56 protein-coding genes, 2 tRNA genes and 1 pseudogene (1 of these 59 running past the window's edge) are annotated in these 57,671 nt (G+C 34.3%); 45 read left to right on the forward strand and 14 right to left on the reverse strand.

The genetic code is table 11. From position 1 onward, the window contains the following. The 14 genes from dnaA to F3I00_RS00070 all read left to right on the forward strand — a co-directional run bounded on the left by dnaA (position 1) and on the right by F3I00_RS00070 (position 15,959). A complete protein-coding gene (gene dnaA / locus F3I00_RS00005; protein ID WP_020807245.1) occupies positions 1 to 1,365 on the forward strand; it encodes a chromosomal replication initiator protein DnaA in 1,365 nt (454 codons plus the stop codon). A 184-nt stretch (positions 1,366 to 1,549) separates the two neighbouring features. Beyond that, positions 1,550 to 2,680 carry a DNA polymerase III subunit beta gene (gene dnaN / locus F3I00_RS00010; protein WP_003656892.1) on the forward strand — a complete coding sequence of 377 codons (1,131 nt, stop codon included), beginning with the start codon at positions 1,550 to 1,552 and terminating at the stop codon, positions 2,678 to 2,680. 211 nt (positions 2,681 to 2,891) lie between these two features. Continuing rightward, positions 2,892 to 3,107 (forward strand): S4 domain-containing protein YaaA, encoded by a 216-nt coding sequence (gene yaaA, locus F3I00_RS00015; protein ID WP_035422981.1) that lies wholly within the window; start codon positions 2,892 to 2,894, stop codon positions 3,105 to 3,107. A 3-nt stretch (positions 3,108 to 3,110) separates the two neighbouring features. Beyond that, positions 3,111 to 4,235 (forward strand): DNA replication/repair protein RecF, encoded by a 1,125-nt coding sequence (recF, locus tag F3I00_RS00020; protein ID WP_020807246.1) that lies wholly within the window; start codon positions 3,111 to 3,113, stop codon positions 4,233 to 4,235. Beyond that, a complete protein-coding gene (gene gyrB, locus F3I00_RS00025; RefSeq protein WP_020807247.1) occupies positions 4,236 to 6,203 on the forward strand; it encodes a DNA topoisomerase (ATP-hydrolyzing) subunit B in 1,968 nt (655 codons plus the stop codon). A 10-nt stretch (positions 6,204 to 6,213) separates the two neighbouring features. Beyond that, positions 6,214 to 8,703 (forward strand): DNA gyrase subunit A, encoded by a 2,490-nt coding sequence (gene gyrA / locus F3I00_RS00030; protein ID WP_020807248.1) that lies wholly within the window; start codon positions 6,214 to 6,216, stop codon positions 8,701 to 8,703. A gap of 186 nt (positions 8,704 to 8,889) precedes the next feature. After that, entirely contained in the window at positions 8,890 to 9,186 is a 297-nt protein-coding gene (gene rpsF / locus F3I00_RS00035; protein ID WP_003648136.1) for a 30S ribosomal protein S6, read from the forward strand. A gap of 33 nt (positions 9,187 to 9,219) precedes the next feature. Further along, positions 9,220 to 9,738, forward strand: a complete 519-nt coding sequence (gene ssb / locus F3I00_RS00040; protein ID WP_003648134.1) for a single-stranded DNA-binding protein — start codon at positions 9,220 to 9,222, stop codon at positions 9,736 to 9,738. Between the two features lie 24 nt (positions 9,739 to 9,762). Next, positions 9,763 to 9,999, forward strand: a complete 237-nt coding sequence (rpsR, locus tag F3I00_RS00045; RefSeq protein ID WP_003649728.1) for a 30S ribosomal protein S18 — start codon at positions 9,763 to 9,765, stop codon at positions 9,997 to 9,999. A 94-nt stretch (positions 10,000 to 10,093) separates the two neighbouring features. Beyond that, positions 10,094 to 11,011, forward strand: a complete 918-nt coding sequence (locus tag F3I00_RS00050; protein WP_020807249.1) for a magnesium transporter CorA family protein — start codon at positions 10,094 to 10,096, stop codon at positions 11,009 to 11,011. Between the two features lie 105 nt (positions 11,012 to 11,116). After that, positions 11,117 to 13,135: a DHH family phosphoesterase gene (locus F3I00_RS00055; protein ID WP_159310950.1), complete on the forward strand. Its 2,019-nt coding sequence runs from the start codon at positions 11,117 to 11,119 to the stop codon at positions 13,133 to 13,135. An 11-nt stretch (positions 13,136 to 13,146) separates the two neighbouring features. Continuing rightward, complete coding sequence (rplI, locus tag F3I00_RS00060) at positions 13,147 to 13,602, forward strand: 50S ribosomal protein L9 (protein ID WP_003649726.1); 456 nt, start codon at positions 13,147 to 13,149, stop codon at positions 13,600 to 13,602. Positions 13,603 to 13,604: 2 nt separating this feature from the next. Then, complete coding sequence (gene dnaB / locus F3I00_RS00065; protein ID WP_003649725.1) at positions 13,605 to 14,978, forward strand: replicative DNA helicase; 1,374 nt, start codon at positions 13,605 to 13,607, stop codon at positions 14,976 to 14,978. A gap of 96 nt (positions 14,979 to 15,074) precedes the next feature. Then, on the forward strand, positions 15,075 to 15,959 hold the full coding sequence (locus F3I00_RS00070) for an ROK family protein (protein WP_003649724.1): 885 nt from the start codon (positions 15,075 to 15,077) through the stop codon (positions 15,957 to 15,959). 77 nt (positions 15,960 to 16,036) lie between these two features. On the opposite strand, the gene F3I00_RS00075 is transcribed toward F3I00_RS00070, so the two are convergent. The 3 genes from F3I00_RS00075 to F3I00_RS00085 all read right to left on the reverse strand — a co-directional run bounded on the left by F3I00_RS00075 (position 16,037) and on the right by F3I00_RS00085 (position 20,135). Beyond that, positions 16,037 to 17,179 carry an Mbeg1-like protein gene (locus tag F3I00_RS00075; protein ID WP_020807251.1) on the reverse strand — a complete coding sequence of 381 codons (1,143 nt, stop codon included), beginning with the start codon at positions 17,177 to 17,179 and terminating at the stop codon, positions 16,037 to 16,039. A gap of 128 nt (positions 17,180 to 17,307) precedes the next feature. Beyond that, positions 17,308 to 19,326, reverse strand: a complete 2,019-nt coding sequence (locus F3I00_RS00080; RefSeq protein WP_159310951.1) for a hypothetical protein — start codon at positions 19,324 to 19,326, stop codon at positions 17,308 to 17,310. A gap of 107 nt (positions 19,327 to 19,433) precedes the next feature. Continuing rightward, positions 19,434 to 20,135: an MgtC/SapB family protein gene (locus tag F3I00_RS00085; RefSeq protein WP_003656878.1), complete on the reverse strand. Its 702-nt coding sequence runs from the start codon at positions 20,133 to 20,135 to the stop codon at positions 19,434 to 19,436. Between the two features lie 137 nt (positions 20,136 to 20,272). Between F3I00_RS00085 and F3I00_RS00090 the strand changes: the two genes are divergently transcribed. Then, positions 20,273 to 20,345, forward strand: a tRNA-Thr gene (locus F3I00_RS00090). A gap of 203 nt (positions 20,346 to 20,548) precedes the next feature. Here F3I00_RS00090 and F3I00_RS00095 read toward each other — a convergent pair. Both F3I00_RS00095 and F3I00_RS00100 read right to left on the reverse strand, forming a co-directional pair. Beyond that, on the reverse strand, positions 20,549 to 21,355 hold the full coding sequence (locus F3I00_RS00095) for a hypothetical protein (protein ID WP_065169559.1): 807 nt from the start codon (positions 21,353 to 21,355) through the stop codon (positions 20,549 to 20,551). Between the two features lie 71 nt (positions 21,356 to 21,426). Then, on the reverse strand, positions 21,427 to 22,143 hold the full coding sequence (locus F3I00_RS00100) for a helix-turn-helix transcriptional regulator (RefSeq protein WP_060462320.1): 717 nt from the start codon (positions 22,141 to 22,143) through the stop codon (positions 21,427 to 21,429). A gap of 182 nt (positions 22,144 to 22,325) precedes the next feature. Between F3I00_RS00100 and F3I00_RS00105 the strand changes: the two genes are divergently transcribed. The 11 genes from F3I00_RS00105 to F3I00_RS00155 all read left to right on the forward strand — a co-directional run bounded on the left by F3I00_RS00105 (position 22,326) and on the right by F3I00_RS00155 (position 30,736). Then, positions 22,326 to 22,766 (forward strand): hypothetical protein, encoded by a 441-nt coding sequence (locus tag F3I00_RS00105; RefSeq protein ID WP_056940629.1) that lies wholly within the window; start codon positions 22,326 to 22,328, stop codon positions 22,764 to 22,766. Positions 22,767 to 22,846: 80 nt separating this feature from the next. Continuing rightward, complete coding sequence (locus tag F3I00_RS00110) at positions 22,847 to 23,335, forward strand: cell division protein FtsK (protein WP_236547644.1); 489 nt, start codon at positions 22,847 to 22,849, stop codon at positions 23,333 to 23,335. After that, complete coding sequence (locus tag F3I00_RS00115) at positions 23,325 to 24,119, forward strand: FtsK/SpoIIIE domain-containing protein (protein WP_003624855.1); 795 nt, start codon at positions 23,325 to 23,327, stop codon at positions 24,117 to 24,119. The genes F3I00_RS00110 and F3I00_RS00115 overlap by 11 nt, the downstream gene beginning before the upstream one ends. Positions 24,120 to 24,205: 86 nt before the next feature. Next, the gene (locus F3I00_RS00120; protein ID WP_003624854.1) at positions 24,206 to 25,027 is read left to right on the forward strand and encodes a replication initiation factor domain-containing protein; all 822 of its coding nucleotides are present in this window, start codon (positions 24,206 to 24,208) and stop codon (positions 25,025 to 25,027) included. After that, positions 25,027 to 25,410, forward strand: a complete 384-nt coding sequence (locus F3I00_RS00125; RefSeq protein WP_056940687.1) for a hypothetical protein — start codon at positions 25,027 to 25,029, stop codon at positions 25,408 to 25,410. Before F3I00_RS00120 ends, F3I00_RS00125 begins: the two co-directional genes overlap by 1 nt. A gap of 1 nt (position 25,411) precedes the next feature. Then, positions 25,412 to 25,591, forward strand: a complete 180-nt coding sequence (locus tag F3I00_RS00130; RefSeq protein ID WP_056940688.1) for an AlpA family transcriptional regulator — start codon at positions 25,412 to 25,414, stop codon at positions 25,589 to 25,591. Between the two features lie 45 nt (positions 25,592 to 25,636). After that, positions 25,637 to 26,866 carry a tyrosine-type recombinase/integrase gene (locus F3I00_RS00135; protein WP_065169560.1) on the forward strand — a complete coding sequence of 410 codons (1,230 nt, stop codon included), beginning with the start codon at positions 25,637 to 25,639 and terminating at the stop codon, positions 26,864 to 26,866. A gap of 51 nt (positions 26,867 to 26,917) precedes the next feature. Further along, complete coding sequence (locus tag F3I00_RS00140) at positions 26,918 to 27,958, forward strand: DNA methyltransferase (RefSeq protein WP_060462323.1); 1,041 nt, start codon at positions 26,918 to 26,920, stop codon at positions 27,956 to 27,958. Further along, positions 27,958 to 28,863 carry a hypothetical protein gene (locus F3I00_RS00145; RefSeq protein ID WP_065169561.1) on the forward strand — a complete coding sequence of 302 codons (906 nt, stop codon included), beginning with the start codon at positions 27,958 to 27,960 and terminating at the stop codon, positions 28,861 to 28,863. The genes F3I00_RS00140 and F3I00_RS00145 overlap by 1 nt, the downstream gene beginning before the upstream one ends. Positions 28,864 to 28,932: 69 nt before the next feature. Beyond that, a complete protein-coding gene (locus tag F3I00_RS00150; RefSeq protein ID WP_065169562.1) occupies positions 28,933 to 29,790 on the forward strand; it encodes an IS982 family transposase in 858 nt (285 codons plus the stop codon). 112 nt (positions 29,791 to 29,902) lie between these two features. After that, positions 29,903 to 30,736 carry a helix-turn-helix domain-containing protein gene (locus tag F3I00_RS00155; protein WP_065169563.1) on the forward strand — a complete coding sequence of 278 codons (834 nt, stop codon included), beginning with the start codon at positions 29,903 to 29,905 and terminating at the stop codon, positions 30,734 to 30,736. 117 nt (positions 30,737 to 30,853) lie between these two features. On the opposite strand, the gene F3I00_RS00160 is transcribed toward F3I00_RS00155, so the two are convergent. Then, complete coding sequence (locus F3I00_RS00160; protein ID WP_065169564.1) at positions 30,854 to 31,711, reverse strand: IS982 family transposase; 858 nt, start codon at positions 31,709 to 31,711, stop codon at positions 30,854 to 30,856. Positions 31,712 to 32,177: 466 nt separating this feature from the next. Between F3I00_RS00160 and F3I00_RS00165 the strand changes: the two genes are divergently transcribed. The 5 genes and pseudogenes from F3I00_RS00165 (at position 32,178) to F3I00_RS00185 (ending at position 36,558) form a co-directional block, all read left to right on the forward strand. Continuing rightward, positions 32,178 to 32,450, forward strand: a complete 273-nt coding sequence (locus tag F3I00_RS00165) for a MoaD/ThiS family protein (RefSeq protein ID WP_007125837.1) — start codon at positions 32,178 to 32,180, stop codon at positions 32,448 to 32,450. 65 nt (positions 32,451 to 32,515) lie between these two features. After that, a complete protein-coding gene (locus tag F3I00_RS00170; protein WP_007125836.1) occupies positions 32,516 to 33,253 on the forward strand; it encodes a HesA/MoeB/ThiF family protein in 738 nt (245 codons plus the stop codon). Then, positions 33,250 to 34,461, forward strand: coding sequence for an MFS transporter (locus tag F3I00_RS00175; RefSeq protein ID WP_007125835.1), 1,212 nt, complete (start codon positions 33,250 to 33,252; stop codon positions 34,459 to 34,461). The genes F3I00_RS00170 and F3I00_RS00175 overlap by 4 nt, the downstream gene beginning before the upstream one ends. A gap of 303 nt (positions 34,462 to 34,764) precedes the next feature. Then, positions 34,765 to 35,622, forward strand: a pseudogene (locus F3I00_RS00180) (IS982 family transposase). Between the two features lie 96 nt (positions 35,623 to 35,718). Beyond that, positions 35,719 to 36,558 carry a DUF4145 domain-containing protein gene (locus F3I00_RS00185; RefSeq protein ID WP_065169565.1) on the forward strand — a complete coding sequence of 280 codons (840 nt, stop codon included), beginning with the start codon at positions 35,719 to 35,721 and terminating at the stop codon, positions 36,556 to 36,558. Between the two features lie 461 nt (positions 36,559 to 37,019). On the opposite strand, the gene F3I00_RS00195 is transcribed toward F3I00_RS00185, so the two are convergent. Beyond that, positions 37,020 to 37,568, reverse strand: coding sequence for an HAD family hydrolase (locus tag F3I00_RS00195; RefSeq protein WP_020807253.1), 549 nt, complete (start codon positions 37,566 to 37,568; stop codon positions 37,020 to 37,022). 373 nt (positions 37,569 to 37,941) lie between these two features. On the opposite strand from F3I00_RS00195, the gene F3I00_RS00200 reads away from it, so the two are divergent. The 5 genes from F3I00_RS00200 to eis all read left to right on the forward strand — a co-directional run bounded on the left by F3I00_RS00200 (position 37,942) and on the right by eis (position 41,151). Continuing rightward, the gene (locus F3I00_RS00200) at positions 37,942 to 38,136 is read left to right on the forward strand and encodes a helix-turn-helix transcriptional regulator (RefSeq protein ID WP_003648125.1); all 195 of its coding nucleotides are present in this window, start codon (positions 37,942 to 37,944) and stop codon (positions 38,134 to 38,136) included. Between the two features lie 2 nt (positions 38,137 to 38,138). Continuing rightward, on the forward strand, positions 38,139 to 38,657 hold the full coding sequence (locus tag F3I00_RS00205) for a DUF3278 domain-containing protein (RefSeq protein ID WP_003656874.1): 519 nt from the start codon (positions 38,139 to 38,141) through the stop codon (positions 38,655 to 38,657). A 133-nt stretch (positions 38,658 to 38,790) separates the two neighbouring features. After that, positions 38,791 to 39,744, forward strand: coding sequence for an aldo/keto reductase family oxidoreductase (locus F3I00_RS00210; RefSeq protein WP_020807254.1), 954 nt, complete (start codon positions 38,791 to 38,793; stop codon positions 39,742 to 39,744). A 55-nt stretch (positions 39,745 to 39,799) separates the two neighbouring features. After that, a tRNA-Thr gene (locus F3I00_RS00215) sits at positions 39,800 to 39,872 on the forward strand. A gap of 115 nt (positions 39,873 to 39,987) precedes the next feature. Further along, positions 39,988 to 41,151: an enhanced intracellular survival protein Eis gene (eis, locus tag F3I00_RS00220; RefSeq protein WP_020807255.1), complete on the forward strand. Its 1,164-nt coding sequence runs from the start codon at positions 39,988 to 39,990 to the stop codon at positions 41,149 to 41,151. Between the two features lie 37 nt (positions 41,152 to 41,188). Here eis and F3I00_RS00225 read toward each other — a convergent pair whose 3' ends face one another. Next, positions 41,189 to 42,046: a 1-acyl-sn-glycerol-3-phosphate acyltransferase gene (locus F3I00_RS00225; protein ID WP_020807256.1), complete on the reverse strand. Its 858-nt coding sequence runs from the start codon at positions 42,044 to 42,046 to the stop codon at positions 41,189 to 41,191. Between the two features lie 138 nt (positions 42,047 to 42,184). On the opposite strand from F3I00_RS00225, the gene F3I00_RS00230 reads away from it, so the two are divergent. Next, positions 42,185 to 42,832, forward strand: coding sequence for an NAD(P)-dependent oxidoreductase (locus F3I00_RS00230; protein WP_003649715.1), 648 nt, complete (start codon positions 42,185 to 42,187; stop codon positions 42,830 to 42,832). 52 nt (positions 42,833 to 42,884) lie between these two features. Here F3I00_RS00230 and F3I00_RS00235 read toward each other — a convergent pair whose 3' ends face one another. After that, positions 42,885 to 43,574, reverse strand: coding sequence for a DUF975 family protein (locus tag F3I00_RS00235; protein WP_020807257.1), 690 nt, complete (start codon positions 43,572 to 43,574; stop codon positions 42,885 to 42,887). 139 nt (positions 43,575 to 43,713) lie between these two features. Between F3I00_RS00235 and F3I00_RS00240 the strand changes: the two genes are divergently transcribed. Next, complete coding sequence (locus tag F3I00_RS00240; RefSeq protein ID WP_020807258.1) at positions 43,714 to 44,421, forward strand: YjjG family noncanonical pyrimidine nucleotidase; 708 nt, start codon at positions 43,714 to 43,716, stop codon at positions 44,419 to 44,421. 35 nt (positions 44,422 to 44,456) lie between these two features. Here the strand turns inward: F3I00_RS00240 and F3I00_RS00245 are convergent, their stop codons facing one another. From F3I00_RS00245 to F3I00_RS00255, 3 genes are all read right to left on the reverse strand, one after another. Then, positions 44,457 to 45,296 carry a DegV family protein gene (locus tag F3I00_RS00245; RefSeq protein ID WP_003649712.1) on the reverse strand — a complete coding sequence of 280 codons (840 nt, stop codon included), beginning with the start codon at positions 45,294 to 45,296 and terminating at the stop codon, positions 44,457 to 44,459. A 111-nt stretch (positions 45,297 to 45,407) separates the two neighbouring features. Then, entirely contained in the window at positions 45,408 to 45,593 is a 186-nt protein-coding gene (locus F3I00_RS00250) for a hypothetical protein (RefSeq protein WP_003649711.1), read from the reverse strand. Between the two features lie 324 nt (positions 45,594 to 45,917). After that, positions 45,918 to 47,510 carry an ABC transporter ATP-binding protein gene (locus F3I00_RS00255; RefSeq protein WP_035425510.1) on the reverse strand — a complete coding sequence of 531 codons (1,593 nt, stop codon included), beginning with the start codon at positions 47,508 to 47,510 and terminating at the stop codon, positions 45,918 to 45,920. 234 nt (positions 47,511 to 47,744) lie between these two features. Between F3I00_RS00255 and F3I00_RS00260 the strand changes: the two genes are divergently transcribed. After that, complete coding sequence (locus F3I00_RS00260) at positions 47,745 to 49,667, forward strand: translation factor GTPase family protein (RefSeq protein ID WP_020807260.1); 1,923 nt, start codon at positions 47,745 to 47,747, stop codon at positions 49,665 to 49,667. 34 nt (positions 49,668 to 49,701) lie between these two features. On the opposite strand, the gene F3I00_RS00265 is transcribed toward F3I00_RS00260, so the two are convergent. Beyond that, the gene (locus F3I00_RS00265; protein ID WP_020807261.1) at positions 49,702 to 50,628 is read right to left on the reverse strand and encodes a magnesium transporter CorA family protein; all 927 of its coding nucleotides are present in this window, start codon (positions 50,626 to 50,628) and stop codon (positions 49,702 to 49,704) included. Between the two features lie 292 nt (positions 50,629 to 50,920). Between F3I00_RS00265 and F3I00_RS00270 the strand changes: the two genes are divergently transcribed. The 5 genes from F3I00_RS00270 to F3I00_RS00290 all read left to right on the forward strand — a co-directional run bounded on the left by F3I00_RS00270 (position 50,921) and on the right by F3I00_RS00290 (position 56,235). After that, positions 50,921 to 51,082, forward strand: coding sequence for a CsbD family protein (locus tag F3I00_RS00270; protein WP_172620139.1), 162 nt, complete (start codon positions 50,921 to 50,923; stop codon positions 51,080 to 51,082). Between the two features lie 34 nt (positions 51,083 to 51,116). Beyond that, a complete protein-coding gene (locus F3I00_RS00275; RefSeq protein ID WP_003648116.1) occupies positions 51,117 to 51,383 on the forward strand; it encodes a GlsB/YeaQ/YmgE family stress response membrane protein in 267 nt (88 codons plus the stop codon). Between the two features lie 135 nt (positions 51,384 to 51,518). Next, entirely contained in the window at positions 51,519 to 52,346 is an 828-nt protein-coding gene (locus F3I00_RS00280) for an exodeoxyribonuclease III (RefSeq protein ID WP_159310952.1), read from the forward strand. Positions 52,347 to 52,379: 33 nt separating this feature from the next. Continuing rightward, complete coding sequence (locus tag F3I00_RS00285) at positions 52,380 to 55,253, forward strand: DUF3427 domain-containing protein (protein ID WP_020807264.1); 2,874 nt, start codon at positions 52,380 to 52,382, stop codon at positions 55,251 to 55,253. A gap of 94 nt (positions 55,254 to 55,347) precedes the next feature. Continuing rightward, the gene (locus F3I00_RS00290) at positions 55,348 to 56,235 is read left to right on the forward strand and encodes an alpha/beta hydrolase (protein ID WP_020807265.1); all 888 of its coding nucleotides are present in this window, start codon (positions 55,348 to 55,350) and stop codon (positions 56,233 to 56,235) included. Positions 56,236 to 56,278: 43 nt separating this feature from the next. On the opposite strand, the gene F3I00_RS00295 is transcribed toward F3I00_RS00290, so the two are convergent. Continuing rightward, positions 56,279 to 56,530: a DUF3923 family protein gene (locus F3I00_RS00295; protein WP_020807266.1), complete on the reverse strand. Its 252-nt coding sequence runs from the start codon at positions 56,528 to 56,530 to the stop codon at positions 56,279 to 56,281. Between the two features lie 115 nt (positions 56,531 to 56,645). Here F3I00_RS00295 and F3I00_RS00300 point away from each other — a divergent pair, with 115 nt between their 5' ends. Next, positions 56,646 to 57,671 carry the 5' portion of an AI-2E family transporter gene (locus F3I00_RS00300; protein WP_020807267.1) on the forward strand. Its footprint extends 24 nt past the window's final position, so 1,026 of the gene's 1,050 nt are visible here — the first part of the coding sequence; its start codon is at positions 56,646 to 56,648; its stop codon lies off the right edge, out of view.

Genomic DNA, 57,671 nt, shown 5'->3' on the forward strand with positions numbered 1-57,671 from the left:
TTGTTTGATTTAGATAAATTTTGGCAATTTTTCAATGCTGAGATGAAAAAAAGCTACAGCACTGTTGCCTATAACGCTTGGTTTAAAAATACTAAACCTATTTCCTTTAACAAAAAGACAAAAGAAATGATAATTGCTGTTGAATCTCCAGTTGCAAAAGGGTATTGGGAAAAGAACTTGGCTTCTCAACTAATTCAAGAGGCGTATGCTTATGCAGACATGGAAATTCAGCCAAAATTCGAAGTAGCAGGTAAAGAAGGACCCGAACGTCTAGTTACGCCAAAGCCAAGAATTAAAACTAATCAAGAAATATTAGAGGATCGCCGTGACGAATTTGCTCAAGATCTTCAATTAAATAGTAAGTACACTTTTGATACCTTTGTTCAAGGTGAAGGAAATAAGCTGGCAGCTGGAGCTGCTTTAGCAGTTGCCGATAATCCAGGAAGTTTTTATAATCCTTTATTTATCTTTGGTGGTGTCGGTTTAGGTAAGACGCACTTAATGCAAGCTATCGGTCATCAGATGCTAGCTGAAAAGCCCCATGCAAAAGTGGTCTACATTCAAAGTGAAACTTTTGTAAATGACTTTATTAATTCGATAAAAAACAAAACTCAAGCTGAATTTCGCAATAAATATCGAAATTGTGATCTCCTATTAGTAGATGATATTCAATTCTTCTCTAAAAAAGAGGGGATTCAAGAGGAATTTTTCCATACTTTTGAAACTCTTTATAATGATCAAAAACAGATTGTTATGACTAGTGATCGGTTGCCAACTGAAATTCCTGAATTATCAGAGCGACTGGTTTCTCGATTTGCCTGGGGCTTACAAGTTGAGATTACGCCTCCTGATTTAGAAACTAGAATTGCAATCCTACGTAAAAAAGCTGAAACAGATGGCTTGGCGATCGATGACAGTACTCTTGACTACATTGCTTCGCAAGTTGATACCAATATTCGAGAACTCGAAGGTGCTTTAGTTAAAGTTCAAGCACATGCAACAATTGAGCGGGAAGATATTAATGTTGATTTAGCAAAAGAAGCTTTAGCAGACCTAAAACTTGTCCAAAAGAATAGAGGACTTCAAATTTCAAAAATCCAAGAAGTCGTCGCAAATTACTTCCAAACTTCAACTACAGAACTAAAAGGAAAAAAAAGGGTAAAACAAATCGTAGTTCCACGTCAAATAGCAATGTATCTATCGCGTGAATTAACCGATTCTAGCTTGCCTAAAATCGGACAGGAATTTGGTGGTAAAGACCATACCACAGTTATGCATGCCTGCGATAAAATTTCTCGTGCCTTAAAAACCGATGCCGAAATTAAAGCAGCTGTATATGATTTAAAAGCAATGCTTGAACACTAAAAGTTAATAACATGTGGATAAGTTTTTACTTTGTCCACATTTATTGAACACACAAAAGTCCGTTTTATTCAGGTATTTGCCTACTTTCCCACAGATTCCACTGGCCCTACTACTACTTCTAAGTATTTAAATATATAATTAAATAAATAAGACAAAGTACATATAACTTCACAGGAGGTAAACGATGCAGTTTACAATTAATCGTAATTTATTCCTCGAAAATTTAAATAATGTAATGCGTGCAATTTCTTCACGTGCAACTATTCCCATTTTAAGTGGTATAAAACTTAACCTTACTGACGAAATGCTAACTTTAACAGGTAGCGATACTGATATTTCAATCGAAATTCAGATTCCTGTAAATGATGACTTAATTGTCCAATCTACAGGTTCAATTGTTTTACCTGCACGTTTCTTTAGTGAGATCGTTAAAAAATTGCCTGGTAAAGATTTTTCATTTGAAGTAAAGGAAAGCTTCCAAACAAAAATCGTTTCTGAAAATACCGAATTTATGATCAATGGATTAGATGCCAATAACTATCCTCATTTACCTGAAATTTCTACTGATGCATCATTTAAGATTTCAGGTAAAACCTTTAGAGAAATTATTAACGAAACTGTTTTTGCTGTTGCTACTCAAGAAAGTCGACCTACTTTAACGGGTGTTAACTTCATTTTTAATAATTCTTCAATTAAGGCAGTTGCTACTGACAGTCATCGCTTATCTCAACGTCAAATTTCTTTAGAAAATGGGCCACAAACTAGTACTGATTTGATCATTCCAGGAAAAAGCTTAGTAGAATTAGCGAGAATTATTGGTGAAAGCGATCCTGAAATTAAAGTAAATCCAGGTGAAAACCAAGTTCTATTTGAAGTTGGAAATATTGCCTTTTATTCCCGCTTACTTGATGGTCAATATCCAGATACTGATCGCTTAATTCCAACTGAATCTACTACTTCTGTTGAATTTGAATTGCCAGTTTTAGCTAGATCTTTAGAACGTGCCAGTCTTCTTACTCATGAAAGTCGAAACAATGTAGTAAAAATGACTCTTGATGTTCAAAATCAATTAGTTAAGCTTCAAGGTGATTCTCCAGAAATAGGTAATGTGGAAGAAGAAATTGGATTTAAGAACCTTGAAGGTGAAGGCTTGACAATTTCATTTAACCCTGACTATTTAAGAGAAGCTTTACGCGCATCAATTACTGATTCCATTATTATGAACTTTACGCAGCCACTGAGACCATTTACAGTTGTGCCTGCAAAGCAAGATGTCAACTTTACTCAATTGATTACACCAGTGAGAACATTTTAAATTACTGAAAAAGAGCTACGGAAGTAGCTCTTTTTTTCTTGTTGTACTTAAAAGCTAAATTTAGCCTGGTTAAACGAATTTTTCTCTAGTTAAGTATAGTCATATTAAATTAGAATAAAATGACTTAAAAAAGGCTACAATACGTCATAAAATTGAATTTCACATAAAAAAACGGTATAATAACAAGGTATGACAAGGTAAATGGGGTGATATTATCCAAAAATTCACAATTAAGGGAGAATATATTACGCTTGCTCAATTTTTAAAAGAAGAGAGCGTGATATCTTCTGGTGGTCAAGCTAAATGGTATCTAAAAGAAAATCCTGTTAAGTTAAATGGCGAGCTTGAAGATCGTCGCGGAAAGAAAATACATGCAGGGGATGTATTGAACTTAGCTGGAGAAGAGTATGAATTTGTTTCAGAGTAGCCAATGTATCTTGCAAACTTTGAATTGAAAGACTTTAGAAATTTTAAAGAATTAAAAACAAATTTTGATCCTCATGTAAATATTTTCATTGGTCCAAATGCCCAAGGAAAAACTAATTTACTTGAGGCAATTTATTTTTTAGCCCTTACTCGATCCCATCGCACTAATAGCGATAAAGAATTAATTCGTTTTGGCAGCAAATTTGCCGGTTTACAAGGTAGGGTTCATAAAAGCCAACTTCAAGTAGAGCTTAAACTACGTTTAACGGCTAATGGAAAAAAGGCCTGGGTAAATCGCTTGGAGCAAAAGAGGCTTTCTGCCTATGTGGGGCAAATGAATGCAATCTTGTTTTCTCCAGAAGATTTAGCTCTAGTTAAGGGAGCACCATCTGTTAGACGGAGATTTATGGATTTAGAATTTGGGCAGATTAATTCAGAATATCTATATTTTTCAAGTCAGTATCGTCAGGTACTGCAGCAGAGAAACAATTATTTAAAGCAATTAAGCATCAAAAAAGCAAATGATCAAGTTTTTTTAGATGTTTTATCCGATCAGCTGGCAGGAATTGCAGCAGAGATAATATCGCGAAGAATAAAATACATTAAAAAACTCAATTCCTACGCTCAAGCTGCTCATAGTGAGATTAGTGGTCAAGCTGAAAAATTGCAGATTTTTTACCGTCCATCAGTTAAGGAAATTATTCCAGAGGATGATGTAGAGACCATTTATCAAAAAGTTATTACTAGTTATAAGAAAAATCGTTCTAATGAAATTCGAAAGGGTACTACTCTCAGTGGCCCTCATCGAGATAACTTGGAGTTTTTAATTAATGATAAAAATGCCCATGATTTTGCATCTCAGGGACAGCAGCGAACGATTTCTTTAAGCGTTAAGTTAGCTGAGATTCAATTAGTGCATGAATTGACGCAAGAATATCCGATTCTGCTGTTAGATGATGTGATGAGTGAGTTAGATCATCGAAGACAGAGTCGTTTATTAAACTATATTCATGGTAAAACGCAAACATTTATAACAACGACAGATTTAGAAGGTATTTCTTGGGAAATTGTGAGGGAACCTAAGGTTTATCACATTTCTGCTGGAACGATCAGTGCAAAGGAGAGTTAAATGGCAGAAGATAAGAGCAAAGCAGCATTAAATAAAGCTAAAGACTTTGAAAAACGTGCTGATACTTACAATGCAAGTCAAATTCAAGTTTTAGGTGGACTTGAAGCAGTTAGAAAACGCCCAGGTATGTACATTGGCTCAACTAGTAGCCAGGGTTTACACCACCTTGTTTGGGAAATTATCGATAATAGTATTGATGAACGATTAGCAGGTTTTGCTACTAAAATTGAAATTACTGTCAATGAAGATGGTAGTGTAACCGTTCAAGACGATGGACGTGGTATTCCTGTTGACATTCAAGCTAAAACCGGTCGTCCAGCTTTAGAAACTGTATTTACTGTTTTGCATGCTGGTGGTAAATTCGGCGGTGGCGGATACAAAGTATCTGGTGGTCTTCACGGTGTTGGTGCTTCTGTAGTAAATGCTCTTTCAACTAAGCTTGATGTTACAGTTATGAGAGATGGTAAGAAATATGCGATTTCCTTTGATCATGGCCGTGTAGTAGGAGAAATGAAGCAGATTGGAACAGTTCCTCTTGAAGAACATGGAACAATTGTGCATTTTTATCCTGATCCAGATATTTTTACTGAAACTACAACTTTTGACGATAAAATTTTAAAGAACAGAATTCGTGAACTTGCTTTCTTAAACAAAGGCTTAAAGTTAACCTTTACTGATAAGCGTAAAGAAAGCGCTGAAACCGATGTTTACCACTTTGAGGGTGGTATCAAGGAATATGTTACCTTTTTAAATAAGGGACAAGAAGTCTTATTTGATGAACCAATTTACGTTGAAGGTAATTACGAAGGAATTGATGTTGAAGTTGCCTTGCAATATACCAATGGTTATAAGACAACTTTAATGACTTTTGCTAACAACATTCACACCTATGAAGGCGGAATGCATGAAGCTGGATTTAAGACAGCTTTAACTCGTGTAGTTAATGATTATGCTCATAAGGCTAAGATCCTGAAAGACAAGGACGATAACCTATCTGGTGAGGATATTCGTGAAGGAATCACAGCTGTTGTTTCTGTTAAGCACCCTAACCCTCAATTCGAAGGTCAGACGAAGACAAAACTAGGAAATTCAGATGCAAGAACTGCAGTGGATCGAGCATTTTCAGAAACATTTAGTCGCTTCTTAATGGAAAATCCTTCTGTCGGTCGTAAGATTGTTGAAAAAGGTCAACTTGCTGAAAGAGCAAGAACTGCTGCCAAACGTGCTCGTGAAGTTACACGTAAGAAATCTGGTCTTGAAATTGCGAACTTGCCAGGAAAATTAGCCGACAATACTAGTAATGATCCAAGTATTTCTGAATTATTCATTGTCGAGGGTAACTCAGCTGGTGGATCAGCAAAACAGGGACGTTCACGTTTAACTCAAGCGATTTTGCCAATTAGAGGTAAAATTTTGAACGTTGAAAAAGCTTCAATGGATCGAATTCTTGCCAATCAAGAAATTAGATCGCTCTTTACAGCTTTAGGTACTGGATTTGGTGCTGATTTTGACGTGTCAAAGGCAAGATATCACAAGTTAATTATTATGACGGATGCCGATGTTGACGGTGCCCACATTAGAACTCTTCTTTTGACTCTCTTCTACAATTACATGCGTCCAATGATTGAAAAAGGCTATGTTTATATCGCTCGTCCACCTCTATACCAAGTTCGTCAAGGTAAGATAGAGAAGTATTTAGATACAGATGAAGAGTTACATGATTATCTAGGTACGCTTCAGCCAAGTCCTAAGCCTGTTGTTCAACGTTATAAGGGATTGGGAGAAATGGATCCAGAACAGTTATGGGAAACGACTATGAACCCAGAAAATCGTCGTTTAGACAGAGTAAGTCCAGAATACGCTGAAGACGCTGATAAGATCTTTGATCTTTTGATGGGGAATGAAGTAGGTCCAAGACGAGAATTTATTGAAAAGAACGCTAAATACGTTGAGAATTTAGATGCTTAGGAGGCTTTAGATGGCTAACGAAAATCAACCTCAAGATCACAGAATACGTAATGTTGATTTGACCCATACGATGCGTAGCTCTTTCTTAGATTATGCTATGTCAGTTATTGTGGCACGTGCCTTACCTGACGTTCGGGATGGTCTAAAGCCTGTACAACGTCGTATTCTTTACGGAATGCATGAATTAGGGGTTACACCAGACAAACAGTACAAAAAGAGTGCCAGAATTGTTGGAGAAGTTATGGGTAAGTTTCACCCACATGGTGACTCCTCAATTTATTTAGCTATGGCTCACATGGCTCAAGACTTTTCATATCGTTATATGCTAGTTGATGGACACGGAAACTTCGGTTCTGTCGATGGGGATGAACCAGCCGCAATGCGTTATACCGAGGCAAAAATGAGTAAAATTGCGGTTGAAATGCTTCGTGATATCAATAAAGAAACGATTGACTGGCAACGTAACTATGATGATACGGAAAATGAACCGGTAGTTTTACCTGCCAGAATTCCTAATTTACTTGTAAACGGTGCTAGTGGTATTGCAGTTGGTATGACAACTAATATTCCGCCACATAATTTGGCGGAAGTAATTAGTGGGATTCATATGTTGATGGATAATCCTGATGTTACTACCAAAGACTTGATGAAGGTTATTCCTGGTCCTGATTTTCCAACTGGTGGTATTGTAATGGGCCGTGGCGGTATCTACCGCGCTTATGAAACAGGTAAGGGTAATATCGTCGTTCGTGCTAAGACCAATATTGAAACAGAGAAGAGTGGCCGTGAACGAATCGTAGTTAGTGAATTACCATACTTAGTAAATAAGGCTGAACTAGTTAAGAAAATTGCAGATTTAGCTCGTGAAAAAACAATTGATGGTATTACCGGAGTTCGTGATGAATCAGACCAGACTGGTATGAGAATTACGATTGATATTCGCCGAGATGCAAGTGCGAGTGTGGTTTTGAATAACTTATTTAAAGAAACCCAATTGCAGGCAAACTTCGGAATGAATATGGTTGCAATTGTAAACGGCGCTCCACACTTCTTAACTTTGAAGCAAATGCTTGAATACTATCTTCACCATCAAGAAGATGTTATTACTCGCAGAACTAAGTTTGAATTAAAGAAGGCTGAAGCTAGAGCACATATTTTAGCTGGATTGAGAATTGCACTAGATCACATTGATGAAATCATTAGGATTATTCGTGGCTCCCAAAACAGCGATATTGCTAAGGCACAGTTGATTCAAAACTTTGGATTAGATGATCGTCAATCTCAAGCTATTTTAGATATGCGTCTGGTTCGTTTAACAGGTTTAGAGCGAGACAAGATTGAAGCTGAATATCAAGATTTACAAGCAAAAATTGCAGATTACAAAGATATTCTTGCTAAGCCAGAACGAATCGATGAAATTATCTACAATGAGTTGCTTGATATTCAAAAGCGTTTTGGTGATGATAGACGGACTAAGATTGCAGAAGGCGAAGCAGTTTCAATTGAAGATGAAGATTTAATTGAACAAAAAGATGTACTTTTAACCCTTACCCATAATGGCTACATTAAGCGGATGCCAGCTGATGAATTCAAGGTACAAAACCGTGGTGGACGCGGAATAAAGGGAATGGGAGTTCAAGATGATGACTTTATCAATCACTTGATTTTCTCAAGTACCCATGACTTTTTGCTATTCTTTACTAACTTAGGTAAGGTTTACTCAAAGAAAGCTTATGAAATTCCAGAATTTGGTAGGAACGCCAAAGGACTGCCAATTGTTAACTTGCTAGAACTTGATAAGGGTGAAAAGATTCAAGCGGTTATTAACGTTCCTGAAGGTGCAGATGATAACTACCTCTTCTTTGTTACTAAGATGGGAACAGTCAAGAGAACAAAAGTTAGTGAATTTCAAAATATCCGTCGTAGTGGCTTGATTGCCTTAACCCTTCGCGATGGAGATGAACTGAATAATGTTTTAACTACTGACGGTAAACAAAATATCCTTATTGGAACCCATTTAGGCTATGCAGTTACCTTTAATGAAAATGATGTTCGTTCAATGGGAAGAACCGCAGCAGGTGTACGCGGAATTAATCTAAGAGACAACGATTATGTAGTTGGATCTGATATTTTAGAACCTAATTCAGAAGTGTTAGTAATTTCTGAAAAAGGTTACGGAAAACGGACTGCAGCTTCTGAATATCCAGTTAAAGGACGTGGTGGTAAAGGAATTAAGACTGCTAACATTACTGAAAAGAATGGTCCTTTAGCAGGTGTAACAGTAGTTAATGGTGATGAAGATATCATGTTAATTACTAGTGCTGGCGTTATGATTCGTTTCGACGTTAATGATGTTTCTCAAACTGGTCGAGCTACTTTAGGTGTACGTTTAATCAAGGTTGATGATGGTGCTCAAGTTGCAAGTATTACTGCAGTACCAAAGGCTAATGATGAAGACGAAAAATCAACTGATGAAGAAGAGCCAGTAGAAGAAAATTAATAAATAAAAAAATTACCAAATTTTTGCGTAATAATAATTGAGTAATGTAACTCAGGATCGCGTGAAAAATATTTGGTAATTTTTTTGTTTCTGTGATAAAATCAAACATTGTGAGTAATATTATTCATTACTCCTTGTTCTTGATTTTAACAAGAACCATTTAGTCCAAGAGGAGGTGCAATTATTATGGCAAAAACTAAGTACGAAGTTACTTACATCATCAAGCCTGATATTGACGAAGATTCAAAGAAAGCATTGATCGATCGCTTCGATAAAGTTGTTACTGACAACGGTGCTGAAGAACTTGAATCTAAAGATTGGGGTAAGAGACGTTTCGCATACGAAATTGAAAAATACCGTGAAGGTACTTATCACATTATGACTTTCGTTGCAGAAAACTCTGAACCAGTTGATGAATTTGGTCGTCTTTCTCGTATTGATAACCAAGTTTTACGTTCAATGACTGTAAAATTAGATAAATAATTTGTTTTCGTGAATTAGGAAGGGGACAAAAGTATGATTAATAATGTTGTACTTGTTGGCCGTTTAACACGTGATCCTGATTTACGTACAACCGGGAGTGGAATCTCAGTTGCTACGTTTACTCTAGCTGTTGACCGTCAATACACCAATAGTCAAGGTGAACGTGGTGCTGATTTCGTCAGCTGTGTAATTTGGCGTAAAGCCGCAGAGAATTTTGCTAACTTTACTTCAAAGGGTTCACTAGTTGGTATTCAAGGTCGGATTCAAACTAGAACGTATGATGATAAAGATGGTAAGAGAGTCTACGTGACTGAAGTCATCGTTGATAATTTCTCTTTATTAGAATCACGTCGTGACCGTGAGAATCGTCAGACTAATGGTGGTAATTTTGCTCCGCAAGGAGGAAATGCTCCAAGTACCAATAACTTTGGTGGATCAAGTGCACCAAGCACTAATAATGCTCCTGCTGGTGGAGAAAGCAATAAACCGCAGGATCCATTTGCAGATTCAGGTAGCACTATTGATATTTCGGATGATGATCTCCCATTTTAAATTTAATTAGAAAGGATCTTTGATATGGCTCAACAAAGAAGAGGTGGCCGTCGTCGTCGTAAGGTTGACTTCATTGCAGCTAACCACATTGACTACATCGACTACAAGGATGTTGATTTGTTGAAACGTTTTATCTCTGAAAGAGGTAAGATCTTACCACGTCGTGTCACTGGCACTAGCGCAAAGAATCAACGTAAGTTGACTGTTGCTATTAAGAGAGCTCGTGTTATGGGCTTATTGCCATTTGTCGCAGAAGACTAATAAAACAGATCAAAAATAATAAAAGAGTAGCATATGCTACTCTTTTTATTTTATTTTTTGCGGTATCATAAAAGAAGTAAATGGAGGGATTGTCATGATTATTAAGCAAAAACTAGCCGGAAATATTGATTTTGACTATAAATGGTACGATATCTATAACTGTGATGATCATGATATAAGATTATTAAAGGATGACTTTGATTTAACTTCAGAAATTATTTCTTATATCACCGACCTTCACGAACGTCCCCACTTTGATCATGACTACATTACTAATAGTGATTTGTTAGTTTATGATGTGCCAGTTTGGCCAACAGCAGATGCAGACCATTTCACTACTTTACCAATTAAATTTTTGATGGTTGGGCATACTCTTTTTACAGTTCACTCTCCTGACACAACTTATATGATTGAAGAATTTAGGCAGAAGCCAGATGAACATATTCATAGTGAAAAAGAACTGATTTTTGCAATTTTATTCGCAGTTACTAAGTATTTTCAAAGAGCCTTGAGTCAGCTGAACAGTCAAAGACTAGTGTTAGATAATCACTTGAGTGAAAGAATTCATAATAAAGACCTGCAAGAGCTATCACAAGTTGAAAAAAGTTTGGTTTATTTGTCTAGCTCAATTAGGACTAATCTAATGATGCTTGAAAGCTTAAAAAATAAAAAATCAGGTCTTCATATGAATGCATCTGAAGAAGAAATGTGTGATGACATTATCATTGAAGTTCAGCAGTCCTCGCAAATGATCAAGGTTTATAGCGAAGTTACTGAAGAAATATCTAAAACGTCTAATAACATTTTGAATAATAACTTGAACAACACGATGCAGTTTTTGACTGTCTGGTCACTTCTTTTAACAATTCCAACGATCGTAACAGGATTTTTTGGGATGAATGTGGACTTACCTATTTTTCATAATCCATTTGATTGGGTAATAATTACTGTTGGTTCAGTTATCGTAATGGCAATTTTACTTTGGTATTTGCGTCGACACAACATGCTATAATGCTTGCTTAGCTTAGATGATGAGCAAGCATTTTTTGATGTATAATATAAAATGATGTAGTATATATTTTTTATGATATTAATGCTATAACAGGAAGGAATTTCAATGAAAGGCTTTTTACGCAAATTAGAATTGCCTGAATTTGTTAAAGATACGCGTTTAACAGCATCATTGATTATTGTCCTAGTTTTATCCTTATTGGGAGCTATTATTGGGATGTTAATTAGTCCGTTGTTTGGATTAGCAATGGTGCTACTGTTTATCTTGACGGTTATTTTTGCAGTCTATGGCATTTATGTTCTAGCTGGTAATACAAACAACTATGCTGCTAATCTTTCATATCGTATCAAGCGTGGTGAACAAGAGGCAATGATCAAAATGCCACTTGGAATTATGCTTTATGATAAGGACCGACAGATTCAATGGATTAATCCATATCTACAGATGTATCTGCATGACAAAGATATTATTGGCTCTTCGATCTCTTCAGTTGATAAAGAGTTAGCTAAATATATTGATGATGCTATTAAGTCTAATAGTAAGCAAAATAAAATTATTAAATGGGGCGATCGCAAGTTTGAGATGGTGGTCCAGGATGATCTGGGTGTGGTTTACTTACTTGATATTACGCGTTACGCAAATATTGAAGAGAAGTATAAACAAGAAAGATTGGCAATTGGCTTAATATTTATTGATAACTATGACGAGTTAAGCCAAGCAATGGGCGATCAAAACTTAACAAATATGAGTTCATATGTTCAAACTACTCTGAGCAAGTATGCTGGTCAATTTAACTCATATCTTAAGCGTATAGATGAAGATCACTTTATTTTGTTAACGCATATGCATGATTTAGCCAAAATGGAAGATAATAAGTTTTCTGTTTTGGACAAGGTTAGAACTGAATCAAGTAGAAAGAATATGCCGCTGACCCTATCAATTGGGATTGCGTTTGGATCTGAAAGTTTAAATGAGATTGCCGACCAAGCACAATCTAATCTAGATCTAGCCTTAGGACGTGGAGGCGACCAAGTTGTTGTAAAACAATCAGGCCATGAAGCCCGCTTTTACGGTGGAAAATCTAATCCAATGGAAAAACGTACGCGAGTAAGAGCTCGAATGGTTTCTCAAGCTTTGGTAGAATTATTTAAAGGCGTTGATCACGTCTTTGTTCAAGGACATCGAAATCCAGACTTAGATGCTATCGGTTCAGCGATTGGAATTGTTAAGATTGCTAGAATTCATGGCGTGAAAGCTAGCGTCGTACTAGATGTTGACCACGTTAATTATGATGTAGGACGGTTAATTGCTAAAATGCAAGCTGCTGGAATTGATAAGGATGTATTTATTTCACCTAAAGATGCTCTTGAAGCAGCAACGGATGAGTCGCTTTTAGTTTTAACAGATCACTCTAAGTATAGTATTACTTATGATCCAGAACTTTATAAGCGCTTGAAGAATCGTTTAATCATTATTGACCATCACCGTCGAGGGGAAGAATTCCCAGAAAACCCAATGCTCGTATATATTGAACCGTATGCATCTTCGACGTGTGAATTAGTAACAGAAATGATTGAATATCAACCGCAAGGCGGCGAAGGAGTCTTAACTGATTTAGAAGCTTCAGCAATGCTAGCTGGTATTACAGTTGACTCTAAAGAATTCTCCTTGAGAACTGGGACTAGAACTTTTGATGCTGCAAGCTATTTGCGATCAATTGGAGCAGATACTCAAGTCGTATCTGAGCTTTTGAAGGAAAATATTGATAATTACTTGCAAAGAAGTCATTTAGTTTCTACTATTGACATGATTGAACCAAATATGGCTCTCTTAATGGGAGAAGATAATAAGATCTATGATCCAATTATTACTGCCCAAGCTGCAGATACGGCTTTATCTCTTGAGCATGTAGATGCTAGTTTTGCATTAACTAGACGTAGTAAAGATGTAATTGGAATTTCGGCCCGCTCAATGGGAAATGTTAACGTTCAAGTAATTATGGAGAAATTAGGTGGCGGTGGTCACTTATCTAATGCAGCAACTCAAATTAAGGGCGTAACAGTTGAAGAAGCTAAAGATAAGTTGCTCGCTGCAATCAATGAATATCTTAAGGAAAATGAATAGGAGTGAAATTCATGAAGGTTATTTTTATTAAAGACATGAAGGGTAAAGGTAAGCGCGGAGAAGTTAAGAACGTACCAGATGGTTATGCTCAAAACTTCTTGATTAAGAATGGTTATGCAAAAGAAGCTACTAGCTCCAACTTAAATACCTTAAAGCGGGTTCAAAAAGCGGAAAAAGATGCTTATGAAGCAGAAAAAGCAGCAGCTGAAGACATTAAGCAGAAGCTTGAAGATGACAAGACAATTGTGAACTTCAAGTCAAAGGCCGGTACTGATTCTCGTTTATTTGGTTCTATTTCAGGTAAAAAGATCGTTGAAGGTCTTGAAAAGCAATACGGTATTAAGGTTGATAAGCGTAAATTAGAGCTCCCAGAGCCAATTAAATCTTTAGGATACACAAACGTACCTGTTAAACTATTTAAAGGCGTAGAAGCTGTAATTCGCGTTCACATTACGGAGCAAGACTAATAATGGATAATGTTGTTTCTCAACAAATTCCCCATGATAGTGAAGCAGAAAAGGCGGTCCTAGGGGCCGTCTTTTTAGATCCAGAAGCCATTATTGATGCTTCAGATATATTGCAACCTGATGATTTCTATGAGCATGCAAATAGAATTGTCTTTCAGGCAATGCTTAATATTTCTGATCGTGAGGAAGTAATTGACCCAGTAACTCTGCAAGATGAGTTAAAGAAAAATAATCAGGTAGATGATATTGGTGGGATTGCATATGTAACGGAGTTGTCAATGGCAACGCCAACGGCAGCCCATGTTACTTATTACGCTAAGATTGTAAAACGTAAGGCAATTCTCAGAAATTTAATTTCTACTAGTCAAAGAATTATTCAAAATGCCATTGAGGGTTCAGATGATGTAACCGATATCTTAGATGACGCTGAAAGCCAAATAATGGGTGTCTCACAGGATAATGCTAGTGGCGGGTTTAAGTCTATCCATGATGTCTTAAACACAACCATGGAGGAAATTAACTCTATTCCTGATGATGGAAATACAGTTACGGGTTTGCCATCAGGATTTTCTGAATTAGATAAGATGACGACTGGTTTTCACGATGATGAGTTGATTATCTTGGCTGCTCGTCCTGGTGTTGGTAAGACTGCCTTTGCTTTGAATGTAGCGCAATTTGTTGGTTTAAAAACTGATAAAACTGTTGCTATGTTTTCACTAGAAATGGGAGCTGAGCAACTAGTTCAAAGAATGCTGGCTTCAGAAGGATTGATTGATTCACAGCACCTTAGAACTGGTCAATTAACTGATGAAGAATGGCGTAAATTAGTTGTTGCGGCAGGCTCTTTAGACAATACGAGTATCTATATAGATGACACGCCTGGAATTAAAATGAGCGAGATTCGCGCTAAAGCACGTAGGTTAGCTAAAGAAAAGGGAAACTTAGGATTAATTGTAATCGACTACTTGCAGTTAATTGAAGGACCCCGTAGTGAATCACGTCAGCAAGAAGTTTCTGCAATTTCACGGCAATTAAAGAAATTAGCCAAAGAGCTACATATTCCAGTTATCGCTCTATCGCAGCTCTCTCGTTCGGTTGAACAACGTCAAGATAAGCGACCAGTCTTATCTGACATTCGTGAATCTGGTTCCATTGAACAGGATGCCGATATTGTTGCCTTTCTTTATCGTGATGATTATTATCGCGATGAACGGGATGAAGATGATGAAGGTGAAGTTGAGGCGGAAGAAGATAATGGTGAAGTAGAAGTAATTATTGAAAAGAACCGTTCTGGTACGCGCGGAACAGTTAAACTGATGTTCTCAAAACCATATAACCGTTTTTCAAATCTTGACTATACTCATAATGAAGCTTAAAAAAATAATTTGTAAGCGCTTCATTAATTAGCTATACTATAAGAGTTAAAAGTCTATCTTTTTAAAAAACTAATTAAATGAGAAGGTGTAAGTTGAATGGTAGAAAATAAATATGTAGGTAGTATTGAAGCTGGTGGAACAAAGTTTATCTTGGCAGTTCAAGATACAGAGAGTGGCGAAGTTGTCGCAAAGAAGAGAATTCCGACAACTGATGCAAAAGAAACTTTAGCAAAGAGCATTGAGTTCTTTAAAGAACATCCAGTATCTGCTTTGGGAATCGGAACTTTTGGCCCAATTGATATCAATCCAAATTCAAGAACATTTGGTTACATCTTAGATACGCCTAAGCGTGGCTGGTCTGGAACAAATGTTAAAGGTACTTTTGAAAAAGAATTGGACATTCCAGTTGTAATGACTACTGATGTTAATGCATCTTGTTACGGTGAATATATTGCGCGTGGTCGAGATAATTCTAAGACTTACTTTTATGTAACAATTGGAACGGGAATTGGTGCTGGTGCAGTTCAAGCTGGGAAGTTTATTGGCCTAAATAATCACCCAGAAATGGGACATATGTTAGTAACTCCTTATCCAGGTGATAATTACACCGGAAAATGTCCATTCCACGGTAATAAGTGTGTCGAAGGAATGGCAGCTGGACCTTCACTAGAAGGCAGAACCGGTATTCCTGGTGAAAAATTACCTCGAGACCATAAAGTATTTACTTACGTGTCTTACTATGTAGCACAATTATTGTTTAATGCTTATATGACTATGCGTCCTGATGTAATGGTTGTTGGTGGATCAGTTTTAAATGATCAAGATTTGGTACAAGTGCGTGGTTTCTTTAAAGAATTCAACAATAACTATGTTGCAACTCCAGACGTGGATGAATTAATTGTTCGTCCAGCTGTTGCAGATAATGGTTCTGCAACTTTAGGTGATTTTGAATTAGCTAAAGAAGCTTTAAAGAATAAATAAGTAATTTATATTAATGTTTATACTAAAAAAGCAACTTCAGTTTTGAAGTTGCTTTTTGTTTCACATGAAACATATGATTAACTACCATCGTAAGAGTCATCAACAATTGGACCTTTGCTTGAGTCATTGCCTAGTGGTTCTAAGTGTTCATTATGGCTAAGAAAAGGAAGATTGATGTACTGACGAGCGGTTGCCGTAATGTCAGAGATAATCTCATTAGCAATTAAACGTGCGTCAGGATCAAGAGCAAGATAGGCATGGCTAAATTGAATTGCACCACGAATTTTATTAGTTGTTAGTTGACTAGCTTCAGTAATTTTTTGTGACTCTAAAGCAGTAAAGAAGGCTAACCAGAAAGCTTCACGTTTTTCACGTGGAATCTTGGTATTCCAAGAGATAAAAGTACTTCTAATAATTCTGCTTGCATTGCTTAAACCTGGCGCCATTACAAAACTATTTCGTGCTACTTCCCAATGTAAAGGATTATGTTGCTTCATTAAATGTTTCATTCTACTTTTAACTACGATAACGCGTTCTGGATGGTCAAGCATCATTCCAAAAATTGATCCTTCAGGAACATAAGTCATCATTTTTGGAATTACGCGTTGAAATTCAATCTGGTTATACATTTCTTTCATGAAACCAGGACCATCGAAGCTATAAGCCTTAATTACTCTGTCTTGAAGGCTAGGAGAAGCTGCATAAAGTGCATAAGCGGCAAAATTTCCACCTTTTGAATGGCCTACTGTGTAGATTTTCTTATCAGGATAGGCTTGGGCCATTTTATCTAGATAATCTGCTGCTACGCTTTGACCAAAGATTTCTGGTTGATAACTCATATCGACGTCTTCATTTAGACCTACCATCGAACCATCAGTTCCGCGGTAAGCCACTAGAATAGTTTCTGAATCTAGCTCAATTGTCATTGCAGTGAACTGGACGGGTGGCTTTTTCTGAGAAAGGTGTGACCAATCGAGAAAATGCATATTTTTGTAGCGGTTACTTAAGTTTACTAGTTCTGCCTCTAATTTATCTGAGTGAATTAAGGTTTTCTTTTGTATTAAGCGTTTTGTAGCTGCCTCAAGCGTATGACCTTTAACACTGGGATCAAAAGGAAGATAAGCAAAAGCAGCAAAAAGACCTGCATCTAAACTATTAAATGGTTCCCGATCTAATGTTAGATCACCCCGCCAGCGAACATAATCAAGTATTTTACCCAAGATAAAAGTCCTTTCGTTAACGGATATAGTACTTTCATTTTAATGCTTTTTTGATTAAAGACAAAAGAGGACGCTTAGTGCTAATTAGAAGCAACAAAAAAGAAGAGCTAAGTTGCTCTTCTTAGTGATTAGAATATTAATTGGATAGTTTCAAGAGGAGATAAAGGAGCCTTAATTGAAGCAACATTATCTGTTACCTCAATTTTTACTGCTTCTTTTTCAACACTATTATCGCGTCGTCGAATTAAAGTAGCTGTATTAGAAGGTAGAGGTTTACTTAAATGCCAGTTGATCTCTTGGTAACCATCTAAGTTGAAATTGGCTAGCCAGACAATTTTACCGTTTTCTTGAATGTTTAATTTGACGTGAGGCATATTGATTAAATAGTCAATTGGTTCAACGCTAGCTAAAATTTGTTGCATTAAACCTTGCTTATAAGATGAAAATTGTGATTCCCAACCGTGTTTTGGATCTTGATCCATTGGTAATACAATTATGTGATCATCAATAACAGCCATGAAGTTTCCGAGCTTTTGGTCGATCGAATTATAGGCTGAACTCCAAATTTTAACATTGCTATCTGTTTGATAGTCTAGCTGTAGATAGTTGCCTGTATGTTGCAGCATCGTAATACGAGGGTTCTTAACGCCTTGAACAGTTGTGCCATCAGCTTGTTCAAATGATTGATAGCCACTCTTGCATGGATGCCATTTAGCACTTTGAATATGAAGTAGATTACCTAGCTTTCTGTCTAGTAAAACCTGGATACTTTCACCGTCAAGTAGAACTGTATTTTTAGTGATTAGATTAGTGATTTGTTCATTTGAAAGGTTGCGTAATAATTGACCAGCAATTGCAATAGTTTGATTTTCAATTGCAAGGTCATTTTGAACGGGAAGAATAGTTGTCGCAAAACCGAAACTTGCTAATAAGCTAGCCCAATTCTTTTCATGTGGAAGTAGCTCTTCTGGTTCTTTTCCAAAAGTTGTGTGAGCAGTATAAGCAGAGTCTTGATCTACTAAAACTTTAATACCACGTAATTTTTGCATATTAAGGCGATGGCTAGCTAGGGCAGAGGCAAAAGGCTTAATGTCAGCTAACATTTTGTCATAACCCCAATCTTCATTTACGCCATTGCCCATCATGTCAAAGATATTAAGCATAATGCCTTTGGCTCCGAGGAGTGCTGTGGTAATAATTTGAAATGCGATAAAGGTATTAGATTTTACTTGCGGGGTCCACATTGAATTTTCCAATTCTGGGTAAAGCTCAGCCCGAGGTCCTAAGAAGGCAGCCGTAGTTCGACTATATTCTTCAAATTTACGACCATAAATTAAAGGAGCAACTTCGTTATAGGACGGTAAGTGTGGACGTGCTACGCGAGGATGTCCAGGACCTGCTTGGGCGTCAAATAAACTAGGCCAGTCTCTACCTTCAATAGCATGCCAATCAGGAAACGAAGTCATTTGTCCTAAATCAGTATTAGGGCTCACTTTGTGAACTGCTTGTTCAATTAAGTGTTCGTTTTCGATCATTTCCTTACGTGCTTGATCAAGATAAATTTTTCGTTCAATAGTAGGTTCGCTAGGCTTAAGCATATTTTTAACAAATTCTGCACGGCTTTCTGTTTTACCCAATTTTTCTTGATATAGCTTCATATGGTAGTCACAAAAACACATTAACTTTAATGGAGTATGGTTATAGTGCCGAAAGTCATCTTCCATCCATAAACGACGTGGATGAATCGAAGCATATTGAGCATACCTATCAGCTAAATACTTACGCCAAGTTGGATCTGCTGGACAAGCCATATCTTTAGCTTGATTGCCATTAATATCGACAAAAGTATTAAAGCCAATCTCAGGATTAACGCTAAATCCGCGATCGGAGTGCATAATAGTTGTCCATGGATTTAGACTCGTAGTAACATCAAGCTTAGCTAATTGCTTTTGTAGGGGGATAATCGCATCAAGCCAGACTTGTGTTTCTTCCTTAGTTAGATGACTGTGGTTTAATTCTTCGCCATTAATAATAAAAGCCACGTCATCAATTTTGGCTTTTTGTACAAAATCTAAAAGTTTTCTATCTTTTTCAGGCGTATTAGTACGTGGATCGAAAACATAACGTAAAGTATAAATGTAGCTCATAATAAATCCTCAATATTCTATACAATTAATATTCAAAAAAAGTGTGTAACTTAGTATATTAAGTCACACACATATCTTAGCATATTTTGAAAACGGTTTCTATAATTTTATTTTGCGCCGTGAGTAGAATTAATTCGGCGAATATTTTGGTCTTTTTCAAGAGCTAGAATAATATCATTTTCGTCTTTTCTATTTCTAATTACTCCGTCGACATTAACAACAATATGTTCAGAAGTTACGTCAATAATTTTGATAGAAATTTGTTCAACTTCGTTTAAGGATAGTTCTTTTTTCAATTCATTAAGAATATCTGGATGATTATTAGCTTCAATTTGAACATTGAAACGAACATGAAGAATAATAAAGTTAATGAATGTATCATCGTGAAAAATAATTTGGATAATGAATAAAAAGACTGTGCTGACAATTCCGATGACATACATTCCAGCACCAACTGCCATACCGATTGCAGCAGTTGCCCAAACACCAGCTGCAGTAGTTAAACCAGAAATTTGTTCTCGTCTAACTAGGATTGTACCGGCACCAATAAAGGAAATCCCAGTTACAATTTGAGCCGCAATTCTTGATGGATCAAGCGAAATATCATGTAACGATAATAGGTCAAAGAAACCATATTTAGAAACCAGCATAAATAGAGCAGAGGCGACAGCAACAACCATATGAGTTCTGATACCTGCACTTTTTCTTTGAGTGGCACGTTCATAGCCGATTGCTGTTCCGCAAAGAGCGGCAACTAAAATTCGTAGTAACCAATCTAATTCAGTTGAAAGTGATGTTAAACTTACCATAATTAATCCCTTCTATATAACAGATACGTCTTTATTGTAGCCCAGATTCAGTTGGATAATCATTTAAGTAAAAAGTAAAAAAATATCTTGTACAGAAACAGATAATATGGTTAAATACATAATTGTCATATAAACAGGCTGACTTAGCTCAGTTGGCAGAGCACGTCACTAGTAATGATGAGGTCGAAGGTTCGAATCCTCTAGTCAGCATTAGACGAACAACTTAATAGTTTTCAAGTTTGTTATTGAAGCTTTAAAAAGCTTATGATGACAGGCTTTTTTATTACTTTTGAATATTTGTTAATATTTAAAAAACAGTTATGAATAATTATTTTGACCACAAAAATTGCCACACAAAATTTTCGTGTGGCATCTGTGTGGCAAAGGTTTATAAAGTATTGAAATAAGAGTAGTTAATTATATTCTACATTATCGATTATAAGAGAGACGACCATCTTTAATAATAAAGAATCTGTATATGCAACTTTTAGTTCATTGGATAGTGGAAGAGGAAAAACGCCTCTAGTTTTTTGAGGAATTAAAATGTTTTTCCATATTTCTTTGTCTGCTTTTATTTGTTCTATTTCTTCCTCGTTTATTCGTGTTTTAATAAATTTTTGGATAATTGCTTTAAGCAGTTTTTGAATGATTGTATTAGATTTGGTGATTTCTGGCATGATTTCGATTCCATTTTTAGGCCAAGTGTTAATTATTAATCTATCATGTTTATTGAATTTGCCTTTTAAATCTTGTCTTTTTATTGTAGGTCTTATCTTTGCTTCACCATTAGATGATGATTCTGTAGTTAATCCAGATATTGGAATAGTTGCATGATTTGCATAATTGCGTAGTACATGTAGATTTTCTTCACATTTAGTTTTATCACATGAGTTAATTGGATCATTAAGATTTAAGTCATTTAATTGAATTGCTAAATTTTTACAATTATCTATAAACATACGATTTAGTATTATATAAATAGTTGTTTTTTGAATAGCTAAATCATATCCTTGTTCGCCTAAAATTGGAAGATTTTCTATAATACGGGGTACTGCCTGCAATTCAATATATTGATTTTGTGTCATCTTATATGTTTGAATAATATTTTTTAACGGACTTAATTTATTAATGAACTGAGAATATATTTTAAATTGCTCTTTAGAGATGAATGTTGCAATATTTAAGTTGTAATCTGAAAAATTATATTTGAGTTGATTCATATTTTTACCTGAATGATTTTGTAATATAAATTAATTATAGTAAAAAATATTTTATTAAAAAATGACAGGCTTTATTGCTTGTCATTTTTTTTACTTTCAAAGTATCCATGATTTAAGAATAAATTTCGATATTTTTTTAATATTTTTATTTGATGATCCATGGCAGGGACTAATGTATATGCATTATTTCTATTGTAGAATTCGTTCATTAGTCTAGTATTTGATTCTTTGTAGTCTTTAATAAAATCACTATCATTTTGATTCATAATAATTTCTTCTAACTGCATACGAATAACTAAACTTACATCATGAATAAATTTAAGATCATTAGCACCCTCCAATGCTTCTTCAAAGTTTTTATCGAATAGAAATTTAAATTTATCTTTCCAGAAATTTATTACGTATGATTTATTTTTATAATTTTCATCACTTTTAGCAAAAGAATCAGCAGTTTCTTTATCTCCATTTATAGAAAGAAAATGGGAAATATCAGCTTTCATATTACTCAATTCTTCATTGTTATCATAATATGCTGAAAAAAGAAGATTAATTAATTTACTTTCTACTTCTTCACCTCTAATTCCTTCACCCTTTACATAAGGTACGGGAACTTTAAAAATTTCTGCTAAAGCTTTCCATACTTCTTCATTTGGAACTCTGCTTCCTGCTTCATATCTTGCTATCGTTACTCTTGTAGCTGATATATTTTTATTTTTTAAAAGATCAGATAGATCTTGTTGTGTAAAGTTGTTTTTTTCTCTTAATTCTTTAATTCTGTTGGGCGTCATATTATTACCTCACTAAGATTAATTTTATACGATTGGTACGAAATTGGCAAAAAGTACCAAAATTGGATACAAAGTTGTTGACCTGAAGTGTAGATAGTTGTATATTATATGTATCCAAAAGTGGTACATCAATACATGAATAACCATATTTGGAACGTAAAAAGAAAGAGAGGACATTAACAATGTCTAATAATGTAACCAAACAAGGTGAATTGCTTTCTACCTTCAATGAAAGCAACAGTAAGAGGACTCCAATTCAGTCTGCTTTAACTCGACCATTGGTGGAAGCAATTGGTAAATGTTTCCTACTATTAAGTGGAACGACGGAAGAGGTTCAAGATTCTACTGATGAAACTAAAACTATTCCACGCGCTGTATATGAGGTTCGAGTTATTAGTTCTAATACAAGATTACCAATTGGAACTGTGTTAACGGTGAAAATTAAAGGTAGTGAGAGTGTAATTGCTGATGAAGAGAATAAAAAACTTCTCTTAGGGTTAGAGAAGAATAAGGTAGTAGCATTCGATGATCTTAGCCATTGGAATTTCAATGGTAATGAAGGACTATCAGCTTCAGGTATGCGAGTATTAGAAGTGAGTCCTCAAGAGGCTATGAACTTATAGAATTGAGGTGCTTATATATGAAAACTAAGAAATTAGTCTTAGACACAAAAAAACCGCTAGGAAATCCTAACAGTTTAAAAATGGTAACGATGTCAACCTTAGCATTATCAATTGGCGTTGAATATAAGGTCGCACCGCACTTGTTGAGCAGTGGTAATTATACTGCTCTTGTATATCCACTTTTATTAAATATTATACCTCTAGGGTATCCAGCTTGGAAATGGATTAAATTACATGTTATTGACTATAAAATCTATAAGAGATTGATGAGTATTGTCCATTCTGAGCAACTTATAGATTATGTAGAGAAAAAAGAAACTACCATTTTCAATGAAAAAAAAGTTGAATATGGCGTCAAGATCATCTATGAAGAAACTTCAGAGGGTATTTACATTACTGTGTATCCTAATGGCATTAAGCATAGTGATGCCACTCAGACTCTAAATAATAGGCTAGAAGAAACATTCAACATGAATGTTTTATCGGTAGATCATCAGCTATCTTATACAAGATACTTGTTAAGAGATGTTGATAAGCAACAAATGGGAGTAACTGATAATGCATTCTAATTTTAAGATTCAGCTAGATAAGAATACTAACTTTAGCCTTAAGGGTTCAGGAGGACTTCTCATTGTAGGACGTAGTGGGTCAGGTAAAACTAATACGACTACGTATATTATGCTTAAAGCCGTTTCTCAGTGTGATTGTGGACTTTATATTGTTGATGCAAAAAGAGCTGATATGTACGGTCTACATAATTATCTTAATAGTGGTAAGAAAGTGGTAGCAAGTAATACTAATCAAATAGCACGACTATTACGCGTTTTAAACGAGAATATGAGTGCGAGGTATGAACACTTTAAAGATGGTAAATGGGGACAGGACTTTTCAGAATATGGATATCGACCATATCTATTAGTTATTGATGAAGTATCTGCAATGCTTGCTGAAGCTGGCAAGAATAAAAAAGAGATCATGGGTGAACTACGTCAAATTATTCTCCGTGGGCGTCAAGCGGGTATTTTTACTCTTATTTCGGGTCAAAGGATAGACGCAACTATATTAGATAGAGATATCACATTGCAATTAGGCACGCGGATCGTTATGGGACAAGCAGACTCGGAAACTTATCGCATGGCATATCCCATGGTTAATGATATTAAGGCATTACCATTAGTTCCAAATAAACCGGGGTATGGTCTTATCTATTCTGATGGTCAAAAGATTAGCAATCCTACTCCGTTTGTGTCACCTGATATGTCTAATATTGATGTACCTAAGGTAATTACTAGGTTGGAAAATAATTATGATTCATCCAAGTATAATGATGAGTCTGATTATTGGCAATTATAGTTAATTTAGTTGCCAGCTGACGGGTGACGGAGTCGCCCGAATGGAATGTTCAAGCGTGAGCGGGCTGGCAACACCCACCTAATAATATGGGTGTAACGGAAAGATTATTAATCATGAAAACGATGAATAATATAAAAATCGACCAAATTCGTTTAAATATTCCCTATGATGAGACCAATCAAGTAGAAGATAGTCAAGGTTTACCTAAAGAAGTTATAGTTGCTGATAACCTGTTACATCTAGCATGGTTGTTCAAGTCTAATACAGTGAGTCATGGACATAACGGCTATACTTCTTCATATAATTTTGGATCTGGAGAACAAGGCGGGAATATTTCCGTAATGTGGAATGAAACAAGAAAAGATATGGGAATACTTGTTGACTTTACTGCGACAGGCAAAGCGTTATATGAGAGCCTTGCAGAATTACATGGAATTCCTATTAACTGGAAGAGAATAATTGAAGAACTATATGAGAAAATGGGGCACATATCTAGAATTGATATAGCCACTGACCTTATTAATTACGGATTTTCAGTTAATAGGATTATTCAAAGGTTAAAGAATGAAGAATCATTTTTCTTGAATACTCAAGGAAATAAGATTAATTCTAATCGCTTTAAAATAATTGGAAATTATGAAGAAGCCCAGACTCTATATGTTGGAAGTAGAAAAAGCGATGCCTTTTTGAGAATTTATAATAAAAAAATTGAACAGGATCGAGCTAGTGGACTTTATAGGAATCTAGCTAGAAATTGTAACGATTGGGTAAGAGTAGAAGCAGAATTTAAACATCGTTTAGCCAAAGATTTAGGAAGATATATTGCGACATTAACAATAGACAATATTTATCCTTATTTACTTGGCTGTGTACTAGAACGCTGGTCATTAGTCGATAAGGAAGAGTAATGGTATATGAGAAAATCCAATATTCTAAAGAATGGAAAGTTTTAAAAGAATTGTCGAAAGGGCAAGGACTCGAAGAACTAAAGCAAGTTCAAATTGACGCTTCTCTGAATAGAAAAATTAATTGGTTCTTGTACGGTGGCGCTAGTGGAGTTATTTCGATGATTAAAGAAGTCTATGGTGATAGAGCATTAAAAGAGTTTTATCAATTTTTAGATTATTTTGTTTCTGATCCTGATACATGGGGACATTATTATCATTCGGATAAGATAAATGCAGATACTAAAACTATTGCAGATGCTACACAAAATTTAGATTTCAAAGAATATTTAAAAGGTTTAAGGAAAGAATTAATTGAACAAGATAAGCAGAAAGGCAGAGATTAGTATGTTTGGTACGGAACTACTCAATGCAAGACAGGTGGCCCAAAAATTGGGTATCAGCTATACTTACTTTTTTAAGTTGAGAAGAAATGGCTGTCCATATCATCAATTAGGAAATCAAGGGCGAAAATATTATGTTTTGAAAGAAGTGCAAGATTGGCTCTTAGTAAGTAGTCAACGTTAAATATAGGGCGTGGTAAATGCTACGCCCCTTTTTTGGAGAAAGAATATGGCAATTACACAAATTAAATCAGGAAAAAATGAGGGTAAGTATAGAGTTAGAATTCAGCCGACTGATAATGAAACTGGAAAAACAATACCCGTACCTAGTAGAGTAACTAAGACAAGTAGTAAGCGTGAAGCAAAGCAACTGGAAGAACAAATGTGGGTTGAATATCGCGCGCGTCAAGAAGTTAATTTAGATGTGTTAAATCAGCCACTTTCGATAGCATTGAATAATTATGTTGAAGAAGAGAGAGCTTCGGGACGCTGGTCATCTATTACTACTTATGATAATTGGAAATATACTGTTAAACTTGTTTCTCAATATTTCGGTAGGAAAAAAGTTAAAGACATTAAGGAAAAAGATATGCGCAATTTCGCTAGAAATTATGTTAAGACGCATAAAACAACTGTAGCCCCTCATACCACGATAGACAGGCAGTTACAGAATTTGAGGGGATATTTTTCAACTTTGAATGATGTGGGAATTACGAGAAACCCCGTTCCAATGAAACCACTGTCTAAATTTTTTAGACGTGATGAAATGAGCTTAGCTACAAAAAAGTATGTTTTTACTAGTAGTGAAATTGAAGCTCTTAAAGCAGAGATTTATAAAGAACTAGGAGTATGTAGAGTAAATTATTGGACTACACGGATTGCTATTTTAATAGCATTGGATACGGGTATGAGACCGCAAGAAATTCAAGCGCTAAAGTGGAATCAAATTATTAATGATGGAAAATTTAAAGTGTTTCAAATAAATGATTCCTGGAATGAAAAAGAAAAACATCTTAACGGTCATTTGAAGAGTAGACCTCGTGGAGAATCTAGACTAACCCTCCCTCTTTCTGAACCACTTTTGCAGTTATTGAAGAAGTTTCATCACCATCAGTTAGAACTTCTAAAAGAAAATAGTTTAGTTAATTCAAATGATTGGTTAATGTTGAATACAACGGACTATAATTTGTGTTCATTAGGTTATCCAATTACTCAAAAAAGCATGAACGATATGTTGAAACAGTTAAGTAAGAAAGTGGAAATTAATAATCAAGAATTGAATATCAGCATGTATACGTGTAGGCATACTGTAGCAACAAAATTAGGTAATACTCCAGGTATGTCTTATCCTTGGGCGGCAAGTAGATTGGGACATTCTTTAAAGATGTTTATGCGGACTTATGTCCATGTAGATGAAGATAGAAATGAAGAAATGCTAAATTTAGTAAATAATTGGTAAAATAGAATATAAGTAATTTAGATTTGATAAGTATGGGAATGACTAAGAAAAATGAAAAAAAAATTATATAATTTATTTCATGGAAATGTTTCAGAAAAATATTCTGAATGGGCTTCTCCTGATCTAATAATATCTGATGGAGCTTATGGCGTAAGAGGATTTAATGGTGACGTAACTGATGTTTCAGATCTAAATGAATGGTATAAGCCCCATCTTTTGGAATGGTCTAAAAAAGCTAAACCTTCCACTAGTTTATGGTTTTGGAATACTGAAATAGGCTGGGCTACGATGCATCCATATTTAGAAGCAACAGGTTGGGAATTCGTTCAATTAGCTATATGGAATAAAGGTTTAGCTCATATAGCTGGTAATGTTAACGGAAAGACAATAAGACAATTACCAGTAGTAACAGAAGTTTCAGCACTATATAGAAGAAAAATATTTTTAAATTCAGGTGATGGTGAAACTTTAGGTGTAAAAGAATGGCTTAGACATGAATGGTGTAGGAGTGGATTACCTTTATATAAAGCTAATGAAGCGACAGGATTAAAAAATGCTGCTACAAGGAAATATTTAACTAAAGATTGGCATTGGTATTGGCCATCTGGAGAGTCAGTTGAAAAAATGGCAAACTATTGTAATAAGTATGGTAAATCAACAAATATTCCTTATTTTTCATTGGATGGTAAAAATAAAGTTAATGCTAAATCTTGGGATAAATTAAGAGCGGTTTGGCATCATAAGAATGGAATAACAAATGTATGGAGTAGACCTCCGCTAGCAAATGCGGAACGGCTTAAGGGTACTATGAGACGAAGCGCGCCTAGGGTATATAAACCGACTAAATATTCAGCGGCACATTTAAATCAAAAACCACTCGATTTAATGATAGAACAGGTAAGATCAACTACAAATCCGGGAGATATAGTTTGGGAACCCTTTGGTGGGCTGGCGTCAGCATCCGTAGCATCTGTTTTATTAGGTAGATATCCTTATGTTGCAGAAATTGATGATAATTTTGTACAATTAGCAGAAGAAAGGCTGTCAGAAGCAAGTATTGAGTTTAATGAAAAAGGAATATTTAGTGATTGATGAATAAAGACTTAAAACCCGAAAGATATGAATTACCAGATGGTGATGAGAGAACCATTTTAAGGGAAAGAATAATTAAAGCGTTAAATGCGGTGCCTATTTATTTTAAGTCTCCTATCAATATTAAAGGCTTAGCAGTAACTGATTTGTTTTCAATGAATACGTTACTTGGGGGAGCTATTGAAGATCAGACTACACAGGCTTTGAATGATACGAGAAATATTTGGGATCCAGATGGCAAGTATAGTGAGTATTTTTTTAAAAGATATTCTGAAAGTTTTCCGGATGTTCGATTAGAGAAAGGCGTAGATCAATCTCCTTTAATAGGAATAGAATTAAAAGGATGGTATTTATTATCTAAGGAAGAAATGCCTTCTTTTAGATTTAGAGCATCTGCAGATGCAGTAACCGAATGGGATCTTTTAGTAGTATATCCTTGGAGTTTATCTGACGTGCTTTCAGGAACACCAAAACTTGAAATTCCATATATTGAACAAGCTAAGTACGCCGCTGATTATAGAACATATTACTGGGAACATAGAAATCCTAATGCTAAAAAAGTTGTTCATCCAGATACTCATCCATATCCAAATCCAGGAAGTAAATATTCTGATATAGCAAAGGATGATAGTAGTGGTAATTTTGGTAGAGTTGCTAGAGTACACGGATTAATGGACGATTGGGTTTCTGACACGATGAAAAATAAGCTTGCAGGAATTGAAGCAAAATGGTGGGTTAAATTTTTTAAGCTTTTTGATGAAAAAGGTGTAAACGAACAGAAAATTAAATCACAGTTTGAAAAAATAGCTGATACAGAAGATCATAATAAGAAATGGGCAGATGAATTTTATGGCTTGATATCTCAATTGATGGATTTACGCGTGGTGCTAGTTAAATCGTTTTAGTTAACAAAAAAAGTCCAATCTTGTTAGACTCGACTTGTAAACATATTAATAGAAAAGAGTCTGACTAGATTGAACTACCCTAAGCTTAAGCGTTTTTCTCATCATTTACAAGTTAGTTTTAGTCGTTTAAATATAATTTGTCGCTGTTTGTACAAACTTTATGCCCCAGATGCATTAAAGCAAAGACGGAATATCAATCGATGTAAAATATCTGACAGTTCTATTCTGGCCTTGCTTATTTGGCAGGCTTCATTGGGCGTTGAATCTCAAAGAAGATTTTGTGAAAAGCTTGTTAATTTATCTCACTCTCGCTTTAATCGCAGAGCACGCATGCTTTTGCCATTGATCTATTTAATTCGACATGGCCTTAATGAGGAAGTAGATCTGTCAGGCGACATTTTAATTATTGATAGCTTTCCTGTGCCAGTCTGTCAGCCAATTCGCAATCGTCGAGCAAAGATCTTTCGCGGCTATGCCGATATTGGCTATAAGGCAACCAGAAAAATCTATTATTATGGTTTTAAGGTTCACGCTATTGTTAGCGACGACGGCTACTTGCTAGATTATATCGTAACCAAGGCCTCAGTTCATGATGCTAAGGAAACAGTAGAACTGATTACTAATGCTCATCCTGACAATCGTTACCTTTTGGGCGATGAAGGATATTTGGGCAAAAACCTGCATCAACGCTTAGAGCAAATGGGTTATACGCTTTGGACACCATATCGTAAAAACATGAAGAATGCTCAAAAGCACAATAAGCACTATTTAATGGCACTCAGAAGGACCATCGAGAGTGATTTTTCGCTTTTGTCTTACTACAACGCTGAAAATAATCGAGCTAGAAGTTTAGCAGGTTTTCAAGAGAGACTCGAAGTTGCCATTTTAGCTTATAATATGGCATATTGTCTAGAACGATTTAACTAGCACCACGCGTATTAATATTTATAAATTAGATCTTTTTTGAAGTAGAATATTATTGTTAGTTATTATATATTTTTGAAGAAATCTTATATTAAGTATATTACTGAGGAATTCTATGAAAATTGGAAAAGCATTACGTGTAGAGCGTCTAAAACTCGGATTAACACAACAACAAATGTGTGAAGGGATTATTAGCAGACCTTTTTATGCTAAAGTTGAAAGTGGGAAAAATAAGATTAATGCAGAAAGTTTATTTCAAATCTTATTTAAACATCAGATTGAAATTGATGACTTTTGTCAACTTATACAAGATACCTATATTACTAAAAATAGAAGGGTTATAAATAAGTTGCAAGAAAGAATGGATTATGCATTTAGTACTAAAGATATTGATTCTTTAATACTAAACTGTAAAAAAATTATGAATGTTCCTGGAGATAGGATTATAAAATTACGAACATTGGTAGCTATTGCTTATTTTAGAAATGAACTAAATGAGATAGATAACGGGATTAAAAAGAAAATAAAAATAGAATTTAATGAAGGACAGAAATGGACAAAAAGACCAGAATCATTAAGGCTTTTTGCTAATACGATGCCATTATGGTCGCAAGATGAATTAAATTTTTTTATAGGACGATTATTGGCTACAGTCAAAAATGAGAATATTACTGAATTAATGTTAGAAAGGTATTTAAGAATATTTGAAAATTATTTAGCTACCTGTTATGAAAGAAAGATACCAATGAGAAAAAATAGTAATCATATAGAAGAAATAATTGACTATATTACGAATGCAACATCATCAAATGTTCACTTGATGATATATAGAATAAATGCTATTTATATGAAATCATTATTTAAGAATGATAAAGAAAAAGTTACTAAAATCAAGGCAGATATGAATGATTATGGATATGGAAAGCTAACTATTAGTTGGCCTAATTGAAATATTGTTAAATAAAAATTTGGTAAATGTGTAAAACTCTAATTGATTATGTTGGGTAAGAATGAACATGATTAATTAGAGCTTTTTATATTTTTAGTAATTTGAATACGCGTGGTGCTAGTTAAATCGTTCTAGACAATATGCCATATTATAGGCTAAAATAGCTATTTCTAGCCGCTGTTGAAAGCCTACTGGACTTCTTGCTCGATTATTCTCAGCGTTGTAATAACTAAGCAACGAAAAGTCGCTTTCAATGCTTCTTCTAATTGCCATCAATTGATGATCATTATGCCTTCTAGCTCCTTGCATGTTTTTACGATATGGCGTCCAAAGCACATATCCCATGCGCTTTAGATTAGTAGCTAGATTTTTGCCTAAATAACCTTCATCTCCTAAAAGATAATCGTTGGCTGGATGAGCATTGATCATCAATTCTACTGTCTCTTTGGCATCATGTACTGACGCTTTAGTAACTGCATAGTCAAGCAGATAGCCATCATCGCTTACTATTGCGTGGACCTTGAAGCCATAATAATAGACTTTCTTGGTTGCTTTATAACCAATATCAGCTACGCCCCGAAAGATCTTGACACGATAATTGCGAACAGGCTGGCAAACTGGCACTGGGAAACTATCAATAATCAAAAATTCTCCAGCTGTCTTTACTTCTTGATTCCAAGCCTGACGGATACAACGAATTAGAGGCAAGAGCATTCGAGCTCGACGGTTAAAACGAGAATGAGATAAGCCAACGAAGAATTTACAGAATCTTCGTTGAGATTCAATTCCAATTTCAGTTTGCCAAATGAGCATCGCTAAGATAGAACTATCAGGAAGCATGGTCTGATCAACATTTTTACGATGTTTAAGTCCATCAGGCGCATAAAGCTTATATAGCGAGCGACAAATCACATTTAACCGATTAAAACTAACTTGTAAATGGTGAGAAAAACGCTTAAGCTTGAGACAGTTCAATTAGATCAGACTCTTTTCTATTTAAATTACTTACAACTTGAGTCTAGTCTAATTGGACTTTTTTATTAACTAAAACGATTTAACTAGCACCACGCGTATTTGAATATTTAAATTGTATCTCTTTAGATTATTAATTTTAAATAGATTGTGTATGTAATAAGAATGTGTAACAAATATGATACTAAGAATATTTGATCTTAATTAATTGATTTATTATTAATACAAATAAAGATAAAGGGGGCATCAAAAATGATTTGGTGGGAATTACCAGTACTTTTAGGTTAATTTGAGGCTTATTAAATAGCGTTAAAACTTTTTAAACACTATTTAAAGTAAACTGAAAATTAGTAAGAAGATAAAGAAAGTCACATACTGTGATCCTTAAAACAGATTTGTAAGGATAAACGGTATTAATAATCATTGTCTAGTATTAGAATCTGATTTTAATGAAAAGAGATAAGGTCAAATGATTACTGTTCAATTAAGAGGTATTGCTGAAGGTAGATTGGGAGTAAATCATATTGATTATGATTTACGTTTAGGTTCAAAAGTAAAAGATATGATTCAAAGAGTTGTATCTTTAGATGAAGACTTGAAACATAATATTTTTAATACCACGTTAAATGAGCCTAGAAAGTTATGTAGAGTTTTAGTAAATGGAAAATTAGCCAAGTTTAACCAAACAATTAATGCGACTGATAATGTTGCATTAGTAGGTGTGGTTACTTGTGACGGTTAATTTAAGAGCTTTTTTTTGGGGGTCTGGAAATATCCAGGCTCTTTTGCTTAAGAAAGGAATAGAAAATGATATTTGAAAATTCTAGATATAATCGACAAATTCAAATGCCAGAAATAGGTGAAGAGGGTCAAAAACGCTTAAGTAATGCTAGTGTAGTTAGCGTAGGTGCTGGTGGAGTTAAGTCACCGTTGCTTTATTATTTAGCAGCTGCTGGAGTGGGAAAAATTAAGATCATTGATTTTGATAAAATTGAATTAAGTAATTTGAATAGACAAATATTGTATACCACTGATGATATTGGAAAATATAAAGCTAAAGTTGCTGCGAATAGATTGAGGCATTTAAATCCAGAAATTCAAATAATTGACTCAGAAGAAAAAGTTACACCTCAAAATATCAATACTTTATTATCTAATTATGATATTGTTTTAGAAGGTGGAGATGGTCCAGAACAACGTTTAATGGTCAATAAATATTGTGTAGATAATAATATCCCTATGGTACATGTTTCTGCACAGTATGGCTATGGTTATGTACTGACTATGCTTGATGCTAAAGTAGATCCGTGTTTACAATGTGCATTTCCAGATTTAGCTGAAAGTCGTAGAGGACCAGTAGCAGTTTGGGGTATAGGAACTGGTATTGCTGGTGTAATGGGTGCTAATGAAGTTTTGAAGATTATCTTGGAAAAAGGAGATTTAGCTCGTGGATATCTGCTTTGCGCATCCAGTTTTTCAAATGATTATTATAAAATTCCAATCCCTAAACTTTCAGATTGTCCAACCTGTGGCAAAATAAAATGATCGCTATAAATAAAGAAAGATTAATTGAGCGAGCTGCCTTACTAGCTTCTGGCGTAGATTCTTTAGGAACAGGCTCGTTCGTTAGTATTTCAACTATTTTCTTTTTGAATAATAGTCATGTCAGTGCAACTTTGATAGGAATAGGGCTGACTTTATCAGCAATATCTGGCATGGTTGCTTCCGTACCTGTTGCATACCTTGCTGATCGATTAGGAAAATTAAGAATATTTTCGGTATCTTATATATTAAGAGCATTTGGAATGTTGTTATGGCAAGGGATAAAAGGAAATATTAGTTTCTTAATTTTTATGACTTTGTTTGGAATAATTGATCGATCCGCAGCCTCTTTAACTAGAAGTTTAATAGTTGCACCGTTGAGTAAAGAAAAAGCTTCGATTTTAATGGGAAATATGGCTTTACCAACTAATCTGGGATATGGTATCGGTGCTGGTATAAGTGGAATAATAAGTTTTTTTAAATTAAATTTATTTATAGCTTTGATTATTAATGCTTTTTCTTTTATATTAGTTGTTTTAATTTATAACTATGCTTTAAAAGATGTTGATGTAACGTCAGCTAATATTAAGCGTTCACCATTAACATCTTTTAAAGCAATTGAAAGTTCCTTAATAAATAAAAAAAGATTTAATTTGATTATTGAAAACTTTATTTTTTCATTTCATAGGACTTTACTAAACGTTTATATTCCTTTGTTAGTTGTAAAAAATTTTACTAACTTAACATGGATGGCACCTACTGCGTTTGTATGTAATACTATTGTTATTGCTCTTTTTCAAGGTTTTGTAAATAAAATTGCCGTTCAAAAGAAAGTTTATGATATTTTTTGGATTATTTCTGGATTCTGTTTAGGGATATCATTTTTTGGAATAGTTATTTCTAACATTAATAATACAAAAAAGTTTTATTTAATATTACTAATATTGTTAGTTATTGTTCAAATAATAGCTGAGTTATTTAGTTCTGCAGCTCTAGCTGTTTATATGGTTGAATTTAGTAGATCTCAATATTTGACTTTGGATTTAAGTGCTATAAATTTGGGAGGACAATTACAGAATATTGTAGGACCAATGATATTTGGGGAATCTGCTACTTCTAATTTTTTATGTCCTTTGTGTATGGGAATTCTAACGTTAGCTATTACTATAAATGAATTAAAAAATAAAGTAATATTAAAAAACTCTAACTAGAAGATTAACATAAAGTTTTTAAATTAATAAAGCCGGATTATTAAGCATAATTAACCTTGGTTTATCAGTATAAACCAAGGTTAATTTTATTAAATTTTTTAATGGGTAACGTCTACTGTAAAAAAATAATAGTGAGACATAAACAAAAAAAGAGAAACCATCGTAAAAGATTAGATTCTCTTCTTGATGAAAGTAAAATTGTTATATTGAATACGCATGGTGCTAGTTAAATCGTTTTAGTTAATAAAAAAGTCCAATCGGACTAGACTCAAGTTGTAGTATCAAAAAAAGAGTCTGATCTGATTGAACTGCCTTAAGCTTAAGCGTTTTAGCCACCATTTACAAGTTAGTTTTAAAGATTTAGTGGTAATTTGTCGGCACTGGTATCGTTTGTATGCACCGGCTGAGTTTACTCATCGGCGAAATATTGATCAAATTAAAACTACGGACAGTCTGATTTTGGCTTTACTTATCTGGCAAGCTAAGACAGGAATTGAATCACAAAGAAGATTCTGTGAATGTTTCAATTGTTTATCACACTCACGTTTTAATCGGCGTTCACGTCAGCTATTGCAATTGATTTATCAGATACGGCAAGAAATGAATAAAAAGGTTGACCTGAATGGACAGTTCTTGATCATTGACAGCTTTTCGGTACCTGTTTGCCAACCAATTCGCAACTATCGTGCTAAAATTTTTCGCGGTTATGCCAACATTGGTTATAAGGCCACCAAGAAAATTTACTTCTATGGTTTCAAAGTTCATGCCATTGTTAGCGATGACGGTTACATTCTTGATTATGTCGTAACAAAGGCATCAGTTCATGATGCCAGGGAGACAGTTGAACTGATGGAAAATACCCATCCATCTAATTACTATCTTCTTGGCGACGAAGGCTATTTAGGCAAAGAACTGCATCAACAGCTAAAACAAATGGGTTACGAACTTTGGACACCATATCGTAAAAATATGACAGGAGCTAAAAAGCACAATGATCATCAATTGATGGCTATTCGCAGAACAATTGAAAGCGGCTTTTCGCTTCTGACCTATTACAATACCTAGAACAATCGAGCACGTAGTCTGATAGGCTTTCAAAGCCGGTTGGAAATTGCAATTTTAGCTTATAATTTGGCTTATTGTCTAGAACGATTTAACTAGCACCACGCGTATGGATTTATATAAATAGATGTGCTATATGTTATATGCTGAAAAGTTGTAAATGTACTTAATTGATGTAGTAGGGAAGATTGGATTATGGAAGAGATTGAACCTTTTGTTGATGGAAGAGAACGAAGCTTACGATGCCCTTTTTGTTGTAAGCCTGGTTCAACCACATCTCATTATATGAAAAGAATTTTTAACACTTCTCCTCAAGGTATTAAAAAGGTGTCTTTAACCGATTGGTCAAAAAAGAATAATTTTAAAGGAGACTCAAATAATCAACAAATACTTAATAGAAGTGTAGAATTTTATTCAGCTACTTGTAATAATTGTGGTAGTGAGAGTATATATGTAGAAAATAAAATGATGGTAGAGGATGTGCCGACTCCTACACAGGCTGGTATATCTGTTAATACTGCTAGAAATGTGATATTATTGCAGAAATGCATATATCCAGAATCACCTATACCTGATATATTGCCAGTCCCTTCAGAATCTATGCCAGAAGATGTTAAAAAGATTTATAACGAAGCAGCCAGTGTATTTAATAAATCACTGAGAGCCTCTGGCACATTAATTCGAATCACTTTAGAAACTTTATTGAAAAATCATACGGAAGCAGATGCAAACAGTTCATTAAACATTATGATAGGTCAATTAAGTCGTACAATGCCATCATTTATTACAGAAATGATGGATAACATTAGAGTTTTTGGAAATTCTAATGCACATGCTCATGAAAATGAATTGGATAGATATAGACAAATTAATGAAACTGAAAATAAGGAACAAGTAATAGAGTTATTTACTTTTGTAAATTTGATTTGTGATCAAATGGGTTTATTGGCAAAATCGCATGAGATGTATGAAAGAATACCTGATACTAAGAAAAATCAAATAAGTAAACGCAATAAAAAATTTAAAAAAGAGTAATTAATATAGGTTCTCAGATATATAGGCATCTACCCCACAATATCTGCCACACAGTTTTTAGAAAAACAATAAAGAAGCCGACATTGTAGGCTTAGGAAGTTGGGCTTTCTATGCTTTTAGTCAGCATTTTTTATGCTCATATTTAATTAAAAGCTATCAAATCATTTCTTAAAATACTGATTTGATAGCTTTTTCTTTGCTTTGAACTAGAATAAAACGGTTTGGGAGCAAGCGTTAAGCCTGTTTTTTTGTGTTTAGGGTATTTGAAAAGGATTATCTTCAGTATTAGAGATAATCCTTTTTTGTTTGAGCTATTATATTTTTTGACACGTTCAAGATGAGATAAAGTAATTAATTTATTAGCCAATTGTAGTACTAAATAATTATCCTTTAACTATTTCTTCTAAATCAATTGGGTTATTTAATTGATAATCTGCTTCAGGAAGTTCTTCATGTGCTTCTCAATTGGCTAAAGCAAATTTCACTTTAGCAGCGTTAGCAGTTAACATATCATATTTGGTATCACCTACATAAAGCGTTTCAGTACGATCTACACCAAGTTTACTTATTGCGAAATTTAATGGTTCAGGATTAGGTTTATGATTCTTAGTATCACTTGCAGTAACAATTACATCGAAATAATCATCTAGTCCAAAGTGACTGACTTCATTAATATACTCTTGTTTAGTTTTTGAAGTAACAATTCCTAAAGTAATTCCCTCTTGAGATAGAGATTTGATAGTTTCGGGGATATTATTAAATAATGTATCTTCATTAACTCGGTTACTAGCTTTTTCAGACCAACTTTTAGCCATTTTATTGATCAATACTTTATTATTAGTAAAATGCTTAATGGCATCTCTTCCAGGAATTCCCAATGCAAAGGCTAAATCGTTAATATTAACATTTGCATTTAAATATTCTTTAATAACCTCTTTGAATGTGGAAAGAACAACCTTTTGTGTATCAACAATAGTGCCATCTACATCGAATAAAATTGTCTTAATCATAATTTACTCCTTACTTTTAAAGCGGTTACAGCAATTATATCAAAAGCATAATTATCTGAATATGAAAAAACTACTAATTTCCTTAATAGCAATAGCGTTTATAATTGGCATCATTTTTAATTAATACACTAGAGAACTGAAATAAGTTTACGTAATACGCCTTGTTTTAGTTTTTTATTGCTGTGGTTCAATACGTAATTGGATGGTCAATGATTTAACTAATGGAGTATCAGAATAAAGCTTAGTATTTATAGATCTACCTGTTTGTTAACAAAATATGTCATATATAATTGACAATTTAAAAATAAATATTATACTTAAAGTATAAAAAGTCACATATATATGACTTATAAGAATGATAGAGAGAATTGCCATGAATAGAGTTAAAGAATATCGAAAGCAAAAAGGCTTATCACAGATGGCATTAGCTAAAAGGATAGATGTTGCTAGGCAAACAATAAATTTAATTGAAAATGATAAATATAATCCTTCATTAGATTTATGTTTGAAGTTAGCGCATGAGTTAGATACAGATTTAAATACATTATTCTGGGATGGAGATGTTTAAAAATGAAAGCTAAAGAAACTAGATTCGAAAAATATATGAAATTTTGGTACGGAATTTCTGGTCCACTTGATGAGCAGAAACGTCAAGTTATGAATCAAATTGGAAATAGGGCATTTTTTATTTTCTTTTTAGGGATGGATGTAGCATTTTTAATTTCTCTGGTTTTGTTTTCGATGTATAAAGCTGATGTGGCATATCTTTTCCTTTCTGGTAGCTTTTTTGTAATGCTAATGGCAGTTAACTTATACATAATGCAGCAATCTAGAAAGGCGAGATTGACAGATAATGAAGTAGAGAAAGACGAATTACCTGAGGCTAAAAAAGCTGCATGGACAAAAGGAATGATATCCGGAGCAATCTTTGGCATATTGATGTTAATCTTAGAATTCTTAACTAGTTATAGCGATGGTTCGTGGACCTGGATAATGATTCCTACATGTTTGATTTCAGGTGTTTTCTTCGGTATCTTTATGTCGCTAATTGCAGTTCATAGAATCAAAGTAGTAAAAGACGAAGATTAAAGAATTAGCCATTTTTAATGTTACATTGTTGCATTAAAAATGGCTTTTTTTGTTGAAAAAACTTCACGTAGCTTATAAATATTTGTATCATTTAAATGTAATCGCTTGCATAAAAATAGAAAAGATAAAGAAAATGAAAACAACAAAATTAGGAAAAACAAGTTTAGATATTCCAGCTATTGCTTTAGGCGTTATGCGGATGGGGACTAGAACTCCAGAAGAAGGAGCTGCTGCAATTAACGCAGCTTATAAAGCTGGTGTAAATTTTATTGATTCTGCGGATATTTATGGACGCGGAAATTCAGAAAAAGTTTTTGGTAAGGCGTTAAAATTAGCCGATGTTAACAGTGAAGATTTATTTATTCAATCAAAGACTGGAATTGTTGTAGGACCAAATGGAAGCCATGGATCATTAGCTTATGGCTCACGCTATGAATTTACTAAAGAGCATATTTTGGATGCTGTTGATGGTATTTTGAAGAGAATGGATATTAATTACTTAGACTGCCTAGTCTTACACAGACCAGATATTTTGATGGATCTAGAGGGAATTAAACAAGCCTTTGATATTTTACAAGCTACCGGTAAAGTTAGATTCTTTGGTGTATCTAACTTTAATCCTGCTCAATTTAAGATGCTTCAAAATGCAGTAAGTCAGCCTTTAATGTTTGATCAAGTGCAATTTGGATTAATGCACACAGGAATGGTTGACTTTGGCTTGCATACTAATATGACTGATGATGCTTCTATTAACCACGATGGTAGCTTACTGGAGTTTTTACGGATGAATCATATTACTTTGCAAGCGTGGTCGCCATTTCAATATGGAACTTTTGCTGGTACATTTATCAATAATCCAGCCTTTCCTGAATTAAATAAGAAATTGCAGGAAATTGGAGATAAATATAGCGTTGGTAAAAATGCAGTTGCGGCAGCTTGGATTCTTAAATGGCCTGGTCAGGTTCAGGTTATCATGGGAACTATGACTCCGGCTCATATTGTCGATTCTGCTAAGGGTGCAGATATTGAGCTGACTAATCAAGAATGGTATGATTTATATTTTGCTGCGGGACACGATTTACCGTAAAAAAGTTTTGCTTTTTATAAAATCATCTGATATACTAGTAGACGTTGTGAGAAATGCTGACTTAGCTCAGTTGGCAGAGCACGTCATTAGTAATGATGAGGTCGAAGGTTCGAATCCTTTAGTCAGCACATGTGAAAAGTCCTAACCTGTCGGTTAGGACTTTTTTTATTGCCTTTTTTAACTTGATATAATAAGAGGTAGAAATATATTACGAAAGATAAATGCTAGAAAAGGTAAAAGCAGATGAAATTAAGTCAAAATAAAGAAACTTTAGATCAAATAGCACCATTAGTGGAATATGCTTTTTTAAAAAATAATGATATACGTGAGGATCCCAACTTTTTAAGTCGTTATAACCATAGTATGGGTTTTGGTAAATATAAGGATAACCATCTTGCTAGCTATATTATGGTAAATGAATTTAAAAGTAGAATTTTTGCTAAAAAAGTTAAAATGGGCGGAGTTGGTTATGTTGCTTCTTATCCCGAAAACCGTGGTCAGGGCGATATTAATCGCTTGATGAAGGAGATTATTTTAGAATTACACGATCAAAATTACGCAATTTCTGACTTAGCTCCATTTTCAGAAACTTTTTATCGTCGTTATGGCTATGAAAATACTATTTATGAAAAAATGTATCAAATTCGGCCTGAATATCTACGTTTCTTTAAGCCTATCAAAGAGGGAAAAGTAGTTCGTGGAAGATGGAGTGATTCATCCCTAAAAGAAGCAGTAATCAAGTTATATCAGGCTAAACTCAATCAAGGTGAACAAAGAAATACAGTTGACCGTGCAGACTGGTGGTGGGATAGATTAGATACGTATTATCCCGGTAGGTCAATTTGTGTTTATTTTGATAAATTCCAACAACCACAGGGGTATATGTTTTACCGAATTGTTGAGCGTAACTTCCGAGTAGAAGAGATGTATTATCCAACTCCGCAAGCAGCTCAAGCCCTGTTAAGCATTATTGCAAGCCACAGTTCAAGCGACTTGAAATACTATGTGAAAATGCCTGAGGAAAGTTTGTTAGGAGAATTCTTCCCGGAACAAGAAGGAATCACTATAAAGACAATACCTTACATGATGACTAGAATCATTGATATGAAACAAGTGTTAGAAGCATTGCCTTTAGTTAATAATAAGAAACTGACTATTGAGGTCACTGACGATGATATTATTGTTGAAAATAATGGTATCTGGTTAGTTAACGATGCTGCTGAAGAAACTAGGGTAAGAAAAGTCGAAACAGATCCAGACTATACAGCTTCTCTAACTAACTGGACAAAAGTGCTTTTAGGTCATTTAACTTTAAAGCAGGCAGTTCAATTAGGCTTTGTTAAAGAAAATCACCCAGTTGATAATGACTTTGTTAAAGGCGAAGTCTCATTTTATGATTACTTTTAATTAAAAATAGTTTTTCTGACTTAAAATAACAGAAAAACTATTTTTTGTTATAGCCAGCAATATCCCAGTCTGTAAATTTGTAGTTTAATTTTTTATGATAGGCTTTTTCATAAGCTTGTTTCTTTTGCTGGTAGTCAATTTCTCGCATTTTTTGTGCATTTTTTGCGATTGAAAGCTTGGGATTAGGATAGATAGTTGGTAAGACATGAAGAATCCAGCGAGTTTTATTAAATTCAGGATGCAATATCTCTCGCTTTTTTGTGTCTTTAATTTCAACAAAACAAGAAATAATAGGAATATTCATTTTAGCTGCATAATAATAGGCACCCTTTTGCAAGGGTCGAGGTTTGCGATAATTTTGCCATAATTCTTGCTCTGGATAAATTACAATCCAATTATTTCTAATCAGAATTCGCTCTAAGTGTCTTGGAAAATCCCGTCCTAAATACTCTATGCTAGCAGTAACGGGAATGCTGTCGATGTTTCTCATTAGGAATCCAATCCAGCTAGGAAGTTTGAGGTTAGTATCTTCAATAACAAAGTACAGTCTTTTATGGTATTTCATTGCTAGGCGTTTGAGTGGTAAGCAATCGAACTGATTGTAGTGGTTACAAGTGACAATAGCTGAAGAAAGATTCTTAAGCGAAGTAGGATTATCAATTTTGGTATTGAAAGTTAATATGGGAGTTCCAACATTGAGAATTCCCCGGGCAATTAAATTAATTATTCTAGAAAACAATTTATCATGATTAGCCCAAAAGTTTTTGACCAAATTCAAGCGTTCTTTTTTACTTAAAATTGGATCATTTGGCTCAACTTTTGCATTAAAATTTTTCTCTTTGACACTTTTTTTGATATTTAAAACAACTTGTCGCCGATTTTTTCCAATAATCATCTGTATTCTCCAAGATTTTATGTGGTAGTTATAAGTTCTATTTTATTTATTTTGCTTTTTAAAACCAAATATTATCCCACCCATTGTTTTTCATGCTAAGCTAAGGTAACAGATAAAACACAGAGAGGAGAAATTATAATGAAAGTAGGTATTATTGGAGCTTCAGGCATGGCAGGAAGTGCAATTTATAAGTTGGCTAGTCAAAATAAAGACTTAGAAGTAACAGGTATTGTTAGAGATAAAGATAAAGCTAAAAGAGTCTTAGGTAAGGATGCTAAGCTTTTAATTGGTGACGTCCTAACAATGGATGATAGTTTGCTTCAAGAATTTAATGTGATTGTTGACGCTTTTGGTACCACACCAGAGAGGGCAAGAGATCAAGTAAAACTTGCTACCAAGTTGTGCGGCTTAGCTAAGAATAAAGATATTAGAGTAATCTTCATTCTAGGAGCTGGTAGTCTTAGAACTGGAATTGATAACCACTTAGTTGTTGAAGATATTAAGAAATTAACTGGCTCTGAAAACTGGATTAATACACCCAAAGAGCAGTTGAATGAGTTAAACTACTTAAAGCAAGTTGAAGATGTAGATTGGCTTGGAATTTCACCAGCCTTAACCTTTGAAGCAGGTCCAGAAGCAGCAGGTTATATGTTAGGTAACGATACGCTGCTCTACAACGATAAAAATGAATCTAAAGTAACTTCGGGTACAATGGCACGCTTAGTTGTAAATGAAATTGTTCATCCAGAGCACCATAAGGAAAGAATTACTTTAGTTGATGAATAAAAAATAACCGCTACAACGCTCAGGCGCTATAGCGGCTATTTTTATGTAATATTTAATTATTAGCAACTAATGAACGATAAAAGTTAGCTTTAGTTTGACGGTAGTAAGGCGTAATCCAAATGAATCCAATACCGCAAGTGATTAAACCAAGTAAGCCCCAACCAATGAAACTTAAGTCTAAGACGAATAAGTCCATCTTGTGTCCATCCATTAACTTACGGCTTTCAGTGATAGCTTCAGTAGCTCCAATATCAGTTAGGCCAGCTGAAAATTTATCTTTCAAAATATATGGCGTCATGGCATAAGAATAACCCTTAATAAAGCCAGGAATAATAAATAAAATGGTCCATAAACTAACGAATAAATTGGTCATGAATAGGGTAAATAAACTATTCTTAAAGCGGCCATTGCTATAAGCGCTAAAAATACCAGAATACCAAGGCTCCATCTTGCCTGTTTCAACGAAATCTAAGATTGTGTAGGCAACTCCCCATAAAATTAAGCCGGTAATCAAGCCTACAATAATTTCTGAAAGGTTATAGGCTGGCTTATATCCTTGAATTAAGTTGTCTTTATTAAAGCGTAGAACAGTATAAGTAAAATCTTTTCCAGTCCAGATCCAGCGGTTAAGATCCATAATAACTGCGTTAACTAACCAAGCAAAGATAGTTAGGCAAATAGCCCAGCCCCAATTGCCACGTAGTTGATCTTTTGCAGCTTGTTTCAATTGTGCACGTGTCATAGTATTACTTCCTCTAACAATATATTAATTTCTGATCATTATAATCTTACCACTAATCTTTAAGTAATTTGAAAAACTAAATTCTGCCGTCTTCTGCTATAATCAAAATTACTAACTTAAATAGAAGAAGGGTTGCTACTTGAAATATAAACAATTAATTTTTGACGTTGATGATACTCTGATCGACTTCGCGGCTACGGAAGATTCATCTTTGCATGCGCTATTTAAATCACATAAGCTGCCTCTTTCTTCTGATTTGCAGAAGCAATATCATACCTATAATCAAGGGCTTTGGCGTAGACTTGAGCTTGGTGAGATTACGTATGATGAGCTAAGTGAGATGACTTTTCATGATTTTATTAAAGAGAATTTTAATTTAGATGTAGATGGCGATAAATGGATGAACGAATATCGCTCTTATTTTGGTGAGGCGCATCAATTATTACCTGGTGTAGAAGATACGCTTAAATTTGCGAAGAAGCAGGGCTATAAGTTAACTGTATTGAGTAACGGTGAAAAGTTTATGCAGCGACACCGCTTAGAGCTAGCAGGAATTAAGGATTATTTTGATTTGATTGTAACGTCTGAAGAAGCTCATTACTCTAAGCCAAATCCACATGCTTTTGATTATTTCTTTAGTAGGACTGAAATTGGTCCAAACGAAACTTTATTCTTTGGGGATGGGTTACAGTCAGATATTTTAGGTGCTGAAAAATATGGCTTTGACAGTATTTGGTATAATCATCGTCACAGAAAAGATACGATTGGTCTTCATCCCTTGTTTGAAGTGGAAACATATCCTGAATTTGTAAAAATAATGCAGAACGATTTTCAAAAAGCATATTAAAAGGAGTGCCTCAGGCACTCCTTTTTTGTTATATATTATTCTTTTTCAAAACCAACCATTAAACCGCCATCTTCAGCGTAGAAACTGCAGAGGGCACCACATTCGCCGATCGTTACTTTAGCATCTGGGAAGTTATCTAAGATAATCTCTTTCATGCTTAGGGCAGAGCCTTCATTTTGAACGTGATCAATTTGAACACGACCGCCTTTATAGCCGGCTTTGACCATTTCATCTAAGAGTTTTCTTCTAGCTTTCTTAGCACCGCGTGCCTTACCCAAAAGTTCAAATTCACCTTTATTGTTGGCAGTTCCGATAACGAAAAGCTTCAATAAACCAGCAATCTTAGCGACTGCTGGTGGGATACGACCATTATTGCCTAGATTAGTTAAGTCTTGCAAGGCAAACATTAAATCAAGCTGGTGTTGGTACTCTTCAGTGGCCTTGACAATTTCTTCAAATGACTTGCCCGCATTTGCTAGACTAGCAATTTTCTCAGCCAGTAATCTCAATTGAGGACCAGCTGAGCGAGAATCAAATACTAAGATCTTAGCTTTTGGATTCTTTTCATGATAAATCTTAGCTGCTTGAGTAGCTGAATTATAACTACCGGAAAGGGCGCTAGTTAAAGTAATTACAAAGATCTCGTCGCTACCTTCAAAAGACTTAAGCCAGTCGTTTACATTGGGACAAGCAGAAGTAGACTTGCTCTTAGTGTGTTTTAGCGTATGAAGAAACTTATCTAAATCAATATCAGGCGTATCCATCCAAAGCTTGCCATCAACGTGAAGCGATAAAGGAACTGTAATGTGCTCAATTCCGTCAATTTGATCAGCTGTGATATTCGCAGTTGAATCTGTGATAATTTTTATTGGCATATAGATTACCTCGAATTAAATATATTAACCTATTTTCTTTCAGTCTAGAGAAGATAGATAGTAAAGTCAAAGAAAATGCTAGCAAAAAAGACAGCACTGAAGCTGTCTTGATTAACGTGAAAATACTAGGCCAAGGAGACCGCCAAGTGCGATTAATGCTAAAAGCGGCAATACTAGGTAAGAAACGAAGGCAAATAGCAAGCCAACGATGATTAGGAAACCAACGATTTTTAGCATGCCAATTCCTAGTTTCCAGAAAAGCCAAATGATCAATAAGGCTAATAAAATTGAAAACATATTCTAAACCTTCTTATAAAAAATTAAACCATATTTTGATATTAATCATATTACGAAATTGAGAGAAAGTGTAGATAAGTTTTTATTAAGAATAGGAGATAGTAAAATATACTAAATAAACCGCTTTCATATTTTGCAAAAACGTGATATATTAATGGTGTGAAATAGCTCAAGTAGAAGTCACGATTAAGATTGTTAGAAGTTATATTTTTTATTAATTAAGTAGACGATACTCTAGCTATTGCAATTCATAAATATAATTCATAAGTAAAAGGAAGTTCTCTTTTGAACTTCCTTTTTATTAGTTTATTAGTTTATTAGCTATTATTTAGCGACTAAATTAACAACTTGATTAAATTTTTGTTTATCTTCAATACTCATAGTATGTTCAATCTCAATAATTGTTTGGGGAAGACTTTGTAAGAGAGAAAAAACCTGCTTACGACTGTCATCATCAAGACCTGATAAACCTTCATCAACAAGTAAAAATTCCTTTTTATTTAATAATGCTCGAGCAATCTCTACTTTTCGTTTCTCTCCGCCAGATAAAGATAATCCTTTTTCTCCAATTGGTGTGTCTAAATGCTTTTTATTAGCTAAATATTCTAACTTAACTTTTTTCAAAACTTTAATTAGCTGAGAAGAAGGAATATTTTTTCCTAAAGTTAGATTGAAACGTAATGATTCCGCAAAAATATATGTATCTTGACCTACAATTCCAAAGTTAGAAAGAAAATTCCTTTTATTTAATTGATTATCAACTAGGATTTTACCTTTAATTAAAGGTAATTCATTTAATAAACTTTTAAATAAGGTTGATTTACCAATTCCCGATTTGCCAGTTATTAATATTTTATCTCCTTCAAAAATTTTAAAATTAATATTTTTTAATATAGCAAGATTATCATATCCAAGAGTACAATTATCAAAAACAATCTTTTGGTGATCAGGAAGATTTACAAATGACAAGTTATTGAATTGCTTAGATATCGGTTTTTGTAGTGTTTTATTTTTTAATAGTGGACTAACTGAATTCAATTGGTTAGTAATGTTTACTATTGAAATAATGGGGCTCGTTAGGCGATCGGAAGCAAGAAAAAGCGAAATTAACCCTCCAACAAGTATTTGACCATTAACTACGAAAAAAGATCCAACTGCTAGAGAGATAACCATAGAAAGAGTATATGAAACTTGAGCAAAAAAGTTAGAGGTATTACGACGAAAATTCATAAAGAAATACTTTTTTTCTTCTATCAATAGAGCTTTTTTAATGAATGATTTAAATTTTGCGTCGGCATTAGCATGTCGAATAGTATTAAATCCATGTATAGCATCACTAACTTTTAAGTTATAGGTCTCATAACTCTGATTCCAGCTTTTAGTTCCATTTTGAATCCAGTTTCGTGTTAAACGAGGGATTGTTGCAGGTAATAAACCGCAAATTAGAAAAACTAAAGCTGCAATACCGTTTATACTTAGAATATAAATAAGCGAGACAATAGTTTGTTCAATACAGTAAATCAACATAATAGTAGAATCAATACATTGACTTTCAATTTGCTTCACGTTGACGTTAATGAAGTTTAACGTATTAGTCATTTTATTTTCACTAGGGGAATCATTGAAATTATTAAAAGCTCTTGAACGTAAAAATTGGTTACTGTATTTGGTGATTTTTCCCCAGCAAAGTTGCCAAAGATAAAAATTTATATTCAAAAAAAGCATTAAACCGAGATATAATAAGAGAATTTTGGGAATATCATTGAATTTCCTTTGAGAAAGTGTATTAGTTATTTTTCCAATTATGTAGGGTGAAATAACCCCATCTAGGGATGCGAATGCACTAGTCAGTATCAGAGCTAGAAATAACAGTTTATTTTTAGATAGTATTTTTTTAAAGAATGAAGGGATAGTCATGGTGAACACCTTTGTTTGTTATGGAATGGAATACAGATTATTGTGTATGCTGATTTTAATATATATTTAATTACTTTTTTATAATTACTTATACTATATCCATGAAGATAAGGCGTCAAGATAGATAAAATATTTAATCAATCTTTTGAAATACATGACAATAAATAAAACCAATTTTTAATAAGCTATAATAATACTAAAAAGTACTATCTATATTTTTTGGAAAATAAACTAATGAAAAAAGTAACAATAGGAATTTTAGCTCACGTTGATGCAGGCAAGACTACTTTGTCAGAAGGCTTGCTTTATCAAAGTGGGACGTTAAGAAAATTAGGTGCAGTTGATAAAGGAACTGCATATTTAGACAGCAATAATTTAGAAAAGAAACGCGGAATTACGATCTTTTCTCATATGGCGCGCATTAAAACTGAAAATAGCGAATTACTCCTCTTAGATACTCCGGGCCACATTGACTTTGCTCAGGAAATGGAAGAGACGCTTAGCGTATTAGATTACGCAATTTTAGTTGTGTCGGCTAGCGAAGGCGTAACTGCCTATACACAGACGCTTTGGAACTTATTGAAAAATCACAAGATTCCAACTTTTATTTTTGTTAATAAGATGGACACGTTAAAGGCTAATAAGGGTAAGGTTCTTCAAGATTTAAGGACACTCGATGACAACTGTGTTGAGTTTGGGGATGAAGGTTCTGATTTTTATGAAAAAATTGCTACCGCAGATGAGGCAATTTTAGAAGAATATCTAGAATCGGGTCAGATAAAAGATGAAGAAATCCGAGATTTGATACTTCAAAGAGAAATTTTCCCAGTATATTTTGGCGCAGCTTTAAAACTAAACGGAGTAGCTGAATTTTTACAGGGACTAGATAAGTGGACTAAGAAAATAGAGTATCCTGAGAAATTTGCTAGTCGTATTTTTAAGATTTCTCATGATGAGAAAGGCGAACGATTAACTTGGCTTAAAGTTACTGGTGGTGAGTTAAGAGCCAAGACTGAGCTAATGCCTGATGAAAAGGTTAATGAAATTCGTCTCTATAACGGTACTAAATATCAAGTAGTTCCTAGTGCTCAAGCTGGCGAAATTGTTGCTGTTAGCGGATTGAAAACCACTTATCCTGGTCAGGGTATAGGCTTTGAAAAGGATCAAACGAACTTTACAATGCAGCCAGTTCTAACTTATGCAGTTCAGACTGCACCGGATAAGACACATGCAACGCTAACAGCTCTAAGACAGCTAGAAGATGAAAATCCGCAATTGCATGTTAAGTGGGACAAGCAAGCAGAAGAGATTAGCATTGATGTGATGGGAAAGATTCAGTTAGAAATTCTCCAACAGATTTTGCACGATCGCTTTGGCTTAAAAGCTGAATTTGCTCAAGGCAAAATTCTTTATCAAGAAAGCATTAAAGATTCAGTTGAAGGAGTAGGACATTTTGAACCTTTAAGACACTATGCGGAAGTTCACTTATTGTTAAAACCGGGTAAGTTAGGCAGCGGCTTAGTTTTCAAAAATGAGTGTAGTCTAGAAGTGCTGCCTAAGAAGTGGCAAGACCAAGTAATGGATAGTCTAGCAAATAAAGAGCATCTAGGTGTTTTAGCCGGTTCTCCTCTAACTGATATGGAAATTACACTAGTTGGCGGTCGCGGTAGCAATGTACACACAGTGGGTGGTGACTTTAGAGAGGCAACCTATCGTGCGGTACGACAAGGTTTAATGGAATTAAAAGCACAAAATCAAGTATCTTTACTTGAGCCTTGGTATCAATTTACTTTAAGGATCAATCGGGAACAGGTTGGTCGTGCAATTAATGATATCGAGAAAATGGGCGGGAAATTTGAAATCGGAGAAAGCGATCATGATGTCGTGACGATTACTGGTCAAGCGCCAGTAGCACAGATGCACGATTATGCAACTGAAGTTAGGAACTACACGCATGGCAGTGGTCAACTTGAGTGCTTATTTGCAGGCTATCGGAAATGTAAAAATAGTGCTGAAGTACTTGAGTCAATTAATTATGATCCTGTTTCTGACATTTACAACACCCCTAATTCTGTTTTTTGCTCTCATGGTGCAGGTCATACTGTTGCTTGGAATGAAGTGCCAGATTATGCTCAATATCCGTATTTACAATCTTAAGATTGCTTAGGATCGACTAAAAAGATAGACAAAATTATTTCAAGTAATTCTTTTTTCGCAAAAGCAAAGCTGAAATAATGGCTAAGGCAGCTCCAAATAAGATTACCCATAAAAATCCAAATTCATTATCCTTACCTGGCAATCCGCCAACATTCATCCCCCAGATGCCACTAATTAAAGCCGGAATTGAGATAATTAGAGCAATTGAATCAAGATATTTCATCAAATTGTTTAAATGATTATCCATCATTGCCGAGAAAAGTCCATTAATTGATTCTAAAAGATCGCGGTAAACTTTTATTTTTTTAGTAATCCGGCGCTGAGAAAGTAGTAGATCAATGATAAAAATTGAGTTGGCCGAATGCTGCTTTTTAAGAAAGTCAGTTAGAGCTTCAATAGAAGAAGCTTGGTCATCCATTGTGTGATTAAAATAGACTAAAGTTCTGGTTAAGTCCGTTGCTTCTTTCAAAGACTTAGTTTTGGTAGTAGTTCTTGCTGCATGATCTAACTGATCAAGTTGTTGCTTTATTTTAGTTAATTCTTCATTAAAGCAATGGTTTTGATAGAGTAGTTGCTTAATTAAAAGATCTTCAACTGATAGTTTAGCAATTGCCTTTTGATTTTCTAAAATAGGTGCTGGCTTTTTTTGTAAAACTAAGATTAGTTGCTGAGAATTGAAGATCGCAATTGTGGGATAAATCGCATCTTCAACTTGAGTTTGACCAGCGTCAATATTAAAGGATACGAAAATTCTGGCATTTCCAATTTTACATTTGGGCAAGACGTTAAAATGTGATACTTCAGTAGCGGACGTTTGTTTAGTAAAGACGTGCGCGTCACAGCCGATTGTTTTTTCTATATTGGTTAATTCTTCAGAAGTAGGATTAACTAAAATAACAAGTTTAGCTGATAATAGATTGTCTGATGTTGTGTAGCCATTTTTATCATATACAGTAAGCATAAGAAAACCTCCTGACTATTTTTTTTAGGGTAAATATATCATAGAAGGCACTATAAGTTAGATTTAACGCCTTACAGTTGTTAAAAATGAAAACGATATATGTACAGGAAAATTAATTTATAATTAATGTACATAGCAAGTTATTAAGGAAATATTAAGCTTGTCGTTTTGGAGATGCCATAATATCTTTATCGACTAGTGCTTGATATGATTAAGTTAATCAGTCATGAGGATTGAAGATAGCTAGCTAAAACAATCTTTTATGTGTTTTAGGAAAGGATACCTAATTATGATGAAAGATAAACATGGAATTAAAGACAAAGTAGCAGGTAAATTTAAAGAAGTAGAAGGAAAAGTCACTGGCGATAAGGCCCGTGAATTAGAAGGAAAGGCTCAACAAGCTAAAGGAAAGGTAAAATCTAAGGCTACTAAAGTAAAAGAAGACTTAGAATAAATTACTACTAAATTAGAAATAGGAGGCGATCCCCATGCTTCACTGGATTTGGGTTTTGATTGTCGGAGGCGTAATCGGGTTAATTGCAGGTGCCATTACTCATAAGGGTGGCTCAATGAACTGGATTGCAAATATTATTGCTGGGCTAGTAGGCTCATCTCTAGGCGAGGCCTTGCTTGGTGCCTGGGGTCCGCAAGTAGCGGGAATGGCAATTGTTCCATCACTCTTAGGTGCTATTATTCTAGTTATCTTGGTATCATGGATTATGACTATGCTATTTGGCCCTAGGGCTAGCGAATAAATCATATTTAACACAATTAAATAATCTCTCTCAAAAGAGCAGTCTTAGCAGGCTGCTCTTTTCTATGGTCGGCGTTTTGAGTTTTCATAGTATAATAGATGTGATATAAAAATCTAGGTAAGAAAAGAGATAATAATGCGTTTAATTTCATGGAATATTGATTCGCTAAATGCTGCTTTAACTAGTGATTCAGCACGTGCCAAGCTTACACGTGGCGTTTTAAATACAATTAAAGAAAAAGATCCTGATATTATTGCCATTCAAGAAACTAAATTACGGGCAACTGGCCCGACTAAGAAGCATCAAGAAATTTTAGCTGAGATGTTTCCTGATTATGATTATGTTTGGCGCTCGTCTGAAGAACCTGCACGAAAAGGTTATGCTGGGACAATGTTTTTATATAAAAATACTTCGACTCCAGAAGTAACTAAGCCAGTAATTGGGGCGCCAGAACCAATGGATCATGAAGGCCGAATTTTAACTTTAGAGTTTGATAACTATTATGTTACCCAAGTTTATACGCCAAATTCTGGAAATGAATTGAAGCGATTAGATGATCGTCAGGTTTGGGATGAAAAGTATACAGAGTATTTACAAAAATTAGATCAAGTAAAGCCGGTAATTGCTAGCGGTGACTATAACGTTGCTCATACACCAATTGATTTAAAGCATCCAGAAAATAATCATCATAACGCTGGTTTTACCGATGAGGAACGGCAAGACTTTGATAAGTTGCTCAAGCTTGGCTTTACTGATACATTTAGAAAAATTCATGGCAATGTCGAAGGAGTTTATTCTTGGTGGGCTCAAAGAGTGAGAACCAGCAAGGCTAATAACTCGGGCTGGAGAATTGACTATTACATCGTGTCTAATAGAATTGCTAATCAGGTAACTAAGTCAGAAATGCTCGATACTGGTGAGCGAAAAGATCATTGTCCAATTATGTTAGAAATTAATCTGTAATTATCCACTTGTGGATAAATCAAGAAGATCCAAATGATCTTCTTTTTTAGTTTAGGAATGGAAGTGAAAGCTGTGGATAACGTTTTAAAAGATGCAATTTTGAATGGCTTGTATAACAAGAATGAAAATAAGGGGAATGAGTTTATCAGTCCTCAGTTAGTAAATAATGATGATCAAAGTAAAATTTGGTTTACTTTGCGGCAGGAATTAATGTCATGTACCTCTTTTACCTGGGCCGTTGCTTTTATTTCAGAGAATATGCTTGTTCCTTTTAAGTTAGTAATGTCTGAACTAGCTAAAAAAGGAGTTAACGGTACCTTAATTACAGGAACTTATCTTGGCTTTAATAGTCCTAAAGTTTTTAAAGAGTTAATGAAGATTCCTAATCTAACGGTACGCTTAAGTGAGAAAACTGGTTTTCATGCAAAAGGCTACATTTTTAATCATGAAGATTATCAGACGATTTTAATTGGAAGTGTAAATTTTACTAGAAGTGCCTTATTAAAAAATTGCGAGTGGGGATTAAAAGTAACTTCGCATGAAAATGGGCAATTGGTCGAAGAAGTTAACGATCAAATTAAAAATAGTTTAAGTAATAGCTTGATACTTACTAGTTCTTGGATTAAGGAATACGAGCAAAATTGGCAACCGATTAAAAATAATCCGCATCTTCTATTAAGAAAATCCAGGAAAATATCACCTAACCAAATGCAAAAAGAAGCTTTAGCGAATTTAGATGCTTTAGTAAAAGAACAAGCAAAACGTGCCCTTGTTGTTTCAGCGACAGGAACTGGGAAAACATATTTGGGTGCTTTTGCAGTTAAAGAATATAAGCCAAAAAAGTTTCTTTATTTAGTTCACCGAGAACAAATAGCTAAAAAAGCTTTAGAGAGTTTTTATCAAGTAATTGGTGGCAAAAAAAGCGACTATGGCTTATTAACTGGAAATAAACATGATTTTGATAAAAAATATCTTTTTGGAACGGTTCAAACTGTAAGTCAGGAACAAATACTCGGACAATTAAATCCAGAAGAATTTGACTATATTTTAATTGATGAAGCTCATCGAGTGGCAGCACCAACTTATCAGAAGATTTTGAATCATTTTACACCGAAATTTTTATTGGGAATGACGGCAACACCCGAACGAATGGATAAGCAAAATATTTATGAAATATTTGATTATCACTTAGCTTACGAAATTAGGCTGAAAGATGCCTTAAATGAGCAGATGCTCACGCCTTTTCATTATGTGGGCGTCGAAGATTATACGGTGGGAAACCAGATTATTACTGAAACTAGTAAATTAAAAGACTTAGTTGCTGAAAAACGAGTAGAGTATGTGCTTAAACAGCTTAATTACTACGGCTATTGCGGAGAAAAGGCAAAGGGCTTAGTATTTTGCAGTCGGCAAGAAGAAGCAAGAGAGCTGGCAAAATTATTTAGTCAAGCTGGTCATCCGTCTCGTGCGCTTACTAATGAAGATAGTCAAAAAAGGCGTGCTGAAGTAACGCAGCAGTTAGAAAATGGTGAATTAGAGTATATTTTTACCGTTGATCTATTTAATGAGGGAATCGATATTCCGTCGCTCAATCAAATTGTTATGTTACGAAATACTCAATCAAGTATTATTTTTATTCAGCAATTAGGTCGAGGCCTGCGTAAATTTCCGGGAAAAGATTATGTCACAGTTATTGATTTCCTGGGAAATTATAAAAATAATTATCTAATTCCAATTGCTTTAAATGGTGATAAAAGTCGTGACAAAGATCAAGCAATTAGAGAAAGTAAATTACCACAGGTAATTGATGTTTCAACAATTAACTTTACCGAGATTGCTTCTCAGAGAATTTTAGCTTCGCTTGAAAAGATAAAACTAGACAGTATGCATGAACTAAGGCAGTCGTATGAAGATTTGAAAGAAAAGATTGGTAAAGTGCCACTCTTATACGATTTTTATCAATATGGTACGACTGCACCAACGGTTTTTGCTAAAAATCATGCTCTAGCTCATTATGGTGCTTTTTTAAAGAAGATGGGAGAAGAGGTAAATTTAGATGATTATCAGAATGCAGTTCTATCTTTTGTAACCAAGGAGTTGCTATTCGGAAAGAGACCGCATGAGTTGCTACTCTTAGAAAACTGCTTAAATAAAAACATCAGTAAAGCTGATTTTATTAAATTACTTAAGAACAAAAATTGTTATGTCAGTAAAGATGTACTTGAGTCGGTTGAGAAAATTCTGTCGCTTGAATTTTTTGATGTTAAGCAGGGAAAAGCTACCAAGAAAGAGCAATATGGAATTTATCCTTTAATTAAAAAAGAAAATGGAGAATATCATTTATCCAATCAATTATTTCAGGCATTAAATGATAATCAGCAATTTAAAATACTATTTAAAGATGTGCTAAAGACAGGTTTAGAACTGTCAAAAGAATATGATTCACAGTCTCAATTTACTCTGTATAAGCAATATGATCGTAAAGATGTCTGCCGTTTATTAAATTGGCCTAAGGATGTTTCGGCTCCAATGTATGGGTATCGTGTGGGAGAAAAAGAGACACCAATTTTTATCACTTATCAAAAAGACTCTAAGAAAAAGCGTAATGCTCGCTATCAAAATACTTTAGAAAATGGTCATAGTTTACGTTGGTATACCCGCACACCGCGTCATTTAGATTCAGATGAAGTGCAGCGCTTGTTATATACTGATGAGATGAAATTACACCTATTTGTGAAGCGAAGTGATGCAGCAGGAAAAGAATTTTATTATTTAGGAACAGCAGATATCCAAAAAGACTCAGTCAAAGAAGAAAAAATTGGACTTAAGCAAAAGAGTGCAGTTGGTATGAACTTAGTTCTCAATCATCCTTTAAAGCAATCAATTTACAATTTGCTTTTTAGTTAGGAAATTAAACATAGTTTAGGATAAATTATAAAAATACATAATAATTATTTGATAAATTTTAAATTGCAAAACTGGAGGAAGAGAGAAAATAAGATTGAAAAATAAACTAGTTTTTGTACTGGCTTTATTAGTGATTGTTTTGACTGGTTGTACTACCCAAGACAAACCAAATCAGGCAGATGCGGCACCTAAGTACTATGTTGAAAAGCGTCAAACACCTAAGACAAACTTGAATGTGATACCAACTCTATTTTTCCATGGTGGCTTAAGCAATTACAAGGGCGAAGAAAACATGGTAAAAGCAGCTCAAAAAGCAGGAGTTACCAATTCAATAATTAGAGCTAATGTAGATGCAAATGGTAAAGTGAAATTAATTGGCACTATTTCTAAGAATGCTATAAACCCAATTGTAGAGGTAAATTATCGCAATAATGTTCAGCTGGATTTTAAAGAGCATGGTCGATATGCTAGAAATGTTGTGCAGACTTTACAAAATGAGTACGGAATAAAAAAAGTAAATATGGTTGGACATTCCCTGGGAAATATTTCGATTATGTATTATTTGTTGCAAACTGCGCATGATCCTGAAATGCCCAAACTAAATAAGCAAGTTTCAATCGGAGGACATTTTGATGGACTTGATTTTAAACAATTACCAATTGCAATTCGCCAGCCATCGAATTTACATGTAGATGCAGAAGGAAAGCCAAATAAGACCAACTCTACTTATCGTGAGATGATGAAGTTAAGAACTCTTTATCCAAACAAGCAGACTAGTGTTTTAAATATTATTGGTAATATTGGAGGTAATTCAGATGGAATTGTGAAGAATGCTTCGTCACTTTCGCTTGAATATTTGGTTGAACCAATGGCTAAAAGTTACCGAGTAGTTAAAATTGTCGGTAAGAACGCAGAGCACGGACAGCTAACTTACAATAAACAAGTTGAAAAAGAAATTATTAAGTTTTTATGGCTCCAGTAATTTTGAATAATCAAAAAAAAGATGCTTTGATGCATCTTCTTTTTTAAATTTTATTTTCATGTTGATTACTTTTATCAAAATTATGGAGCCACATGCCCCAAGCGGCTTGAAATTCAATAATTAATACACTGGCAGAAATAAGTACCATGATAATTAAAGCATAACTAGCCGTTTCACCTAATTCAGATGTATCGAAATTGTAAGTAAAGAGCTTAATTCCTCCATAGATAAGTAGAATAACCCAATATATATTTGCTCCCCACCATAACTTTTTCACTGCAGATACCGCTTTCATTTACTATATAAAGCTATTATACCATTCTTATGGTTAATTAAAAGTTTGGTGCATAGCTAAAGCGCCCTTAAGAAGTTGTATAATAAAGAGAAAATAGAGAGGTGAAGTGAATTAGATGGGACAAGCTTGGGAAAATTTTAAAAAGAATACAAACGTGCATCGCCTTGCCACGTTATGCTTAATTATTTTGGTATTATATGCGGCACGTTCAATGATGAATACAATTTTATTAACGTTTATTTTCACATATTTAATTGTGCACTTAATTCGTTTTACGCAAAAGAAATTACCAAACTTGCCCTCGCAAGTAATTGTTGTGTTAGCTTATCTATTAGTAATTGCGATCATTTACTTTGCGATTACCATATATGTGCCAATATTAATTAAACAAATTATTAAAATGAGTCATTCTTTAATGAAGTTTTATCAATCTGATAATATGGACTGGTTAACGCAATATTTGAATCATTACATTAGCGATAGTGAAATTACAACACAGGCAAAACATGGTGTAACTATCTTAGTTCATGCCTTGACTAATGTGGGTACATTAACGATTGCGTTCTTTATGTCACTAATTATGAGCTTTTTCTATACTATTGAGCTTGATTCTATGAACGAATTTTCTCATACTTTTTTGAATAGTCGCCATTTATCCTGGTTATTTAAAGATATTGCCTACTTTGGCAACAAGTTTGTTAATACTTTTGGTGTGGTTTTAGAAGCTCAATTCTTCATTGCCTTATGTAATACAGCAATGACAATGATTTGCCTAATTATTATGAAAATGCCACAGATTATTGCTCTTGGATTAATGGTCTTTATTCTAAGTTTGATTCCAGTTGCTGGTGTAATTATTTCCTTGATTCCGTTAAGTTTTGTGGCTTATTCGGTAGGCGGAATTAGGTATGTAATCTATATTCTTATTGTTATTATGATAATTCATGCAATTGAAGCCTACATTTTGAACCCTAAGTTCATGTCAAGTAAAACAGAATTACCAATTTTCTATACCTTTGTAGTTTTGCTTGCAGGTGAGCATTTTCTTGGAACCTGGGGACTAATTGTTGGGGTACCAATCTTCACCTTCTTGTTGGATATCTTAGGAGTAAAATCAGTTAAAACGAAAAAGCCAAAAATC

The organism is Lactobacillus sp. JM1 (assembly GCF_009834385.1).
Lineage (GTDB): Bacteria > Bacillota > Bacilli > Lactobacillales > Lactobacillaceae > Lactobacillus > Lactobacillus paragasseri.

Bases quoted from the DNA above. Each gene is read 5' to 3' on its own strand.
- dnaN (WP_003656892.1), top strand. From the start codon at position 1,550: ATGCAGTTTACAATTAATCGTAATTTATTCCTCGAAAATTTAAATAAT.
- recF (WP_020807246.1), top strand. From the start codon at position 3,111: ATGTATCTTGCAAACTTTGAATTGAAAGACTTTAGAAATTTTAAAGAA.
- gyrB (WP_020807247.1), top strand. From the start codon at position 4,236: ATGGCAGAAGATAAGAGCAAAGCAGCATTAAATAAAGCTAAAGACTTT.
- gyrA (WP_020807248.1), top strand. From the start codon at position 6,214: ATGGCTAACGAAAATCAACCTCAAGATCACAGAATACGTAATGTTGAT.
- rpsF (WP_003648136.1), top strand. From the start codon at position 8,890: ATGGCAAAAACTAAGTACGAAGTTACTTACATCATCAAGCCTGATATT.
- ssb (WP_003648134.1), top strand. From the start codon at position 9,220: ATGATTAATAATGTTGTACTTGTTGGCCGTTTAACACGTGATCCTGAT.
- rpsR (WP_003649728.1), top strand. From the start codon at position 9,763: ATGGCTCAACAAAGAAGAGGTGGCCGTCGTCGTCGTAAGGTTGACTTC.
- F3I00_RS00050 (WP_020807249.1), top strand. From the start codon at position 10,094: ATGATTATTAAGCAAAAACTAGCCGGAAATATTGATTTTGACTATAAA.
- F3I00_RS00055 (WP_159310950.1), top strand. From the start codon at position 11,117: ATGAAAGGCTTTTTACGCAAATTAGAATTGCCTGAATTTGTTAAAGAT.
- rplI (WP_003649726.1), top strand. From the start codon at position 13,147: ATGAAGGTTATTTTTATTAAAGACATGAAGGGTAAAGGTAAGCGCGGA.
- dnaB (WP_003649725.1), top strand. From the start codon at position 13,605: ATGGATAATGTTGTTTCTCAACAAATTCCCCATGATAGTGAAGCAGAA.
- F3I00_RS00070 (WP_003649724.1), top strand. From the start codon at position 15,075: ATGGTAGAAAATAAATATGTAGGTAGTATTGAAGCTGGTGGAACAAAG.
- F3I00_RS00080 (WP_159310951.1), bottom strand. From the start codon at position 19,326: ATGAGCTACATTTATACTTTACGTTATGTTTTCGATCCACGTACTAAT.
- F3I00_RS00085 (WP_003656878.1), bottom strand. From the start codon at position 20,135: ATGGTAAGTTTAACATCACTTTCAACTGAATTAGATTGGTTACTACGA.
- F3I00_RS00095 (WP_065169559.1), bottom strand. From the start codon at position 21,355: ATGAATCAACTCAAATATAATTTTTCAGATTACAACTTAAATATTGCA.
- F3I00_RS00100 (WP_060462320.1), bottom strand. From the start codon at position 22,143: ATGACGCCCAACAGAATTAAAGAATTAAGAGAAAAAAACAACTTTACA.
- F3I00_RS00105 (WP_056940629.1), top strand. From the start codon at position 22,326: ATGTCTAATAATGTAACCAAACAAGGTGAATTGCTTTCTACCTTCAAT.
- F3I00_RS00110 (WP_236547644.1), top strand. From the start codon at position 22,847: ATGGTAACGATGTCAACCTTAGCATTATCAATTGGCGTTGAATATAAG.
- F3I00_RS00115 (WP_003624855.1), top strand. From the start codon at position 23,325: ATGCATTCTAATTTTAAGATTCAGCTAGATAAGAATACTAACTTTAGC.
- F3I00_RS00120 (WP_003624854.1), top strand. From the start codon at position 24,206: ATGGGTGTAACGGAAAGATTATTAATCATGAAAACGATGAATAATATA.
- F3I00_RS00125 (WP_056940687.1), top strand. From the start codon at position 25,027: ATGGTATATGAGAAAATCCAATATTCTAAAGAATGGAAAGTTTTAAAA.
- F3I00_RS00130 (WP_056940688.1), top strand. From the start codon at position 25,412: ATGTTTGGTACGGAACTACTCAATGCAAGACAGGTGGCCCAAAAATTG.
- F3I00_RS00135 (WP_065169560.1), top strand. From the start codon at position 25,637: ATGGCAATTACACAAATTAAATCAGGAAAAAATGAGGGTAAGTATAGA.
- F3I00_RS00140 (WP_060462323.1), top strand. From the start codon at position 26,918: ATGAAAAAAAAATTATATAATTTATTTCATGGAAATGTTTCAGAAAAA.
- F3I00_RS00145 (WP_065169561.1), top strand. From the start codon at position 27,958: ATGAATAAAGACTTAAAACCCGAAAGATATGAATTACCAGATGGTGAT.
- F3I00_RS00155 (WP_065169563.1), top strand. From the start codon at position 29,903: ATGAAAATTGGAAAAGCATTACGTGTAGAGCGTCTAAAACTCGGATTA.
- F3I00_RS00165 (WP_007125837.1), top strand. From the start codon at position 32,178: ATGATTACTGTTCAATTAAGAGGTATTGCTGAAGGTAGATTGGGAGTA.
- F3I00_RS00170 (WP_007125836.1), top strand. From the start codon at position 32,516: ATGATATTTGAAAATTCTAGATATAATCGACAAATTCAAATGCCAGAA.
- F3I00_RS00175 (WP_007125835.1), top strand. From the start codon at position 33,250: ATGATCGCTATAAATAAAGAAAGATTAATTGAGCGAGCTGCCTTACTA.
- F3I00_RS00185 (WP_065169565.1), top strand. From the start codon at position 35,719: ATGGAAGAGATTGAACCTTTTGTTGATGGAAGAGAACGAAGCTTACGA.
- F3I00_RS00195 (WP_020807253.1), bottom strand. From the start codon at position 37,568: ATGATTAAGACAATTTTATTCGATGTAGATGGCACTATTGTTGATACA.
- F3I00_RS00200 (WP_003648125.1), top strand. From the start codon at position 37,942: ATGAATAGAGTTAAAGAATATCGAAAGCAAAAAGGCTTATCACAGATG.
- F3I00_RS00205 (WP_003656874.1), top strand. From the start codon at position 38,139: ATGAAAGCTAAAGAAACTAGATTCGAAAAATATATGAAATTTTGGTAC.
- F3I00_RS00210 (WP_020807254.1), top strand. From the start codon at position 38,791: ATGAAAACAACAAAATTAGGAAAAACAAGTTTAGATATTCCAGCTATT.
- eis (WP_020807255.1), top strand. From the start codon at position 39,988: ATGAAATTAAGTCAAAATAAAGAAACTTTAGATCAAATAGCACCATTA.
- F3I00_RS00225 (WP_020807256.1), bottom strand. From the start codon at position 42,046: ATGATTATTGGAAAAAATCGGCGACAAGTTGTTTTAAATATCAAAAAA.
- F3I00_RS00230 (WP_003649715.1), top strand. From the start codon at position 42,185: ATGAAAGTAGGTATTATTGGAGCTTCAGGCATGGCAGGAAGTGCAATT.
- F3I00_RS00235 (WP_020807257.1), bottom strand. From the start codon at position 43,574: ATGACACGTGCACAATTGAAACAAGCTGCAAAAGATCAACTACGTGGC.
- F3I00_RS00245 (WP_003649712.1), bottom strand. From the start codon at position 45,296: ATGCCAATAAAAATTATCACAGATTCAACTGCGAATATCACAGCTGAT.
- F3I00_RS00250 (WP_003649711.1), bottom strand. From the start codon at position 45,593: ATGTTTTCAATTTTATTAGCCTTATTGATCATTTGGCTTTTCTGGAAA.
- F3I00_RS00255 (WP_035425510.1), bottom strand. From the start codon at position 47,510: ATGACTATCCCTTCATTCTTTAAAAAAATACTATCTAAAAATAAACTG.
- F3I00_RS00260 (WP_020807260.1), top strand. From the start codon at position 47,745: ATGAAAAAAGTAACAATAGGAATTTTAGCTCACGTTGATGCAGGCAAG.
- F3I00_RS00265 (WP_020807261.1), bottom strand. From the start codon at position 50,628: ATGCTTACTGTATATGATAAAAATGGCTACACAACATCAGACAATCTA.
- F3I00_RS00270 (WP_172620139.1), top strand. From the start codon at position 50,921: ATGAAAGATAAACATGGAATTAAAGACAAAGTAGCAGGTAAATTTAAA.
- F3I00_RS00275 (WP_003648116.1), top strand. From the start codon at position 51,117: ATGCTTCACTGGATTTGGGTTTTGATTGTCGGAGGCGTAATCGGGTTA.
- F3I00_RS00280 (WP_159310952.1), top strand. From the start codon at position 51,519: ATGCGTTTAATTTCATGGAATATTGATTCGCTAAATGCTGCTTTAACT.
- F3I00_RS00285 (WP_020807264.1), top strand. From the start codon at position 52,380: ATGATCTTCTTTTTTAGTTTAGGAATGGAAGTGAAAGCTGTGGATAAC.
- F3I00_RS00295 (WP_020807266.1), bottom strand. From the start codon at position 56,530: ATGAAAGCGGTATCTGCAGTGAAAAAGTTATGGTGGGGAGCAAATATA.